The sequence below is a fragment of the Streptomyces sp. A2-16 genome (assembly GCF_018128905.1).
GTDB lineage: Bacteria > Actinomycetota > Actinomycetes > Streptomycetales > Streptomycetaceae > Streptomyces.
Genome location: NZ_CP063808.1, coordinates 3,138,485 through 3,194,700, shown reverse-complemented (window position 1 = coordinate 3,194,700; position 56,216 = coordinate 3,138,485). Strand labels below are relative to the sequence as shown.

General features: G+C 71.7%; 49 protein-coding genes and 4 tRNA genes (2 of these 53 running past the window's edge). 23 read left to right on the top strand and 30 right to left on the bottom strand.

Annotation, left to right across the window (positions count from 1 at the left end):
- The 3 genes from IOD14_RS14385 to IOD14_RS14375 all read right to left on the bottom strand — a co-directional run.
- Positions 1-294, bottom strand: the beginning of a protein-coding gene (locus IOD14_RS14385) for a BCCT family transporter (protein WP_123994067.1). 1,407 nt of this gene lie to the left of the window's left edge; 294 of the gene's 1,701 nt are visible here — the first part of the coding sequence; it begins with the start codon at positions 292-294; its stop codon lies beyond the left edge, outside the window.
- Positions 295-382: 88 nt separating this feature from the next.
- Positions 383-1,636 (bottom strand): M14 family metallocarboxypeptidase, encoded by a 1,254-nt coding sequence (locus IOD14_RS14380; protein WP_212670420.1) that lies wholly within the window; start codon positions 1,634-1,636, stop codon positions 383-385.
- A complete protein-coding gene (locus IOD14_RS14375; protein ID WP_212670419.1) occupies positions 1,633-3,600 on the bottom strand; it encodes a Xaa-Pro dipeptidyl-peptidase in 1,968 nt (655 codons plus the stop codon). The genes IOD14_RS14380 and IOD14_RS14375 overlap by 4 nt, the downstream gene beginning before the upstream one ends.
- 161 nt (positions 3,601-3,761) lie before the next feature.
- Here IOD14_RS14375 and IOD14_RS14370 point away from each other — a divergent pair, with 161 nt between their 5' ends.
- Positions 3,762-5,261 carry a M1 family metallopeptidase gene (locus tag IOD14_RS14370; protein WP_212670418.1) on the top strand — a complete coding sequence of 500 codons (1,500 nt, stop codon included), beginning with the start codon at positions 3,762-3,764 and terminating at the stop codon, positions 5,259-5,261.
- A 31-nt stretch (positions 5,262-5,292) separates the two neighbouring features.
- On the opposite strand, the gene IOD14_RS14365 is transcribed toward IOD14_RS14370, so the two are convergent.
- On the bottom strand, positions 5,293-5,775 hold the full coding sequence (locus IOD14_RS14365) for a macro domain-containing protein (protein ID WP_212670417.1): 483 nt from the start codon (positions 5,773-5,775) through the stop codon (positions 5,293-5,295).
- A gap of 38 nt (positions 5,776-5,813) precedes the next feature.
- Positions 5,814-7,280, bottom strand: coding sequence for an amino acid permease (locus IOD14_RS14360; protein ID WP_123994072.1), 1,467 nt, complete (start codon positions 7,278-7,280; stop codon positions 5,814-5,816).
- 223 nt (positions 7,281-7,503) lie between these two features.
- Between IOD14_RS14360 and IOD14_RS14355 the strand changes: the two genes are divergently transcribed.
- Complete coding sequence (locus IOD14_RS14355; RefSeq protein WP_174269386.1) at positions 7,504-8,253, top strand: MerR family transcriptional regulator; 750 nt, start codon at positions 7,504-7,506, stop codon at positions 8,251-8,253.
- Positions 8,254-8,313: 60 nt separating this feature from the next.
- Here the strand turns inward: IOD14_RS14355 and IOD14_RS14350 are convergent, their stop codons facing one another.
- From IOD14_RS14350 to IOD14_RS14330, 5 genes are all read right to left on the bottom strand, one after another.
- The gene (locus IOD14_RS14350; RefSeq protein WP_123994074.1) at positions 8,314-10,503 is read right to left on the bottom strand and encodes a 3-hydroxyacyl-CoA dehydrogenase NAD-binding domain-containing protein; all 2,190 of its coding nucleotides are present in this window, start codon (positions 10,501-10,503) and stop codon (positions 8,314-8,316) included.
- 42 nt (positions 10,504-10,545) lie between these two features.
- A complete protein-coding gene (locus IOD14_RS14345; protein ID WP_123994075.1) occupies positions 10,546-11,760 on the bottom strand; it encodes an acetyl-CoA C-acetyltransferase in 1,215 nt (404 codons plus the stop codon).
- A 21-nt stretch (positions 11,761-11,781) separates the two neighbouring features.
- A complete protein-coding gene (locus IOD14_RS14340) occupies positions 11,782-12,924 on the bottom strand; it encodes an acyl-CoA dehydrogenase family protein (protein ID WP_123994076.1) in 1,143 nt (380 codons plus the stop codon).
- Positions 12,921-14,084: a CaiB/BaiF CoA-transferase family protein gene (locus IOD14_RS14335; protein WP_123994077.1), complete on the bottom strand. Its 1,164-nt coding sequence runs from the start codon at positions 14,082-14,084 to the stop codon at positions 12,921-12,923. The genes IOD14_RS14340 and IOD14_RS14335 overlap by 4 nt, the downstream gene beginning before the upstream one ends.
- 108 nt (positions 14,085-14,192) lie before the next feature.
- Positions 14,193-14,573, bottom strand: coding sequence for an MmcQ/YjbR family DNA-binding protein (locus tag IOD14_RS14330; protein ID WP_212670416.1), 381 nt, complete (start codon positions 14,571-14,573; stop codon positions 14,193-14,195).
- A 92-nt stretch (positions 14,574-14,665) separates the two neighbouring features.
- Between IOD14_RS14330 and IOD14_RS14325 the strand changes: the two genes are divergently transcribed.
- Positions 14,666-15,844: a saccharopine dehydrogenase NADP-binding domain-containing protein gene (locus tag IOD14_RS14325; protein ID WP_123994079.1), complete on the top strand. Its 1,179-nt coding sequence runs from the start codon at positions 14,666-14,668 to the stop codon at positions 15,842-15,844.
- 7 nt (positions 15,845-15,851) lie between these two features.
- Here IOD14_RS14325 and IOD14_RS14320 read toward each other — a convergent pair whose 3' ends face one another.
- Positions 15,852-16,010 carry a hypothetical protein gene (locus IOD14_RS14320; protein WP_174269387.1) on the bottom strand — a complete coding sequence of 53 codons (159 nt, stop codon included), beginning with the start codon at positions 16,008-16,010 and terminating at the stop codon, positions 15,852-15,854.
- A gap of 84 nt (positions 16,011-16,094) precedes the next feature.
- The gene (locus tag IOD14_RS14315; protein ID WP_212670415.1) at positions 16,095-16,784 is read right to left on the bottom strand and encodes an endonuclease V; all 690 of its coding nucleotides are present in this window, start codon (positions 16,782-16,784) and stop codon (positions 16,095-16,097) included.
- 42 nt (positions 16,785-16,826) lie between these two features.
- Between IOD14_RS14315 and IOD14_RS14310 the strand changes: the two genes are divergently transcribed.
- The gene (locus IOD14_RS14310) at positions 16,827-17,123 is read left to right on the top strand and encodes a YciI family protein (protein ID WP_212670414.1); all 297 of its coding nucleotides are present in this window, start codon (positions 16,827-16,829) and stop codon (positions 17,121-17,123) included.
- Between the two features lie 3 nt (positions 17,124-17,126).
- Here the strand turns inward: IOD14_RS14310 and IOD14_RS14305 are convergent, their stop codons facing one another.
- Both IOD14_RS14305 and IOD14_RS14300 read right to left on the bottom strand, forming a co-directional pair.
- On the bottom strand, positions 17,127-17,456 hold the full coding sequence (locus IOD14_RS14305) for a plasmid stabilization protein (RefSeq protein ID WP_123994082.1): 330 nt from the start codon (positions 17,454-17,456) through the stop codon (positions 17,127-17,129).
- 50 nt (positions 17,457-17,506) lie between these two features.
- A complete protein-coding gene (locus IOD14_RS14300; RefSeq protein WP_212673270.1) occupies positions 17,507-18,532 on the bottom strand; it encodes an oxidoreductase in 1,026 nt (341 codons plus the stop codon).
- 329 nt (positions 18,533-18,861) lie between these two features.
- Here IOD14_RS14300 and IOD14_RS14295 point away from each other — a divergent pair, with 329 nt between their 5' ends.
- Complete coding sequence (locus IOD14_RS14295; RefSeq protein WP_123994083.1) at positions 18,862-19,278, top strand: SsgA family sporulation/cell division regulator; 417 nt, start codon at positions 18,862-18,864, stop codon at positions 19,276-19,278.
- On the opposite strand, the gene IOD14_RS14290 is transcribed toward IOD14_RS14295, so the two are convergent.
- Together IOD14_RS14290 and IOD14_RS14285 are read right to left on the bottom strand one after the other, a co-directional pair.
- Entirely contained in the window at positions 19,272-20,126 is an 855-nt protein-coding gene (locus tag IOD14_RS14290; protein ID WP_212670413.1) for an isocitrate lyase/phosphoenolpyruvate mutase family protein, read from the bottom strand. The genes IOD14_RS14295 and IOD14_RS14290 overlap by 7 nt on opposite strands.
- A 58-nt stretch (positions 20,127-20,184) precedes the next feature.
- The gene (locus IOD14_RS14285; protein ID WP_212670412.1) at positions 20,185-20,832 is read right to left on the bottom strand and encodes a GPP34 family phosphoprotein; all 648 of its coding nucleotides are present in this window, start codon (positions 20,830-20,832) and stop codon (positions 20,185-20,187) included.
- A 285-nt stretch (positions 20,833-21,117) separates the two neighbouring features.
- On the opposite strand from IOD14_RS14285, the gene IOD14_RS14280 reads away from it, so the two are divergent.
- Entirely contained in the window at positions 21,118-22,740 is a 1,623-nt protein-coding gene (locus IOD14_RS14280) for an ABC-F family ATP-binding cassette domain-containing protein (RefSeq protein WP_123994086.1), read from the top strand.
- Here the strand turns inward: IOD14_RS14280 and IOD14_RS14275 are convergent.
- A complete protein-coding gene (locus tag IOD14_RS14275; RefSeq protein WP_123994087.1) occupies positions 22,709-23,416 on the bottom strand; it encodes a MerR family transcriptional regulator in 708 nt (235 codons plus the stop codon). The two genes, IOD14_RS14280 and IOD14_RS14275, sit on opposite strands and share 32 nt — an antisense overlap.
- A 49-nt stretch (positions 23,417-23,465) precedes the next feature.
- Here IOD14_RS14275 and IOD14_RS14270 point away from each other — a divergent pair, with 49 nt between their 5' ends.
- The 4 genes from IOD14_RS14270 to IOD14_RS14255 all read left to right on the top strand — a co-directional run bounded on the left by IOD14_RS14270 (position 23,466) and on the right by IOD14_RS14255 (position 26,895).
- Entirely contained in the window at positions 23,466-23,900 is a 435-nt protein-coding gene (locus IOD14_RS14270) for a DUF6194 family protein (RefSeq protein WP_212673269.1), read from the top strand.
- A gap of 128 nt (positions 23,901-24,028) precedes the next feature.
- Positions 24,029-24,805 carry a dimethylargininase gene (gene ddaH / locus IOD14_RS14265; protein WP_212670411.1) on the top strand — a complete coding sequence of 259 codons (777 nt, stop codon included), beginning with the start codon at positions 24,029-24,031 and terminating at the stop codon, positions 24,803-24,805.
- A gap of 207 nt (positions 24,806-25,012) precedes the next feature.
- Positions 25,013-25,990 (top strand): acyl-ACP desaturase, encoded by a 978-nt coding sequence (locus IOD14_RS14260; RefSeq protein WP_123994089.1) that lies wholly within the window; start codon positions 25,013-25,015, stop codon positions 25,988-25,990.
- Between the two features lie 68 nt (positions 25,991-26,058).
- Positions 26,059-26,895 carry a hypothetical protein gene (locus IOD14_RS14255; protein ID WP_123994090.1) on the top strand — a complete coding sequence of 279 codons (837 nt, stop codon included), beginning with the start codon at positions 26,059-26,061 and terminating at the stop codon, positions 26,893-26,895.
- 245 nt (positions 26,896-27,140) lie between these two features.
- Here IOD14_RS14255 and IOD14_RS14250 read toward each other — a convergent pair.
- Positions 27,141-27,216 (bottom strand) — tRNA-Trp (locus IOD14_RS14250).
- A gap of 89 nt (positions 27,217-27,305) precedes the next feature.
- Here IOD14_RS14250 and IOD14_RS14245 point away from each other — a divergent pair.
- The gene (locus IOD14_RS14245) at positions 27,306-28,709 is read left to right on the top strand and encodes a hypothetical protein (protein WP_212670410.1); all 1,404 of its coding nucleotides are present in this window, start codon (positions 27,306-27,308) and stop codon (positions 28,707-28,709) included.
- A complete protein-coding gene (locus tag IOD14_RS14240) occupies positions 28,710-30,503 on the top strand; it encodes an AAA family ATPase (protein WP_212670409.1) in 1,794 nt (597 codons plus the stop codon).
- A gap of 69 nt (positions 30,504-30,572) precedes the next feature.
- Here IOD14_RS14240 and IOD14_RS14235 read toward each other — a convergent pair whose 3' ends face one another.
- From IOD14_RS14235 to IOD14_RS14215, 5 genes are all read right to left on the bottom strand, one after another.
- A complete protein-coding gene (locus IOD14_RS14235) occupies positions 30,573-31,901 on the bottom strand; it encodes an SDR family oxidoreductase (RefSeq protein ID WP_123994093.1) in 1,329 nt (442 codons plus the stop codon).
- 28 nt (positions 31,902-31,929) lie between these two features.
- A tRNA-Ala gene (locus IOD14_RS14230) sits at positions 31,930-32,001 on the bottom strand.
- 9 nt (positions 32,002-32,010) lie between these two features.
- Positions 32,011-32,082, bottom strand: a tRNA-Glu gene (locus IOD14_RS14225).
- Positions 32,083-32,092: 10 nt separating this feature from the next.
- Positions 32,093-32,166 (bottom strand) — tRNA-Gly (locus IOD14_RS14220).
- Positions 32,167-32,205: 39 nt separating this feature from the next.
- Entirely contained in the window at positions 32,206-32,454 is a 249-nt protein-coding gene (locus tag IOD14_RS14215; protein WP_174269430.1) for a WhiB family transcriptional regulator, read from the bottom strand.
- Positions 32,455-32,689: 235 nt separating this feature from the next.
- Here IOD14_RS14215 and IOD14_RS14210 point away from each other — a divergent pair, with 235 nt between their 5' ends.
- The gene (locus IOD14_RS14210; RefSeq protein ID WP_123994094.1) at positions 32,690-33,481 is read left to right on the top strand and encodes a VOC family protein; all 792 of its coding nucleotides are present in this window, start codon (positions 32,690-32,692) and stop codon (positions 33,479-33,481) included.
- Positions 33,482-33,602: 121 nt separating this feature from the next.
- Here the strand turns inward: IOD14_RS14210 and IOD14_RS14205 are convergent, their stop codons facing one another.
- The 3 genes from IOD14_RS14205 to IOD14_RS14195 form a co-directional block, all read right to left on the bottom strand.
- A complete protein-coding gene (locus IOD14_RS14205; RefSeq protein WP_212670408.1) occupies positions 33,603-34,628 on the bottom strand; it encodes a LacI family DNA-binding transcriptional regulator in 1,026 nt (341 codons plus the stop codon).
- A gap of 460 nt (positions 34,629-35,088) precedes the next feature.
- A complete protein-coding gene (locus tag IOD14_RS14200; protein WP_212670407.1) occupies positions 35,089-36,120 on the bottom strand; it encodes an ornithine cyclodeaminase family protein in 1,032 nt (343 codons plus the stop codon).
- A gap of 15 nt (positions 36,121-36,135) precedes the next feature.
- Positions 36,136-37,155, bottom strand: coding sequence for a multicopper oxidase domain-containing protein (locus IOD14_RS14195; protein ID WP_249126267.1), 1,020 nt, complete (start codon positions 37,153-37,155; stop codon positions 36,136-36,138).
- A gap of 198 nt (positions 37,156-37,353) precedes the next feature.
- Between IOD14_RS14195 and IOD14_RS14190 the strand changes: the two genes are divergently transcribed.
- Positions 37,354-39,849, top strand: coding sequence for a ThuA domain-containing protein (locus IOD14_RS14190; RefSeq protein ID WP_212670406.1), 2,496 nt, complete (start codon positions 37,354-37,356; stop codon positions 39,847-39,849).
- On the top strand, positions 39,849-42,041 hold the full coding sequence (locus tag IOD14_RS14185; protein ID WP_212670405.1) for a family 16 glycoside hydrolase: 2,193 nt from the start codon (positions 39,849-39,851) through the stop codon (positions 42,039-42,041). The genes IOD14_RS14190 and IOD14_RS14185 overlap by 1 nt, the downstream gene beginning before the upstream one ends.
- On the opposite strand, the gene ligD is transcribed toward IOD14_RS14185, so the two are convergent.
- Entirely contained in the window at positions 42,028-43,053 is a 1,026-nt protein-coding gene (ligD, locus tag IOD14_RS14180; protein ID WP_123994098.1) for a non-homologous end-joining DNA ligase, read from the bottom strand. The genes IOD14_RS14185 and ligD overlap by 14 nt on opposite strands.
- A 74-nt stretch (positions 43,054-43,127) precedes the next feature.
- Here ligD and IOD14_RS14175 point away from each other — a divergent pair, with 74 nt between their 5' ends.
- Positions 43,128-44,189, top strand: coding sequence for an ATP-dependent DNA ligase (locus IOD14_RS14175; RefSeq protein ID WP_123994099.1), 1,062 nt, complete (start codon positions 43,128-43,130; stop codon positions 44,187-44,189).
- A 9-nt stretch (positions 44,190-44,198) separates the two neighbouring features.
- Here IOD14_RS14175 and IOD14_RS14170 read toward each other — a convergent pair whose 3' ends face one another.
- Positions 44,199-45,389 carry a zinc-dependent alcohol dehydrogenase gene (locus IOD14_RS14170; protein ID WP_123994100.1) on the bottom strand — a complete coding sequence of 397 codons (1,191 nt, stop codon included), beginning with the start codon at positions 45,387-45,389 and terminating at the stop codon, positions 44,199-44,201.
- Positions 45,390-45,577: 188 nt separating this feature from the next.
- Between IOD14_RS14170 and IOD14_RS14165 the strand changes: the two genes are divergently transcribed.
- Positions 45,578-46,609, top strand: coding sequence for a DUF3048 domain-containing protein (locus IOD14_RS14165; RefSeq protein WP_123994101.1), 1,032 nt, complete (start codon positions 45,578-45,580; stop codon positions 46,607-46,609).
- Here the strand turns inward: IOD14_RS14165 and IOD14_RS14160 are convergent, their stop codons facing one another.
- Positions 46,610-47,074 (bottom strand): MarR family transcriptional regulator, encoded by a 465-nt coding sequence (locus tag IOD14_RS14160; RefSeq protein WP_123994102.1) that lies wholly within the window; start codon positions 47,072-47,074, stop codon positions 46,610-46,612.
- Between the two features lie 279 nt (positions 47,075-47,353).
- Here IOD14_RS14160 and pcaH point away from each other — a divergent pair, with 279 nt between their 5' ends.
- Genes pcaH through IOD14_RS14135 form a run of 5 tightly spaced genes read left to right on the top strand, consistent with a single transcriptional unit; the run spans position 47,354 to position 52,026 of the window.
- Complete coding sequence (gene pcaH / locus IOD14_RS14155) at positions 47,354-48,127, top strand: protocatechuate 3,4-dioxygenase subunit beta (protein WP_212670404.1); 774 nt, start codon at positions 47,354-47,356, stop codon at positions 48,125-48,127.
- A 6-nt stretch (positions 48,128-48,133) separates the two neighbouring features.
- A complete protein-coding gene (gene pcaG, locus IOD14_RS14150) occupies positions 48,134-48,739 on the top strand; it encodes a protocatechuate 3,4-dioxygenase subunit alpha (RefSeq protein WP_123994104.1) in 606 nt (201 codons plus the stop codon).
- Positions 48,736-50,067: a 3-carboxy-cis,cis-muconate cycloisomerase gene (pcaB, locus tag IOD14_RS14145; protein WP_212670403.1), complete on the top strand. Its 1,332-nt coding sequence runs from the start codon at positions 48,736-48,738 to the stop codon at positions 50,065-50,067. The genes pcaG and pcaB overlap by 4 nt, the downstream gene beginning before the upstream one ends.
- Positions 50,064-51,185, top strand: a complete 1,122-nt coding sequence (pcaD, locus tag IOD14_RS14140; protein ID WP_123994106.1) for a 3-oxoadipate enol-lactonase — start codon at positions 50,064-50,066, stop codon at positions 51,183-51,185. Before pcaB ends, pcaD begins: the two co-directional genes overlap by 4 nt.
- A gap of 49 nt (positions 51,186-51,234) precedes the next feature.
- Complete coding sequence (locus tag IOD14_RS14135; protein ID WP_123994107.1) at positions 51,235-52,026, top strand: SDR family NAD(P)-dependent oxidoreductase; 792 nt, start codon at positions 51,235-51,237, stop codon at positions 52,024-52,026.
- 49 nt (positions 52,027-52,075) lie between these two features.
- Here IOD14_RS14135 and IOD14_RS14130 read toward each other — a convergent pair whose 3' ends face one another.
- A complete protein-coding gene (locus tag IOD14_RS14130) occupies positions 52,076-54,745 on the bottom strand; it encodes an AAA family ATPase (RefSeq protein WP_123994108.1) in 2,670 nt (889 codons plus the stop codon).
- A 525-nt stretch (positions 54,746-55,270) separates the two neighbouring features.
- Between IOD14_RS14130 and IOD14_RS14125 the strand changes: the two genes are divergently transcribed.
- Positions 55,271-56,216, top strand: the 5' portion of a protein-coding gene (locus tag IOD14_RS14125) for a DUF2510 domain-containing protein (protein ID WP_212670402.1). The gene runs 62 nt beyond the window's last position; only the first 946 of its 1,008 coding nucleotides appear in the window; it begins with the start codon at positions 55,271-55,273; its stop codon lies beyond the right edge, outside the window.

Here is a 56,216-nt window from a genome sequence, read left to right as displayed (position 1 = left end):
GGGCTCCTCGCCCTCGGCGCCCAGGTGGATACGGCCGTAGCGGCTCATCGCGAGCCACAGGGCGAACACCACGAAGCACGAGGCGGCCAGCATGAAGGCCCAGCCGCCGTTGTGGATCAGGCCGTTGAGCATGGTGGTGGAGACGTCCTCCAGGGAGTCCGTCGCCGCCCAGCCCCAGATCACGAAGGCCAGGGTGATGACGGCGGTGACCCCGAACACCACTCGGTCGGTCTCGTGGCCGAGAATGCCCGCGGGCCCTTCCCGGCCCGCTCTCTTCTTCAGGTCTTCAGTCATCTGCGGCACCTTCCCCTGGGGCGGTGGATACGCCGGTTTTCACACAGTTCCCCAGGACCTACCACAGGTGCCGCAGATCTCGACCGATTCAGCAGCCGGTGTCGGACCCCCCAACGGGTTCCCCGGCCGTGAGGTGATACGGGGCGCGTTCGTCGAGGAGCAGCGGGACGAGGGCGCGCAGGGGCTGTCTCAGGGAGACGTAGGTGCCCTTCGTCCGCACTCCGTGCAGGGCGAGTTCGTCCTTCACCTCCGTGTACTGGGCGTCGGTGAGCCGGTAGCCGCAGGGCGGGTGCTGGATCACCTCGGCCGGTTCGGGCGGGTCGTTGTCGGCGCCGCCGAGGAAGACGGGGCCTGTCGAGGGCTTGCGGCGGGCCTCGGCGGTGGCCTTCCCGATCTGGGCCCGCCGGGCGTCGGCGAACCCGAACAGGCCCTTCAGCGCGGCCAGTTGCGAGTCCACCCGGCGACGGTTGTTGCTCGCCCCGTCCGTGTCCCCGAGGGGCTCGACCCTGCTCTCGATCAGCAGTCCGATCGCGTGCTTGATGCCGGACATGTTGCGCAGGATGCGTTCCTGGCCGTCGCCGGCGACCTGCTTGACGGGGTCGCCGGTGACCGGGTCGGTCCAGATGCCGTACGTGCCGGTCGAGTGGCCGGCTCTTTCGGCGGCGGGCCGTACGTACTCGCGGGACAGGGTCTCGGACTCGTCGTGGACGGCCCGGTCGGTGTTGAGGTTGCGGGGCCAGAGGTCGAAGAGGTCCTTGTCGTAGTACCGGGGGGTGGCCGAGTACTCGTGCAGGTCGTAGATCACGTCCGGTCGCCGGTCCCGGACGACCTTCGCCATGGCGCGGGCCTCGGCGGTGGCCAGCGCGAGATGGTCGCGGTTGATGTCGACGCCGTCGCTGTTGCCCCGGGTGTCGGCGGCCCGGCCGTCGGGGTTGGCGGTGGGCACGACGAGGACGGTGGTGCGGTCGAGGAAGCGCCGGGTGCGGGCGTCCTTCGCGTACGCCAGATCGCGGACCTTGCTGAGACAGGCCTCGCGGCCGGAGGGCTCGTCGCCGTGCTGGCTGCACACGAGGAGCACCTTGTCCGGGGCCTCGCGGGCGCCGATCTGGACGAGGTTCAGGGGGCGGCCCTGTTTCGTCGTGCCGATGCGGCCGAGGACGACCCGGCGGCTCGACCGGTCGATCTGGGCGAGGAAGTCCTGTTCCTCGGACTCGCTCGTCCAGCGGACGCCCCCGGATTCCTCGAATCCGGTGCGGGGCGGGGCGTCGGCCGCCTGTGCCGGGACCGCGAGCAGGGACGCGGCCAGGGCTGCCGTGCTCAGTGCGACGGATCGGATCGTCATCCTCCCTCCGGGACGCGGTGGGCGGTCCGCGGGGCCCGGACGCCGTCGAGGGCCGCCGTCCCACGGGGTACGGCGGTCTCGGCGCCCTTCGTGGCGTGCGCGAACGCGGCGGCGCCGCCGACCAGCTGGACGCGGGCCGAGGTGCGGGCGAGGTCGATCGTCAGGGTGGGCTTGGTGGAGGGCGGGTCGATGAGGTCCTTGTCGGTGCCTGCGACGATCAGGGCGAGACGGTGGCCCGCCGGGACCACGTGGTCCGTGGCGCCGAGGTCGAGGGTGATGGTGTAGGCCCGGCCCGGGGTGAGCGGGACGCCCTTCTTGTCCGAGGCGTAGTTGCCGAGGTCGGCCCAGCCGCGGCTGACCACCGTGTAGTCGACCGCGGCGGTCTTCGCCCGCGTCTGCTTGAAGCAGCCGCTGTCGCCGGTGGTGCCGGCGCCCCAGCAGGTGCGGTCGGTGAGGGTGGTGATGCCTTCGCCCGAGGCCGCGTAGTCACGGATGGTGTCGGGGCCCAGGTCGACGAGTACGGCGGAGAGGTGCGCGGTCGAGGTGGTCGGGGTCGCGGTGACGGTCACCTTGGAGGCGCCGGACAGGCGGAGGTCCCTGGTGAGGGTGCCGGTGGTGAAGCCCGCTTTCTCGGGGGTCGAGGTGTCGATCCGGGCGGCCCAGTCGGTCTCGCTGAGCGCCGGGTCGTCGGTGAAGGTCTCGGTGCCCTTGGCCTTGGTCAGGCCGAGGGTGCCCACGCCCGGAAGGGCGCCCTTCGCGGGGCGCAGAGTGGCCGCCGAAGTGCCGCGCGGCGGCCAGGACTTCGAGGTGACCCACTGATCGGGGTGGCGTTCGATGTCGGCCATGGGCTCGCGGTCGATGCCGTTGTCGTAGCCGAGGAGTTCGTGGTCGAACCAGCGGTGCAGGGTGTCGACCCATGCCGTGCGGCGGAAGTCGAAGGGGTCGACGTGCCCGGTCTGGGAGAGCCAGATCTTGCGCTCGACGCCGTTCTTCGCGAGGGCGTCCCACCACGGACCGACGTGCTGGAGGCGGACGTTGAGGTCCTGCATGCCGTGCACGAGGAAGACGCTCGCCTTGACCTTCCTGGCGTCCTTCACGTAGTCGCGCTCGGTCCACAGCGGGGTCAGGTCGCCGGTGCGCGGTGCCTGGTCGACGAGCTTCTGCTGGACGGCGGCGCACTTGGCTCGGGCGTCGGGGCTGTCGACGTAGTCGGAGAGCCAGTCGGGGCCGGAGTCGTAGAGCGGGGCGCCCTTGGAGAAGTAGTAGTCGTACCAGGTGGAGATGGCGCTGATCGGGACGATGGTCTTCAGGCCCTCGACACCGGTGGCGGCGACGCCGTTGGCGATGGTGCCGTCCCAGCTCTTGCCGATCATGCCGGTTCTGCCGTTGGTCCAGCCGGCCTTGGCCTTCGCGGTGCCGGTGCGGCTCGTGTAGGCGGTGGCCCGGCCGTTGAGCCAGTCGACGACCGCTTTGGCCGACTGGATGTCGGAGCGGCCGCCGACGTCGACGCAGCCGTTGGAGCGGTTGGTGCCGGCGAGGTCGACGCCGACGAAGGCATAGCCGCGGGGCACGAAGTAGTTGTCGTAGAACAGCGGCATCTGGACGACGTTGCCGTTCGCGTCGTACGTCTTCAGCTGGCTCTCGTTGCCGCGGCCGCAGCAGGAGTAGTACGGGCTGGCGTCCATGATGACCGGGACCTTGCGGCCCTGCTGGGCCGGTTCGCGGGGCCGGACGATGTCGACGGCGACGCGGTCCGTCCTTCCGTCGCCGTCTCCGTCGAGCCGGGTGTCCACCCAGACGGCCTCGCGGACGGCGTTCTCGTACGAGTAGACGGGTTGACTCTCCCTCGGGGCGGCCTGCGCCAGTGCGGTCGCGGGCGTGAGGAAGGTCGCCAGCAGGGCGGCGGTGGCCGCGGCGGCGGTCGCGAGCGGTCTCCAGATCGTGAAGCGCGTGCGTATCGACATGCGCGGACGGTACTGCGGTCAACTCCCGCGCAAAAGAGGGCCTCTTGGGAGCATGACGGCCGAATGGCGATCCTGTGACAGGAGTGGCCGTGGACACGGCGGGCGCACAGGTGGTGAATAGGCTGCGAACAGACTCCGTCCCCCCACGATCGGGAGCTTTCGTGCACCGCAGACTCATCGCACCGGGCGCTTTCGCGGCGGCCTCCCTGATGCTGGCGATCCCGGCGTCGGCGGCGGGCTTCTCCCCCGGCGCCCCGGGAATCGGCGACCCCTACTACCCGGACTACGGCAACGGCGGCTACGACGTCTCCCATTACGACCTGCGGCTGAAGTACCAGCCGGCGACGGACGAACTGGAAGGCACGGCCACCCTCCTGGCACGCACCACGCAGGATCTGTCCCGGTTCGATCTGGACTTTCTCCTCGACGTGAGCGAGGTGCGGGTCAACGGCGCGAAGGCCTCTTTCAGCACCTCGGGCGAGCACGAGCTGCAGATCACGCCCAAGTCGCCGCTGGCCAAGGGCACTTCGGTGACGGTCGTGGTCCGCTACAGCGGGGTGCCTTCGTCGAAGCAGGCGTACGGCTTCACCAGCTGGCACCGCACTCCCGACGGCGGGGTCGGGGCGAACGAGCCCGAGGCCGCCTGGTGGTGGTTCCCGAGCAACGACCACCCGCTCGACAAGGCCACCTACGACGTGTCGGTCCTGGTGCCGGACGGCAGCCAGGCCATCTCCAACGGCACGCTCCAGTCCACGAGTTCACGCCTCGGCTGGACCCGCTGGAACTGGCGCTCCGCCAAGCCGCAGGCCACCTATCTGGCGACCCTGGCCGTCGGTCGCTTCGACCTCACGACCGGCACGACCGACGGCGGCATTCCGGTCGTCAACGCCTACAGCAAGGACCTCGGCGCCAACTCCGGCGCCGCGCGCGCCGGCGTCGAGCGGACCGGGGAGATCGCCGACTGGCTGAGCGGGTACTTCGGGCCGTACCCCTTCGACGCGCTCGGCGGGTACGTGCCGAACACCACTACCGGGTACGCGCTGGAGACGCAGACGCGGCCCTTCTACAGCCCGCGCCAGTTCGCGAACGGCTCCAACACCTCCGTCGTCGTGCACGAGCTGGCCCACCAGTGGTACGGCGATCTGGTGTCCGTGCGCGGATGGAAGGACATCTGGATCAACGAGGGCTTCGCGCGGTACGCGCAGTGGCTGTGGTCCGAGCACGAGGACGAGGGGACCGCGCAGGAACTCGCCGACTACGTGTACGCCTCGCACCCGGCCGACGACGTGTTCTGGACGGTGCGGCCGGGGGACCCCGGGCCGGAGAACCAGTTCGACATCGCCGTCTACGACCGGGGCGCGCTGGCCCTGCAGGCGCTGCGCAACGAGATCGGTGACGAGGCGTTCTTCGCGGTGCTGAAGGGCTGGCCGCAGAAGTACGCGTACGGCAACGCGTCCGTCGCCGACTTCCGGAAGTACGCCGAGGAGGTGTCGGGCCGGCCGTTGGCGGCGCTCTTCGACACCTGGCTGTTCCAGCCGTCGAAGCCGGGGGCACCGGCGGCGCGGGGCGCGTCGATCGCGAGGTCCGCGGAGGCCTCCGTACGGCCTGAGTCGTGGAGGAAGATCGCGGCAACGAACGACGTGCACGAGCACGAGCACTAGGGCTCTGGCGGCCACCCCGAAGAAGCTCGCGTCAGTCCTCCCCGTGGTCGTAGACGGTGACGGGGAGGTCTCGCTTCACCAGGCGCTCGATGATCAGCGGCTCCACTCGGGACCACTTCCCCCCGGCCAGCCCGCACCCTATCCGTGGCATGTGCACGGACGCCTTGAGTTCCACGGCCTTGTCGGCCAGGCGGCCCAGAGCCACGTCGATCGCCTCGTATCGGACCGGGACGCCCTTGCTGCCGCTCCGTGTCCCCCGCTGTCCGATCATGTTGGCCACCCAGACATACTTCTCGACCTGCACGAACTGCACGGCGCCCAGCCCGAAGTCGGTCGACGCGCGCTCCCGGTGCCAGGCGCGGTAGGCGGCCTCCGGCTCGGGCCATCTGCGCGACACCGCGACGACGAAGCCCTTGCCCCAGCCCCCGAGGTCGTTGCAGACGTGCGCGATCAGCTTGGTGCCCTTCACCGACGGAGCGGTGGCGTCGCCTCGGATGTACTTGATCTCCCCCATGACGCCACCGTAGAGGGCGCCACTGACAACGGCGCCCGTCAGTCAGTGAGGTCGGTCAGCTCGCGGTCCGTCGTCCGTTCGACCCTGCGGCGGATGCCGAACCAGCCCGCCACCAGGAGGGCCCCGATCACCGGGACCAGCAGGAGCGTCCTGCGGCCGACCTCGGGGTCGTTCCACATCATGCCCAGGCAGGCCAGGAGGAAGGCGATCGTGGTGATCTCCGTGGCCGGGCTGAAGGGGAGGCGGAAGGAGGGGCGGGTCAGCAGGCCGGCGCGGGCCCGGCGGACGAGGACCAGGTGGCAGACCATGATGATCACCCAGGTGCTGATGACACCGAGGGAGGCGATGTTCAGCACGATCTCGAAGGCCTGACTCGGCATGAGGTAGTTCAGGCCGACGCCCAGCACGCACACCGCGCAGGTCAGCAGAATGCCGCCGTAGGGGACCTGGCTGCGGTTCATGCGGGCCGTGAACCTCGGGGCCGAACCCGCCGTCGCCATCGAGCGCAGGATGCGGCCCGTGGAGTACAGGCCCGAGTTCAGCGAGGACATCGCCGCCGTCAGGACGACCAGGTTCATCACGTCACCCGCCGCCGGGACCCCGATCTTCGACAGGACCGTGACGAAGGGGCTCTCGTCGGCCGAGTAGAGCGATCCCGGCAGGAGCAGGGCCAGCAGGACGACCGAGCCGACGTAGAACAGACCCACCCGCCACATGATCGAGTTCACCGCGCGCGGGACGACCTTCTCCGGCTCGGCCGTCTCCCCCGCCGCGACACCGACGAGCTCCAGCGCGGCGTACGCGAAGATCACGCCCTGCATGACCAGGACGACCGGCAGGAGGCCGTGCGGGAGGACGCCGCCGTTGTCGGTGATCACGCCCACGCCCGGCGTCTGCCCGCCCACCTCGTGCCCGGTGGCCAGCAGGAAGATGCCGATCAGCATGAAGCCGACGAGTGTGGCGACCTTGATGATGGCGAACCAGAACTCCATCTCGCCGAAGATCTTCACCGAGATCAGGTTCACGGCCAGCACGACGGCAAGGGCGATGAGCGCCAGCGTCCACTGGGGGATGTCGGTGAACAGGCTCCAGTAGTGCGTGTAGAGCGCGATCGCGGTGATGTCGGCGATGCCGGTGGTCGACCAGTTCAGGAAGTACATCCAGCCGGCGACGTACGCGCCCTTCTCGCCGAGGAACTCGCGCGCGTACGACACGAAGGAGCCCGAGGAGGGGCGGTAGAGGACCAGCTCGCCCAGGGCCCGGACGACGAAGAAGGCGAAGACGCCGCAGACCAGGTAGGCCAGCGCCAGCGCCGGGCCCGCGGTGTGGAGGCGTCCTCCGGCGCCGAGGAAGAGGCCGGTGCCGATCGCGCCGCCGATGGCGATCATGTTGACGTGGCGGGCCTTGAGGTCCTTGCTGTAGCCGGCGTCGCCCGCGTCTGCGGGCGGCGGGGTCACGGCGGTGCGGGAGGCGGCCTGTGCCGCGTGCACGGCGTCCTTGCTCACAGGTGGTTCCACTCTCTGGTGCGCCCCGGCGGGTTCCGCTCGGGTTTCCGGACGTGCGTCGGCCCGTACCTCGTGGTCGAAGGCACAGGCCGACGGGTCGCCTGCCCAGGAACCGGCCCCGCACGCGGTGGCGGACGTCACAGGGGCAGGGACCTCCCACATGATCGGAAAGGGGTTGCCGATCGGGTGTCACAGCAGTGGTGAGACAGCGATACTGCTGCACATGACGACCGACCCCTCCCCCGATGCGGATGCCGACGCCGATGCCGGGGGCGATGCCGAGGAGCCGGCCCTCACCGTCGACGAGCTGGCCGCGCGGGCGGGGGTCACGGTCCGCACGGTCCGTTTCTACGGCACGCGGGGGCTGCTGCCGCCGCCGGTGATCGGTCCGCGCCGGGTCGGTCACTACGGCCGCGAGCACCTCGCGCGTCTCGCGCTGATCGAGGAGCTCCAGCACCAGGGGATGACCCTGGCGGCGATCGAGCGGTACGTGCAGCAGCTGCCGGCCGACCTGAGCGCGCACGACCTGGCGATCCACCGGGCCGTAGTGGCCTCCTGGGCCCCGGACGTGGTGGAGCGGGTGACGCACGGGGAGTTGCAGCGGCGGGCGGGGCGGGCGCTGAGCGACGACGACCTGGAGCGGCTCACCGCGATGGACGTCGTACGGCGGGACGGTGACGGCTACCTGGTCGACCTGGGTCTGCTCCGGCTCGGGGTCGGGCTCCTCGACGTGCCGCTGTCCCAGGAGGCGATCCTGGCCTCGCGGAAGGTGCTCATCGAGCACTCCCGGGCCGCCGCGCACGAGTTGTCGCAGCTGTTCCGGGGCGAGGTGGCACAACGCGGCGCACAGGACGTGAGATCACTGTCCGCGCACATGGAACCCCTGGTCGTGCAGGCCCTGCTGACGACGTTCCAGCGGTCGCTGCGGGAGGAGCTGCGGGAGTGGACGTCAGAGGTGGGCGGGGCTTCCTGACACGTTGCGGATACCGCCGGACGGGCCTTGACCGGCCCGCCCGGCGTCACGGCGTGCCGCTCACTCGTCGCTGAACCGCTCCCCCTTCTCCGCCTTCTCCACCAGCAGGGCGGGAGGCGTGAAGCGGTCGCCGTAGCGGGCCGCCAGTTCGTTCGCGCGGGCCACGAAGCCGGGGAGGCCGCCCTCGTAGCCGTTGATGTACTGCAGGACGCCGCCCGTCCAGCCGGGGAATCCGATGCCGAAGACGGAGCCGATGTTGGCGTCGGCGACGGAGGTCAGGACGCCCTCCTCCAGAAGCCTGACCGTGTCCAGGGCCTCGGAGAAGAGCATGCGTTCCTGCATGTCCTCGAAGGGCACTGTCCTCGCGGCCTCCCCGCCCACGCGCGTGAAGTGCTCGCGCAGGCCCGGCCAGAGGCCGATCCGCTTGCCGTCGTCGCCGTAGTCGTAGAACCCCCCGCCGCCGCTGCGGCCGGTGCGCCCGAACTCGTCGACCATGCGGTCGATGACCGCCTCCGCGGGGTGGGGCGTCCAGGTGCCGCCCGCTTCCTCCACCGCCTGCCGGGTCTCCTTGCGGATCTTGCGCGGGAGCGTCAGCGTCAGTTCGTCCATCAGGGAGAGGACCTTCGCCGGGTAGCCCGCCTGCGCCGCCGCCTGTTCGATCGAGGCGGGCTCGATGCCCTCGCCGACCATCGCCACGCCCTCGTTGAGGAAGTGGCCGATCACGCGGGAGGTGAAGAAGCCCCGCGAGTCGTTCACGACGATCGGCGTCTTCTTGATCTGACGGACCAGGTCGAAGGCGCGGGCCAGCGCCTCCTCGCCCGTCCTCTCCCCCTTGATGATCTCGACCAGCGGCATCTTGTCGACCGGTGAGAAGAAGTGCAGGCCGATGAAGTCGCTCTGGCGCTCCACGCCCTCGGCGAGCGCGGTGATCGGCAGCGTCGAGGTGTTGGAGCACAGCAGCGCGTCCGGCTCGACGATGTGCTGGATCTCCTGGAAGACCTTGTGCTTGAGCGACGTGTCCTCGAAGACGGCCTCGATGACGGCGTCGCAGCCGGCCAGGTCCTGGGGATCCGCCGTGGGCGTGATGCGGGCCAGGAGGGCCTGCGCCTTCTCCTGGGTCGTACGGCCCCGGGAGACCGCCTTCGCGCAGAGCTTCTCCGAGTAGGCCTTGCCCTTGGCCGCCGCCTGCGGCGACACGTCCTTCAGGACCACGTCGATGCCCGCGCGGGCGCACGAGTACGCGATGCCCGCGCCCATCATCCCGGCGCCGAGCACGGCCACCTTGCGGACCTGCCGCGGTGTAACGCCCTTGGGCCGGTTCGCGCCGGAGTTCACCGCCTGGAGGTCGAAGAAAAACGCCTGGATCATGTTCTTGGACGTCTGGCCCGCGGCCAGCTCGACGAAGTAGCGCGCCTCGATGACCTGCGCGGTCTCGAAGTCGACCTGGGCGCCCTCCACCGCGGCCGCGAGGATGTTGCGCGGGGCCGGGTAGGGCGCGCCGTTGGTCTGCTTGCGGAGGTTCGCCGGGAAGGCGGGCAGGTTCGCCGCGAACTTCGGGTGGGCGGGCGTGCCGCCGGGGATGCGGTAGCCGGGCCTGTCCCAGGGCTGCTGGGACTCGGGGTTGGCCTCGATGAACGCGCGGGCCTTGGCGAGGAGTTCGTCCTGCGTGGTGGCCACGTCGTCGACCAGGCCGTTCTGCAGGGCCTGCTGCGGGGCGTACTGCGTGCCCTGGAGCAGGACCTTCAGCAGGGCGTCGGCGATGCCGAGGAGGCGGACCGTACGGACGACTCCGCCGCCTCCGGGGAGGAGGCCGAGCGTGACCTCGGGGCAGCCGATCTTGGAGCCGGGCGCGTCCAGGGCGATGCGGTGGTGGCAGGCCAGGGCGATCTCGTAACCGCCGCCCAGGGCCGCGCCGTTGATCGCGGCGACCACCGGCTTGCCGAGGGTCTCGATGCGGCGCAGGTTGCGCTTGATCGCGAGGCCGCCGTCGAAGAGCTCCTGCGCGGTCCCGGGCGTGACCCGGATGAGGTCGCGCAGGTCGCCGCCGGCGAAGAAGGTCTTCTTGGCGGAGGTGATGATGACACCGCGAATGGTGTCCTTCTCGGCCTCCAGGCGGTCGGTGATCACCGCGAGGGAGTCGCGGAACGCCTGGTTCATGGTGTTCGCGGACTGGTTCGGGTCGTCGATGACGAGGGTGACGAGGCCGGTGCGGTCCTGTTCCCAGCGGATGGTCGTGGACTGAGTGCTCATGTGGAAGTGCTCCGTGTGATCCGTCGTATCCGTGGGAGGGGGTCAGATGCGCTCGACGATGGTGGCGATGCCCATGCCGCCGCCCACACAGAGCGTCGCGAGGCCGTACCGCTTGTCCTGGCGCTCCAGTTCGTCGATGAGGCTGCCGAGGATCATCGCGCCGGTGGCCCCGAGCGGGTGGCCGAGCGCGATCGCGCCGCCGTTGACGTTGACCTTGTCCAGCGTGAGGCCCATGTCCTTGACGAAGCGCAGGACGACGGCCGCGAAGGCCTCGTTGATCTCGACGAGGTCGATGTCGTCGATGGTCAGGCCGGCCTTGGCGAGCGCCTTGCGGGTGGCCGGAGCGGGGCCGGTGAGCATGATCGTCGGCTCGGAGCCGGAGACGGCGGCGGAGACGATCCGCGCGCGGGGACGCAGGCCGTAGCGCTCACCGACCTCCTTGGAGCCGATCGCGACCAGGGAGGCGCCGTCCACGATGCCGGAGGAGTTGCCCGCGTGGTGGACGTGGTCGATCCTCTCGACCCAGTGGTACTTCTGCAGGGCCACGGCGTCGAAGCCGCCCAGGTCGCCGATGTCCGCGAAGGACGGCTTGAGCTTGCCCAGGGAGTCGGCGGTGGTGCCGGGGCGCAGGTGCTCGTCGTGGTCGAGGACGGTCAGACCGGCCCGGTCCTTCACGGGAACGACCGAGCGGTCGAAGCGGCCCTCCTTCCAGGCGGTGGCCGCGCGCTCCTGCGACAGCGCCGCGTACTCGTCGACGTCCCGGCGGGAGAATCCCTCGATCGTGGCGATCAGGTCGGCGCCGATGCCCTGCGGTACGAAGTTGACGGCCAGGTTGGTCATCGGGTCGTTGAACCAGGCTCCGCCGTCGGAGGCCATCGGGACCCGGGACATCGACTCGACGCCGCCCGCGAGGACCAGGTCCTCCCAGCCCGAACGCACCTTGGCGGCGGCCATGTTGACGGCCTCCAGTCCGGACGCACAGAAGCGGTTCTCCTGGACGCCGGCGACCGTGTCCGGCAGTCCGGCGGCCACGGCGGCGATCCGGGCGATGTCGGAGCCCTGGTCTCCGACCGGGCCGACGACGCCGAGCACGATGTCGTCGACCGCCGCCGGGTCCAGGTCCGGGAAGCGGGCGCGGATCTCGTGGATGAGTCCGACGACCAGGTCGATGGGCTTGGTGCCGTGCAGGGCGCCGTTCGCCTTGCCGCGGCCGCGCGGGGTGCGGATCGCGTCGTACACGTACGCTTCGGTGCTCACGAGGAAGCCTTTCAATGAGGGTCAGCTCAGCAGGGAACGGCCGATGATCTCTTTCATGATCTCGGTCGTGCCGCCGTAGATGGTCTGGATCCGGCCGTCCGTGAAGGCCTTGGCGACCGGGTGTTCGCTCATGTAGCCGTAGCCGCCGTGCAGTTGCAGGCAGCGGTCCGCGACCCGCTTCTGGAGCTCGGTCGCCCACCACTTGGCCATGGAGGCGTGGACGGCGTCCAGTCCGCCGTCGCTGTGCTCCTCGACGCAGCGGTCGACGAAGGTCCGCGTGACGGCGCACTCCGTGGCCATCTCGGCTATCTCGAACCGGATGTGCTGCTTGGTGGCGAGCGGCCGCCCGAAGGCCTCGCGCTCCTTGACGTACTCGGTGGTGATCTCCAGGAGGTGTTCGGCAGCGGCGATCGCGGAGACGGCGATGCTCAGGCGCTCCTGGGCGAGGTTGGTCATCAGGTGCCCGAAGGCGCCGTCGCGCTCGCCGAGGAGGTTCTCCTTGGGCACGCGCACGTCGTGGAAGAACAGCTCGGCGGTGTCCTGCGCCTTCTGGCCGATCTTGTCGAGGTTGCGGCCGCGCTCGAAGCCCTCCATGCCGCGCTCGACGACGAGCAGGGACAGTCCGCGGGCCCCGCCCTCCGGTGTGGTCCTCGCGACGACGATCACCAGGTCGGCGAGGATCCCGTTGGAGATGAACGTCTTGGAGCCGTTCAGCAGCCAGTGGTCGCCCCGGTCCTCCGCGTGCGTGCGGATGCCCTGGAGGTCGGAGCCCGCGCCGGGTTCGGTCATGGCGACGGCGGTGATCAGGGAGCCGTCGCAGAAGCCGGGCAGCCAGCGGCGCTTCTGCTCCTCGGTGGCGAGGCCGGTGAGGTACGGGCCGATGACGTCGTTGTGCAGGCCCAGGGCGAGTCCGGGGGTGCCCGCGCGCGTGAACTCCTCGGCCAGGACGGTGGCGTAGCGGAAGTCGGCGGTGCCGCCGCCCCCGAACTCCTCGGGCACGGCGAGTCCGAGGAGCCCCTGCTTGCCGGCCGCGCGCCACGCGTCGCGGGAGACGATGCCGTCCTTCTCCCACTGCTCGTAGTGCGGCAGGACCTCCCTGGCCAGGAAGGCGCGCACGGTCTCGCGGAACGCGTCGTGCTCGGGGACGAAGAGCTGCCGCTTCATTCGGGGCCTTTCATGCGGGGCCCTTCGTGCGGGCCTTTCAGGAGATCCGGTACGTCCCAGTCGCGCGCCACGTCCGCGGTGTCGGCGCCGGCCCTGGCGGGCCCGGTGCGGACGGCCGTGGGGGTCGCGGAGAAGCGGGGGGCGGGGGCCGGCTGGGTGATGCCGCCGTGGTCGGTGAAGGTGCCGCGGGCGGCGAGGTGCGGGTGGTGCGGGGCCTCGCGCAGCGACAGCACGGGTGCCACGCACGCGTCGGTGCCCTCGAAGACGGCCGCCCATTCGTCTCTCGTACGGCTCCGGAAGCGGGCCGCGACCGCCTCGCGCAGCTCGCCCCAGCGGGTCCAGTCCTTGCGGGCGTCCGCGAAGTCCGTCAGGCCGAGCAGCTCGAGGAACAGGGCGTAGAACTGCGGCTCAAGGGCGCCCACCGCCATGTACCCGCCGTCGGCGGTCTCGTAGGTGCCGTAGTACGGGCAGCCGCCGTCGAGGAGGTTGGCGCCGCGCCGGTCCTGCCAGCCGCCGGCCGCGGTCATGCCGTGCAGCATCGCGGCGAGGTGGGAGGTGCCGTCGACGATGGCGGCGTCGACGACCTGGCCGGTGCCGGTCGCGCGCGCGTGGTGGAGGGCGGCGAGGACGCCGACGACGAGGTAGAGGGAGCCGCCCGCGTAGTCGCCGAGGAGGTTGGCGGGGACGGCCGGGGGGCGGCCCGGTTCGCCGATCATGCCGAGGGTGCCGGTGAGGGCGATGTACGCGATGTCGTGCCCGGCGCGCTGGGCCAGCGGCCCCTCCTGGCCCCAGCCGGTCATCCGGCCGTAGACGAGGGCGGGGTTGCGCGCGTGGCAGTCCTCGGGGCCGACTCCGAGGCGCTCGGCGACCCCGGGGCGGTTGCCCTCGATGAGGATGTCGGCGCGGGCGGCGAGGTCGAGCACGCGGGCGGGTCCCTCGGGTGCCTTGAGGTCGACGACGACCGAGCGCTTGTTGCGGTTGGTGATGTCGTAGGCGGGGTCGATCGAGAGGGCGGAACCGCCGGGGCGGGAGACATGGACGACGTCGGCGCCCAGGTCGGCGAGGAGCATGGCGGCGAACGGGCCGGGCCCTATGCCGGCCAGCTCGACCACGCGCACGCCTGCGAGCGGGCCGGGCCCGGGCGTCGTTGCCGTTGTCATCCAGCCCCCATCGGCGTGACACAACTGATGTAACACCAGTGATGCTAAGAACGCGTTCCACTGGACACAAGACCTGAGCGAGCAAGCGCTTAGCCAATTATGGGGCGGTCACCGCTCATCGAGCTCCGCCGCCAGCCGTTTCGGCGCGATCGCGCGACAGCTCTCCTCGACCCAGTCGCACAGCAGCTCCGCCGCCGGGGCGCCCCGCTCCGCCAGGGGGACACGCACCCAGCCGGCCTTGCCGAGGCCGTACCCGGCGGGTTCGGCCCCCGGAGCGGTGAGGGCGTGGGCGTGGGCCTCGGCGTCCTTGAGTTTGACGGTGACGCCCATCGGGTGACTGCCGTCGCTCACACCCAGGAAGACGAACACCTTCTTGTCGACCTTGACGACGGTCTCGCCCCAGGGGAACTCCTCGGCGGCACCCGGCAGCGCGAGGGCGAACTCGCGCACTTTCTCCCACTTCTTCAAGGTGTTCCTGGGCACGGCCACCGTCCCACCTCCGGGCTCGTCGTCGGGCTCCGCACTCCTCACGCTAGCCTCGGCCACCGACAACGGCGCGTGCGGCGGGATCCAGGAGTGTCATGAGCAGGCTGAAAAAGTCGGACCGTCCCTACGACATCGTGCTCTTCGGAGCCACGAGCTTCGCGGGGGCGCTCACCGCGGAGTACCTCGCCACCCACGGTCCGGACGAGCTGCGCTGGGCCATCGCCGGCCGCAGCGAGGACAAGCTCCGGGCGCTGCGCGAGCGGCTGCCCGAAGGCACCGAGGTCGGGGTGCTCACGGCCGACGTCTCGGACCCGGAGTCGCTGCGCGCCCTCGCCGGGCACGCGCGCGTGCTCGCCACCACGGTCGGCCCCTATCTGACGTACGGCGAGGAACTCGTCGCCGCGTGCGCGGACGCGGGGACGGACTATCTCGACCTCTCCGGCGAGCCGGAGTTCGTGGACCTGATGTACGTCCGGCACGACGCACGCGCGCGTGAGACGGGCGCACGCCTGGTGCACGCGTGCGGCTTCGACTCGATCCCGCACGACCTGGGGGCGTACTTCACGGTCCGGCAGCTGCCGGAGGGCGTGCCGCTGACCGTCGACGGCTTCGTGACCGCGGACGCCATGTTCTCGGGCGGCACGTTCGCCTCGGCACTCAACCAGTTCGCCCGTGGCCGACAGATGGTCGCCGCCGCGCGGGACCGCGGCCGACACGAGCCGCGGCTCGTGGGGAGGCGTGCCTCCGCACCGACCGGCACCCCGCGCTACGCCCCGGAGGTCGGTGCCTGGGCCCTGCCGCTGCCGACCATCGACGCACAGATCGTCCGCCGCTCCGCGAAGGTCCTGGAGCGCTACGGACCCGACTTCCGCTACCGCCACTACGCGGCCGTACGGCGGTTGCCGGTCGCCGTGGGCGGGGTGGCGGCCGTGGGCGCGCTGTTCGCGGCGGCCCAGCTGCCGCCTGCGCGGCGCTGGCTGTCCGGCCGGGTCAGGCCGGGTGACGGGCCGAGTCCCGAGAAGCGGGCGAAGAGCTGGTTCTCCGTGCGCTTCGTCGGCCAGGGCGGCGGCCGACGGGTGTTCACCGAGGTCGCGGGCGGCGACCCCGGATACGACGAGACGGCGAAGATGTTCGCCGAGTCGGCGCTCTGCCTGGCCTTCGACGAGCTCCCGGAGACCTCAGGTCAGGTCACGACGGCGGTGGCGATGGGCGACGCGCTGATCGAACGGCTGCGGCGGGCCGGGATCACCTTCCGCGTGGCCTCGGCCCGATGAACCGGCGTCAGAAGGACCAGCCCGCCACCGTGTAGATCATCCCCACGATCCAGCCGAGCCCCGCGAGCACGCCGAGGACCAGCGCCGCGGTCACGGCGCGCTCGACGGGCCGGTTCGGGTCGGCGAGGGGCTTGGGGGAACGCTGGGTCATGCGGTGCGTCGTCATGCGGAACAGCCTGCCGAGCGCACCGGGGCACGCACATCCGTACAGATACTCAGACGGCGTACTCAGTACCCCTGCCGGGCACGGTCAGGAGGTCGCCTCCCTTAGCGCCCGCCGGCACAGCGCGTCCGCCCTGCGCGTCGTCTCCGGAAGGCGGTACGCCGGTGTGAGCGCGAGGGTGTGGGCGCAGGCGTTGTCGAGGCTCACGCGGTGGCCGACGGAGACGAAGACCGGCTTGACCGCGTCCCGCGTGCGCAGGGCCCGGCCGACCTCCTCCGCGCCCGCCAGCAGCGGCGTCCACGCCCCGCGGCGGGCGCCGGGATCGTCGTACGTGAAGGTGAAGGGGTTCTTGGCGACCCCGATCGTCGGCAGGCCGGTGAGGACGCCGAGGTGGCTCGCGAGGCCGAAGCGGCGGGGGTGGGCGAGGCCGTAGCCGTCGCAGACCACCAGGCCGGGCGGACACGGCAGGGAGTCGAGGGCGGCGAGGACGGTGGGGATCTCGCGGAAGGCGAGCAGGCCCGGGACGTACGGGAAGGAGATCCGGCCCACGGCCGTCGCCTCGGCCACGACCTCGTTCGTCGCCGCGTCCAGCACCACGGCCGCGGCCGCGACGACGTCCCGTTCGTCGTCGTAGGCCACGTCGACCCCGGTGACCCGGCCGGTGCCGGGCGGCGGGCCGGGCTCGTCGAGGACGGTCCTCGCCCGCAGCCCGTCCTGGACCGCACGGGCCTGCTCCTCGGTCGCGGGCCAGCCCGCGGGAATGTCCACTGTCGTCATCGTGGGCACGAGCGTACGGCGCGGCGGCGTAGGCTCGCGATCATGTTCGTACTGGAACTGACCTACACCGCCCCGCTCGACGCCGTGGACGCCGTGCTGCCGGCGCATGTCGGCTGGCTGGACGAGCAGTACGCCGACGGCGTCTTCCTCGCGTCCGGGCGCAAGGACCCCCGCGACGGCGGGATCATCATCGCCGTCGCGGAGGACCGCGCGCGGATCCAGGCGATCGTCGCGGGCGACCCCTTCGTCACGGCCGGGGTGTGCGCGTACCGCGTCACCGAGTTCGCCGCGACGAAGACGGCCCCCGCGCTGGAGAAGTACCGCGAGACCCTCGGCTGAGGGTCAGCTCTTGCCGCCCAGGGCGCGCTGGAGCTGGCTCTTGTTCATGTCGGAACGGCCCTTGACGCCCTTTCGTCGGGCCTCCTCGTAGAGCTGGTCGTAGGTCGGGCCCCCGGAGCCCTTGCCGGACCGCTGCCCACCTCGTTTGCCGGACGACATGTCCTGGGTCGAGGTGCGGCTCGCGGTCCTGGACTCCCCGGACCGGGCGCGTTCCTTGTTGACCGTCCGTGCCGCGATCTCCTCGGCCCGTCCGGTGCTCTCGCCCCGGTCCTGGGCGCTCTTCTTGATGTGCTCGTACTGGCGTTCGCGCTTGGAGCTCGAACCGGCTGGCATGGGGGATCACTCCTTTCGCCGTCGGCGACCGGGTACCCGCATTTCGCCGCTCATTGCTCCAGACGAGCCACCCGTCCCTTCTCCCCGGCCGCCCAGCAGCCGCCGTCGACCGTGCAGTCCACGGTGTCGTAGGAGCCGGTGTCCACCGTCCGCCAGGTCCGGCCGCCGTCCCGGGTGAGGTCCGTGCCGGTGGGTCCGACCGCGAGGGCGGCGGTGCGGCTGTGCGGGAGCCAGGCGACGCCGGAGCGGTAGCCGGCCGGCGGCGTGGCGGCGGGCTGCCAGGTGCGGCCCGCGTCGGTCGTACGGGCGCCCGCGCGCGGGGAGGCCTGGTCGGGGTTGTAGTCGCCGCCGACCGCCAGTCCGTGCGCGCGGTCGCGGAAGGCCAGGGCGAAGACGCCCTTGGCCGAGGCGCCTCCCGGGATCGGTGTGTCGGAGGCCGTCCAGGTCAGGCCCCGGTCGGCGGAGTGCAGGACACGCGCGCGTGCGCCGCCGCCGGTGGCGAGCCAGACGTCCCGCGGGCCCGAGCTGACCAGGCACTGCCCGCTCGCCGCGAAGCCCGCCTCGCCCTCCAGCGCGGCCGGCATGCCCTTGTTCGGCAGCACCTTCCAGGAGCGGCCGCCGTCGGAGGTCGACAGGATGCGGAACCTGCCGTCCACCGGGTCGCTCATGGCGAGGCCGTGGCGGTGGTCGAAGAAGGTGAGGCAGTCGTAGAAGGCCTTGGCGTCGGTGTTGCGGAAGGACTCGGTCCAGGTCCTGCCGCCGTCCTCGGTGCGGTACACGCGGGACGCCTCGCCCTCCCCGATGGCCAGCACCACCGCCCGGCGCGCGTCGAAGGCCTCGACGTCCCGGAACTGGAGTTCGCCGGCACCGGGCGGCGAGACGTTTCGCCAGCTCGCCCCGCCGTCCGTGGTGCGCAGCACGGTGCCCTGGGTGCCGGCGAGCCAGGCGGTGTCCCGGCTGATGGCCGAAAGTCCGCGGAAGCGCACCTCGGGGGTACCGCTGTCCTTGAGCTCCCAGTGCGGAGTGCGGCCGTCCGGATCATGTGCCTCGGCCGGTACGGCGGTCAGGGCGGCCAGCGCCGCCGCACAGGCCGCTCCCGCGGCGACGGCCCGGATCGTCAGGCCCTTACGTCTCTTGTCTCGCGTGTTCCCCAAGCGCCTCATGGCGGGCGAAGCTAGTCCACGCGCCGGGTCCCGGTCCAGATGCCCTCGGCCGTCCGCCGGGTGGTGCGCGGTTCGCCACAAGTGGCTCTCGGGGCACGGGAGGAGGACTGGATCACACCAGTGCATGAAGACGGTGACAGAGGTCACTCGACTTTCGTGTACACGGATTGGCTCATTCCGTCGTCTCTTCCATTGCCCGTCCCACCCGGAAGCCCAACCAGCCGTCACAAGGGAGCAAGGCGTTGTCCACCGTCATCGAGCAGCCCGTAGAGGCCCGTCTCGTCGCCGCGGCACCGCGGATGCCGAGCATTCCCGCCACACTGCACTACGACCGTTGCGATCCGTTCGCCATCCGCATGACCTTCCCCGCCCCGGCCACCCTGGAGGGCGTCGAGGTCTGCTGGACCTTCAGCCGCGAACTGCTCACCACCGGCCTGCACGAACCCGACGGACACGGTGACGTCCGGGTGCGGCCGTACGGCTACGACCGCACCGTTCTCGAGTTCCACGCCCCCGAGGGCACCGCCGTCGTGCATGTGCGCACGGGCGAGCTGCGCCGCTTCCTGGAGGCGACGAACGACCTCGTGCCGACCGGTCTCGAGCACCTTCAGCTGGACCTCGACCACGACCTCGCCGAGCTGATGCGCGACGCCTACTGACGCGGGCCCCCGACAAGGGTGTTGAGCTCGCCGTGGTCGAGCCCGTCGGCCAGCGCGTCGTAGGTCCCCGCGTCCAGCAGCTCCCGCGCGGCACGGCGGACCAGGGCGTGTGCGGCCTGGGCGATGCTCGAACCCGCGCTGACGCGCGCCACGCCGAGTGCGGCCAGCTCGGCGACGGACGGGGCGCCGGGTCCGGCCAGGACGTTCAGCGGAGCGTCGACGCCGTCGACGAGGAGCTCGACGGTCCCCGGGTCGACGGCCCCGGGGACGAAGATCCCGTCCGCGCCCGCCGCGAGGAAGGCGGCGGCCCGCTCCAGGGTGAGGTCGACTCCCCCGGCCCCGCGCAGGAACGTGTCGATACGGGCGTTGATGAACAAGGGCACGCCCGCCGCGTCGGCGGCCTCCCGGGCCGCGGCGATCCGCTCGGCCTGCTCGGCGACCGCGCGCAGCGGTTCGCCTCCGTCGGCCCGCCCGGCCTCCCCGTACAGGGCGTCCTCGAGGTTCACCCCGACCGCGCCCGCCGCCAGCACCGCCCGTACGGTGTCGGCGACGCCCGCCGCGTCCCGCGCGTATCCGGTCTCGATGTCCGCGCTGACCGGCACGTCCACCACGGCGGCGATCCGCGCCACGGCGCCCAGGGCCCGCTCCCGGTCCAGACGGTCGCCGTCCGCCGCACCCAGTGCCCAGGAGAGCCCGGCGCTCGTGGTGGCCACGGCGGCGGCACCCGCCTCCGCGACGATGAGGGCGCTCGCGGGGTCCCAGGCGTTCGGCAGCACCAGCGGGGTGCCGGGGACGTGCAGGGAACGGAAGGCGAGGGCGCGGTCGTGGAGCGTGTCCGGGTTCGTCATGCGCCTCACCCAACCACCGGCCCCCGCGGCCTTGCCGGCAGGAATCCGACGCCGACGTTCAGGCGCGTGCCGCGACCGAGGCCACCGCCCCGCGCACCCCGTGGACGAGCTCCCGCAGCACCGGCGCCACCGGTCCGCTGCGCCGGACGAGCTCCTCGACGCGTGCCTCGTGATGTTCTCCGCCCAGCAGCAGGGTGCGCAGTTCGGCCGCCGCGGCGAGCGCGAAGAGGGCCGCGTCCCGCTCGGAGACGTCCACGGCCGGCACGGGTCCCCGCAGGATCTGCCGGGCCTGCTCCTGGAGTGCCTGCACGGCGGCCGGGCGGGCGAGGTCGTAGTCCACCGTGGGGAACAGCCCGAGGGCCCGCCTCTTGTGTGCGCGCAGCTGTCCGCCCGCCGTGAGGTGCTCCCGTACGGCGTCCAGGGTGATCCGGGTGTGGGGTGTCACCCAGCCGCGCCAGCGGTGCGGCCGGGACTCGCGGACCAGTTCGAGGAGTCCGTCCAGGACGGGGTCGCCGCTCTCGGCGTCCATGTCGACCGGCGTGGCGATGCCGTCCTCGTCGAGGAGCAGCCCGCGCCGGGCCAGCTCGGTGAGGGCTCCGGCCCGGACCAGCTGGGGCAGCTGGGCGGCGCCGGTGGTCTCGGACTTCGAGGTGTCCCAGGCCAGCAGGTAGAGATGGGCCGGCAGGGAGAGCGGGGCGTCGGGCACGGAGCCTCCTGAGGAGCATTAACTCGTTGACAGCCCTGCGGCCGCCTCGTACGGTGTAGAACGCTTCTGTTGCCGTCGATCGGAGTAGGACGTTGCTCGTCTGAGGTCTTGAGACACCGTGTCACACACCTGAGGTGTGTGCGCTGCGTGCGACCTCGGCACACGAGCCGTTCCGATGAGCAGGGCCCTGTCCGTGCCCTCCGGTCCTCCCCCTCGTCTCCCGTGGTCGCGGGTGTCTCGATACGCGTTTGCCCCTTCTCGCTTCGAGCAACCGCGGAGACTCGTATGTCTACTTCCCTCACCTGCACCTCACTCGCCTTCTCCTGGCCCGACGGCACCCCCGTCTTCGAGGGCCTCGACATCGCCTTCGGCCCCGGCCGGACCGGTCTCGTCGGTGTCAACGGGTCAGGAAAGTCCACCCTGTTGAAGCTGATCGCCGGTGAACTCACCCCGGCCGACGGCACGGTGCGTGTCGCGGGCGAGGTCGGTCACCTCCCGCAGAACGTCACGCTCGACACCGGCCTGCGGGTCGACGAGGCACTCGGCATCTCGGCTCAGCGCGCCGCCCTGCACGCCATCGAGGCGGGCGACGTGGCCGAGGAGCACTTCGAGACGGTCGGCGACGACTGGGACGTGGAGGAGCGGGCCCTGGCCACCCTCGGCGAACTCGGGCTCGGCCACATCGGGCTGGACCGCGGGATCGGCGAGGTCTCGGGCGGTGAGTCGGTGCTGCTGCGGCTGGCCGCCCTGCTGCTGCGCCGCCCGGACGTCCTGCTCCTCGACGAACCGACCAACAACCTCGACCTGTACGCCCGCAGGCGGCTGTACGCGGCCGTCGCCGCCTGGCCGGGGGTGATGGTCGTGGTCAGCCACGACCGCGAACTCCTCGACCTGGTCGACCAGATCGCCGATCTGCGCTCCGGGGAGGTCACCTGGTACGGCGGCAACTTCTCCGCCTACGAGGAGTCCCTCGCCGTCGAACAGGAGGCGGCCGAGCGGATGGTGCGGGTCGCCGAGTCCGACCTGCGCAGGCAGAAACGCGAACTGGTGGACGCGCAGGTCAAGTTGGCCCATCGCCGGCGCTACGCCCAGAAGATGTACGACACCAAGCGGGAGCCGCGGGCCGTCATGAAGCTGAAGAGCCGCGCGGCCCAGGTCTCCGCGGGCAAGCACCGCATCATGCACGAGGAGCGGCTCGCCGAGGCCAAGGACCGGCTCGACGAGGCGGTGGAGGCCGTACGGGACGACGACGAGATCCGCGTCGACCTGCCGTACACGGCGGTGCCCGCGGGCCGTACGGTCCTGACCCTCATGGATCTGGAACTCGCCCACGGGGCACGGGTGAAGGGCGGTCTCGACCTGCGGGGGCCGGAGCGGGTCGCGCTGATCGGGCGCAACGGCTCGGGCAAGACGACGCTGCTGCGGACGATCGCCGGGGAGCTGGAGCCGGTGTCGGGCGAGGCGACGGCTCATGTGCCGCTCCGCTTCCTGCCCCAGCGCCTCGACGTCCTCGACGACGGGCTGTCGGTCGCCGAGAACGTGGCCCGGTTCGCGCCGGGCGCCACCAACAACCGGGTGCGGGCCCGTCTCGCCCGCTTCCTGTTCCGGGGCGCCCGGGCCGACCAGCAGGCGTCGACGCTGTCCGGCGGCGAACGCTTCCGTGCGGCCCTGGCCGCGCTGATGCTGGCGGAGCCCGCACCCCAGCTGCTCATGCTCGACGAGCCGACGAACAATCTCGACATGGCGAGCGTGCGGCAGCTGACCTCGGCCCTGGAGTCCTACGAGGGCGCGCTGGTCGTGGCCAGTCACGACCTGCCGTTCCTGGAGTCGATCGGCATCACGCGCTGGCTGATGCTGGACGGCGAGCTGCGGGAGGTCACCGCACAGGCCCTGGAGTTCCCGGCGTAGCGTCCACGACGGCCGCCAGGTCCGCGCCCGCCCGGAGCAGTGCCACGCTCCGGGCGGCGATCCGGTCGAGCCGTCCCCGCAGGATGCGCCGGGCCTCCTCGGGCCCGTCGAGGCCGTCCAGGGAGCTCATCACCTCCCGCACGACCGGGATGCCGTACCCGCCGGCGCGCAGGGCGACGACGACACGCGCCGCCCTGATCGCCGGCGGGCCGTAGCGGCGCGCCCGCAGAGTGGTCACCCGTTCCGGGCGGACCAGCCCCTCCTCCTCCCAGAACCGCAGGGTGGAGGACCGTACGCCGAGGGCTTCGGCGAGCTGCGTGATGGTCATGAAGTCGTCGTCCTGACCGTCCTCCTCGGCCCGGACGCAGTCGAGCGCCCGCTGGGCACGCAGCACCTCCGCGCGTTCCCGCGCGAGCCGTGCGTGGATCTCGTCGACCGCCGCGGCGGCCTCCACGGTCGTCCCCGTCCGCAGTTCGGCGAGCAGTCGCCGGGCCTCGACCGGACCGGCCGCCTCGGCCAGTCCCCGGTACGCGCGCAGCGCGTGCACATGGGTCGCGGTGTAGGAGCGGTAGCCATTGGCCTCGCGTTCGGCCGGCGGGATCACTCCCAGCCGCTCCAGGTCGCGCACCTGCTGCACCGAGTACCCGCACTGTCCGGCGACTTCGACGGTCCGCATCGGCCCCAACCCCACACGAGCACTTGAAGGTCACGCTTGAACCATGAGTATGGAGCAGATCATCGCGACCGTACGCGGCTTCGACGGAGCCCTCGTGGTCGTCCCGGAGCCGGGCGGGGACGCGCCCGAGATCGCGTGGGGCGACGCGTTCTTCTACTACGCCCCCGACGGCAGGATGCCCCGCGCGACCCAGCCGTACGGGACGGTCGTCACCAAGAACTACCCCGCCGACACCGCCTCCGACCTGGATCCGCCGGGCCGCCGGCGGGTCAACGTCCAGGTCGGCCGTACGGCGGTGGCGGGCCTGGTCGGCGAGGAGCACGACCTCGCGGCGGCGGACGTGGTGCTGCCGCACCCGCTCCACGGCGCCCAGGGCTGGATCTGTGTCGTGAACCCCGGCGAGAGGACCACCGGGACCGTCGTACGACTGCTGCGTGAGGCCCATGAGGCGGCACGCGCGCGTGCGGCGCGGCGGCACGCGTGAGGAGTGGCGCGTCTCAGGAGGGCCACAGCCTGACTGAGGGGGTTTTGTCGACACGGACCGGCGCTGCATGATGGCTGACCGGCCCCCTCACGGGCGCCGCCCCTGTCCCGCCGATACGGAGTTCCCTCGTGCCCAGCAAGAAGGCCCTCGTCCGCCGCCCCAGCCCGCGCCTCGCCGAAGGCCTGGTGACGCACGTCGAGCGGGAGAAGGTCGACGTCGACCTCGCCCTCGAACAGTGGGAGGCGTACGTCGAGGCCCTGCGCGCGCACGGCTGGGAGACCGTCGAGGTGGACCCGGAGGACGACTGCCCGGACTCGGTGTTCGTCGAGGACACCGTCGTCATGTACAAGAACGTCGCCCTGATCGCCCGCTCCGGCGCCGAGTCCCGGCGCGAGGAGACCACCGGCGTCGAGGAGGCCGTGGCGCGCCTGGGCTGCTCGGTGAACTGGATCTGGGACCCGGGCACCCTGGACGGCGGCGATGTGCTGAAGATCGGCGACACGATCTACGTCGGCCGGAGCGGGCGGACCAACGCGGCCGGCATCCAGCAGCTGCGGGCCGCCTTCGAACCGCTCGGGGCCCGGGTCGTCGCCGTACCGGTGAGCAAGGTGCTGCATCTGAAGTCCGCGGTCACCGCACTGCCCGACGGGACCGTCGTCGGGCACATCCCCAAGGTGGACCGGCCCGCGCTCTTCCCGCGCTTCCTGTCCGTGCCCGAGGAGGCCGGCGCCCACGTGGTCCTGCTCGGCGGCCCTCAGCTGCTCATGGCCGCGAGCGCGCCGAAGACCGCGGAGCTGTACGCCGACCTCGGATTCGAACCGGTCGTGGTGGACATCAGCGAGTTCGAGAAGCTCGAGGGCTGTGTGACTTGCCTCTCAGTGCGACTGCGGGAGCTGTACGCCTGAGTCGGTGAGCGCATCATGCCGACGCCCCTTGGACCTGCGCTTCCGGGGTACTCGTCATGTTCGGGGAACACTGCTGATCAGGGATGTTTACAGCGCCCTTAACCTACGGTCTCGTAACCTACGGTTTCGTAGCCTACGATTCCGTAGGTTCCCGGCGCCGCTCGCCGCTCCCTCCCACCACAATCGCCGCGTCCCCCTGGAGTACCTGTGACGATCACTTCCCCTCACCTCGGCAGCCCGTCCTCCGCCTGGACCGACGCGCGACTGCTGTACGCGCTGGAGGAAGTGGTCGAGAAGGAGCTCAACCGGCATCTCAAGGTCACCAAGGACTGGATGCCGCACGAGTACGTGCCGTGGGGCGACGCCCGCAACTTCCCCGGTTTCTTCGAGGACGGCGAGGCCTGGGAGAAGGGGCAGTCCAAGGTCACCGAGATCGGCCGGATCGCCCTGGTGGTGAACCTCCTCACCGAGGACAACCTGCCCAGCTACCACCACGAGATCGCCTCCCTCTTCGGCCGTGACGGCGCCTGGGGCACCTGGGTGCACCGCTGGACCGCCGAGGAGGGCCGGCACGGCATCGTGATGCGCGACTACCTGCTCGCCTCCCGCGCGGTGGACCCGGACAAGCTGGAGCAGTTCCGGATGGCCCACATGAGCGAGGGCTTCGAGTCGGACAACCGTCACTCGATGCTGCACTCGGTGGCCTACGTCTCCTTCCAGGAGCTCGCCACCCGCGTCTCGCACCGCAACACCGGCCACCAGTCCGGCGACCCGGTCTGCGACCGCATGCTGGCGCGCATCGCCACCGACGAGAACCTGCACATGGTCTTCTACCGGAACCTGCTCAAGGCGGCCTTCGAGCTGGCGCCGGACCTGACGATGATGGCCGTGCGCGATGTCATCGTGAACTTCCGGATGCCCGGCCACGGCATGCCCGGCTTCGAGCGGGCCGCCGCGCAGATGGCGATCGGCGAGATCTACAACATGCGCATCCACCACGACGACGTGCTCCAGCCCGTCCTGCGCTTCCTGAAGGTCATGGAGATCGACGGCCTCGGCCCCGAAGGCCAGAAGGCGCAGGACGAACTCGGTCTGTACATGGGCGGCCTGGACGCGGAGGCCCTGAAGTTCGACGAGAAGCTCGCGGCGCGCAAGGCCCGCATGGCGGCTCGCGCGCAGGCCTGACCCCCTGCCCTGCCCGGCCCGCCGTATATCCGGTGCGGCCCGCCTGCCGCCTGCGTCATCATGCGGCCATGCATGACAGCAGCATGGATCAGCGGGCCGTCGGCTTTCTGCTGGACCTGATCGACGCCGACTGCGCCGCACGGATACGGCGGCGGATCGGCGCACCGCCACCTGGCGCGAACCGACGCCGGGTGGCCTGCGCCGTCCTGAGACTGACCCCGGTCCCCTCCTCCGTGCTGGTGTGGATCCTGGAGCAGGACGACCCCGAGCTCAACGCGGTGGTGTACGGGCACGGTTCGGCCGACGAGCCGCTCCGGCGGGCGGTGCTGCGGGGCGTGCCGTTCGGGCCCGGCCGAAAGGGCCCGGTGTCCGTGGACATCGCCCTGCGCAAGCGCGCGGAAGAACCCCCGGTGCCCCAGTCCGTCGTGGCACGGGGGCTCGTCGGCGCGTTGCGGGCCGCCACCGCCATGGGGCCGGCCAGAAGCGCCGCGTCCATGGTGCTGGGACACGACGACTGGCGGACCGTCACCGCGGCCGACCGTGAGCGGCCCCTGCCCGGCTACGCCCGCTGGGCCCTGTCGGTGCGCCCGGACTGCCCGCCAGAACTGCGCGCGCAGTTCGGCAGCCACCCCAAGTTCGCCCACCGCGTCCGGCAGGCGGGTGTCCTGTCCGGCCCCGGTGACTACGCGAGGGCCCACGGGCCCGCCGCGCACGTGCTGAAGGTGCTGTCCCTGGGTCCCGCGCTGTTTCCCGCGCGCGTACGCGCCGCCGAGGACGCCCTGCGCCCCCTCGTGCACGCCCACCTGGGCGACCGCGAGGAGGCCTGGGCGGTGCTGGCACAGCTCCTCGACACGTTCCACGGCACGGCACCGGAGCTGATCATGACGGCGGGCGCGATCGCCTGACTCCGGCGGGGAGAGGGGCGGCGGGGCGCGGGGAGAAGTGGGGGCGCGGCGCCGCGAAAGGGAGCGAGGCGCGGGAAGCAGCGGGTGGGGGCGCCACGAAACGGGGCGGCGGGGCGCCGGGAGAGGCGGGCGCCGGGAGAGGCGGGCGCCGGCTGGAAACGGGGCCGAGGCGGCCGGCAGGGGGCAGGGCGGCTGGACACGGGGGGCCGGGGCGGCGGGAGAGGGGGCGGGGCCGCGGGAGAGGGGGCGGGGCGGCTGGATTCGAACCAGCGTGTTCTGGTTTTGGAGACCGGTGCGCCTGCCTCTGCGCTACGGCCCCGCCCTTGGTCCCCGAGCGTAATGCGTTGGCCCGTTGTCAGTGGGCGCTGCTACCAATGAGGCACGGGGGATTTCGGTACGGGGGGCTCAACATGGCGTACGGGGAGCGGGGGCGGCGTGTCCCGGTGGTCGACCTGGCCGACCGCCGGGCGCTGGAGCGGTACCGCCCGGCCGACCCGGGGGTGGTCGAGGAGGCACGGCGGCTGAAGGAGGCCGCGCTGCTCGACTTCGGGCTGACCGAGTCGGCGGTGGCGTCCTGGTTGTACGCCAAGTGCCGGCACCAGATCCCGACGACCGCGGTCGACACCGCGGCCGTGGTGGCCTCCGGCGACGGCTCCTGCCTGCTGCTGTACAACCCGGACTTCTTCGTCGGCCTCGGCCTGGACGGGGTCAAGTTCGTGCTGTTCCACGAGGCCCGGCACCTCGTGCAGCGACACCTGTTCACCGACCCCGACCTGCGCGCGGACCCGGTGTTCGAGCTGGCCTGCGAGGTGTCCGTCAACCATGTGGCGCTGGTCCGGCTGGGCCGGACCCGACTGCCCCTCCTGGACGGCCGCCTGACGGGTGTCGATCCGCGCGGCGTCCACGACGCCTACGTCCTGGACCTGACGGAACAGGGCCTGGAGCCGGTGCCGTACGAGACGTTCACCGAGACGGACATGCGGGTGCACGGCGAGCTGAAGCGCATGCGCAACCCGCCCGTCCCGGAGCGGCGGCTGTGCGTGCACCTGCGGGAGGGAGGCGTCCCTGCCGACCAGGAGACCGTCGACACCGTCGTCTCCTCGGCGCTGCTCAACTCCCTGCTGGCGGCCAGGCGGGGGCACACCGGCGCGGAGCGCGAACTGCTCGACCTGATGGGTCGCACCGAGGACGGCAACACCCGGGCCTCGCGGATCTGGGGCAGCCTGGGCGCGGGCGCCCTGCGCGGCGAGACCACGCGCACGCGTACCGTCGACTGGTGGCAGCGCTGGCTCGTGGACGTGCTCGGCTCCAGACTGCGCGACGGCGAGCGGCTGGTGTACCCGAAGAAGCGGGGCGCGCTGCTCGCGGCCCTCGGCCAGGACCCGATGCTCTCGCGGCGCGGCCCGGTCCGCGAGAAGGTGCTCGTCGTCGCGTACGACACCTCCGGCTCCATGCCGGACCACGTCGTCGAGTGGCTCACCCGGCTCGTGGGGCAGATCGACGGGGTCGAGGCGCACTGGCTGTCCTTCGACGCCGTGGTGATGCCGTTCAGGCCCGGCGAGCGGGTCCACGGCGGTGGCGGCACGAGCTTCCAGGTGGTCGCCGACTATGTGGAGGGCCGTACGGAGGCGGCCGGGCGGCGCTTCGACGTCACCCCGGACGCCGTCGTGGTGCTCACCGACGGACACGCCCCGCCCATCACGCCCGCCGAGCCGGACAAATGGATCTGGCTGATCACCGAGGGCGGCAGTGAGTGGCCCGAGACGCACACCCCGGCGATGGACTGCCATCGCGTCATCACAGGATCGCGGTAAATGACCACGGAAACCGAGCAGTTGACGACCTCGCGCCTGGAGTCCTTCATCGACGCGATGATCGACATGGAGCAGACGGGGCAGATCTTCGGCGAGCACGGCATCGGCAAGACGGCGACGTTCTTCTCGCACCTCGCCCGGGCGTACCCGAAGGCGACGCTGGTGTACGTCCCCGCGGCGAACCTCACACCGGACGACCTGCTGGTCAACGCCCCGGTGCGCGACCCGCACACCGGTGAACTGGTCCTGCGCCAGCTGGTGATGAGCCAGCTGAAGCCGGGGCGGCCGTTCGTGCTGCTCGTCGACGACTCCCTGCAGGCGGGCGAGACGATCCAGTCGCAGCTGATGCAGATCGCCTGCAACTGGACGCTCGGGGAGCACGATCTGCGCGCCCTGGGCTGCGTCGGCGTGTTCCTCACGGACAACGAGTCGCTGGCCGAGACCTCGGCCCGGCGCAGCGATCTCGCCCTGCTGGACCGCATGGTGACGCTGCGGATCACGGCGAACGACACCTCGTGGCGGCGGCATCTGGCGGCCAAGTACCGCCCGTGGGACCTGCGTCCGGTGTTCTCGCTGTGGGCGTCGCTCTCCCCCGCCCTGCGCGAGCTGCTGTCCCCGCGCACCCTCGACCACGTCCTGGCGAACGCGCGCGAGGGCTTCCCGCTGCGCTGGGGCCTGCCGCTGGTCGACGGGGAGCGGCTGCGGCTCGCCGAGCCGGGCCGGGACGGCGGACCCGGGCAGAACCGAACCGCGGAGATCCTGGACCGCATCGCCGCGTCGCTCGGCGTGCCCAACCCCACCACGATCCCGGACCCGGTGCGGCAGGTCGTGCGGGCCGCGCTGCGGTGCCGCTGGACGGTGCTGCTCCAGGGCCCGCCGGGCTGCGGCAAGACGGAGCTCGTGCGGGAGACGGTGCGGGCGGGGCTGGGCCGGGAGCCGCTGTACTACTCGCTGCCGGTGACGAACGTCGAGGACCTGTGCGCCCCGATCCCGTCGGCCGACGGCACCCTCGACAACCTGCTGGCAGCGAAGTTCACCGGGCCGGAGCCCAAGGCGATCGTGTGGGACGAGTACAACCGGCCCAAGGACAAGGCGGCGTTCGCCAAGCTGATGGAGATCACGCAGGAGTGGTCGCTGGCCGGGCGCCGGATCGAGAACCTGCGGGCGCAGATCGCGGTGCAGAATCCGCCGTACCACCTGGGCCGCAAGATGCTGGTGGCGCGCAACAACATCGCGCAGGCGACCCGGTTCACGGCCTCGCTCCTGGTCGAGCCCGAGGACATACCGGCCAACGAGTGGCTGCTGGCCCGGTACGGCTCGGACGCCGAGACGGTCCTGGAGTGGTGGAAGCACGACATCGACGACGAGGGGCGGGCCTGGATCACCAAGCGCACGCTGGAGCGGCTGATCAAGCTGCACCGGCGCGGGCTGCCTCTGGAGATGGGTACGGTCTATCTCGGCGACGGCGAGTACGCCCCCGTCCCGCTCACCGCGCTGATCGACCGCTTCCGGGGCCGCCCGGTCACCGGTCTGCGTGAGCTCGCGCGGGAGGTCGACGCCTGGGAGGCCCGTCTGCGCCGGGCTGCCGACCACTCCTCGGAGGGCGGCGACGACAGCGACGTCGTCCACCAGATCCTCGCCAACGCGGAGCTGTCCCAGCTGAGAAAGCACCGCGCCGCCGTGACCCGGCTCGTCGCCCTGCTGCCGGCGAAGCTGCGGGCGACCTATCTGGTGGGCGCGTCGGCACAGCAACAGCGGTTCTGGACCGAGGTGTTCACGTCGATGCGCCGGTGAGGCCGGGGCGCCGCGAGAAGCCGTGGGACGGTGCGTCGGCCATCGCGGCGCCCTCGCGCGCCGACGGCCTCACCACTCCGCCTCCCGGTAGTCCTTGAGGAACACCCCGGACACCGGGTCGCCCGCCTCGCCGCGCACGATCGGGTCGTACACCCGTGCCGCCCCGTCCACGACGTCCAGCGGTGTACGGAACCCGGCGCGGGCCATGCGCTCCTTCTTCGGTGCCGGGTTCTCGTCGGTGATCCAGCCGGTGTCGACCGCGCACATGTGCACGCCCTGTCCGGCGAGTTCGGCGGCGCTGGTGCGGGTGAGCATGTTGAGGGCGGCCTTGGCCATGTTGGTGTGCGGATGGCCCGCCATCTTGTTGCGGACGGCGAAACGCCCTTCGACGGCCGTCACGTTGATGACGTACCGGCGCGGGTGCGGGGAGGCGAGCAGCAGGGGCAGCAGCCGGTCGCACAGGAGCGCCGGGGCGAGCGCGTTGACGAGCTGGGTCTCCAGGACCTCGGCCGGGTCGAGCGCGCCGAGCCGGGCCGACCAGGAGTTCTCCGGGGACGGGTCGGGCAGCAGTCCGGCCTCGTCGGCCTCGCGCAGCGCGGCGGGCAAGGACGCGGCGCCGCCCTCCAGCATGCGCATCGAGGTGAAGCCCGGCGCCCGCCGTGCCCCTTCGGGCAGCGCGTCGCGCTCGCGGGCGGCGAGGAGGGCGTACGACTCGGGCGGTCGGCGCACCGTCTGCGCGGCGTTGTTGACGAGGATGTCCAGGGGACGGCCTTCCCGGCACAGCTCCTCGCACAGGCCCAGGACCTGGCGCGGGTCGCGCAGGTCGACCGCGATGACGGTCAGCCGGTCGAGCCACTGCCCGCTGCCCGGCTCGGCCCGGAAGCGGCGCACGGTGTCGTGCGGGAAGCGGCTGGTCACCAGCAGTTCCGCACCGTCCCGGAGCATCATCAGGGCCAGCTGAAAGCCGATCTTGACCCGGCCGCCGGTGAGCAGCGCGCGGCGCCCCTCCAGGTCGGTGCTCAGCGCGCGGCGAGCCGTGTTGTCGGCGGCGCAGCCGGGGCACAGGCGGTGGTAGAAGCCGTCGACCTGTCGATAGGGCGTTTTGCAGACATAGCAATTACGCGGCTTGCGGAACTCGCCCGCGTCGCCCGGCACGGCCAGCGGCGCGTCCTCGCGCCGGTCGTGGGCGCCGGTCGCGGTGGCCGCCATCGCCCCGGCGTCGGCGGCGGCGGTCTCTGCGCCCCGCGCCTTGCGCCTCCGCAGCCGTCCGTCGCGGGCGAAGGACGCGGCGACCTGCTCGGCGCGCAGTCGCACGGGGTCGTCGACGGGCAGCTCGCGCAGTCTGCCGACCGTACGGTGGAAGGCGGCCAGCTCGTCCTCGTCGATCACGTCACCCATGCGTCCCCGCCCCGTTCGTGCCCTGCCGTGGGCCGGGTCGGATTCGAACCGACGTTCCCTTCATGCGATGAAGGTGCGCCTGCCTCTGCGCTACCGACCCCTGTGCCATGGGCCCCGGCCGGATTCGAACCGGCGTATCCGCCCTGAGAAGGCGGCGAGTCTGCCTCTGCTCCACAGGGCCCGTGAGCGCAGCCCGGGGACCGGATTCGAACCGATGTGTCTCGCCTTGGCAAGGCGGTGCGCCTGCCTCTGCGCTACGCCCGGGTGCGCTCCGGGATCCTAGCCGCACTCCCGGCCGGTCGGCTCATCGGTTTTCCAGCCGCCTGATCGCCAGCCGCTCCTTCTCGGAGAGGCCGCCCCAGACGCCGAAGCGTTCGTCGTTGGCCAGGGCGTACTCGAGACAGGCCGGGCGCATCTCGCACATGCCGCAGATGCGCTTCGCCTCACGGACCGAGCTGCCCGGCTCGGGAAAGAAGAAGTCCGCCCCGGTTTGCGCGCACAACGCCTGCGCCTGCCAGGCGGGGTCGGTCGGGGTGATGGTGTCGATGTGCATGCCGGAGATCGTGCCGGGCGGCGAAAAACGTTCGATCAACGCGGGATCAACGGCGCCGTTCAGGCCCCTGGCCGCCTTGATGGTCCCCCTCCGGACATCCAGGCGCACGGCGGCGCGCGGAATCGGTTCCCGCTCCCCGTCGCCCGGTCCGTCTCGGCGTCCCGGCAGCGATTGTCAGTGGACGGTGCAAGACTCGGCAGTGCAGGCAACGGGACCCCCTCAGAGGAGGGCAGCGATGCTCACGACCCGTTATGTCACCGGCGCTCCGAACTGGCTCGACCTCGGCACCCCCGACATCGACGGCGCCACCACCTTCTACGGCGGCCTGTTCGGCTGGGAGTTCCAGCCGGGCCCGCCCGAAGCCGGCGGTTACGGCTTCTTCCAGCTCGCCGGCAGGACCGCCGCGGGCGGCATGCAGACCACATCGGAGCAGGGTCCGCCGTCCTGGACCGTGTACTTCCAGACCCCGGACGCGGACGCCACCGCGAAGGCGGCCGAGCAGGCGCACGGCGCGGTGCTGATGCAGCCCATGGACGTGATGGACCAGGGCCGCATGGCGATCCTCGCCGACAAGGCGGGCGTGTCCTTCGGCATCTGGCAGCCCGGACGGAACAAGGGCCTGGACGTCACCCAGGAACCGGGCTCGCTGTGCTGGGTCGAGCTGTACACCGCCGACCTGCCGATGGCCGCCTACTTCTACCGCGCGGCGCTCGGCCTGGAGACCTACGGGCTCGAGTTCCCCGGCGGCACGTACACGACGCTCGTGCCGGACGGACAGGACGAGGACGCCATGTTCGGCGGCATCGTCCCGCTCGCCGACGACCCGATGGAGGCTCAGGCGGGGGCCTACTGGATGCCGTACTTCGAGGTCGCGGACACCGACGAGGCGGTCGCGAAGGCCCAGCGGCTGGGCGGCAGCGTCCGGCTGCCCGCCACGGACGTGCCGGGTGTCGGCCGGATCGCCAAGCTGGCCGACCCCTACGGCGCCCGCTTCGCGGTGATCAAGAGCGAGCCGCAGGGGTCGTAGGGCGACGGGCGCCCTAGGGCCGACAGGCGTCCCGCGGTCGACGGACGGCCCGCGTCGACACGCGGCCCACGTCGGCAGACGGCCTGGGGGACGACAGGCGCCCGGGGGCGACACGCGCGCGTCACGCCGAGGCGCGCCGCACCAGCGTGGTGGGCAGGACCACACCGGCCGGGGCGGCGCCCGCGGGGTCGGGGTCGACGCCCCGCAGCAGCAGGCGGGCCATCAACCGGCCCATCTCCTCGATGTCCTGACGGACCGTCGTCAGCGGCGGTTCGGTCTGCTCGGCGACCGGCAGCATGTCGTCGAAGCCGATCACGGCCACGTCCTCGGGCACCCGGCGCCCCCGCTCGCGCAGCACACGCAGGGTGCCGGAAGCGGTGAGGTCGTTGGCGGCGAACACGGCGTCCACGTCCGGGCACCGGTCGAGCAGTTCCCGCATGGCCCGCTCCCCGCCGGCCGGGGTGAAGTCGCCCCGCACGACGAGCTTCGGATCGGCGTCGCCCATGACATCCCGGTAACCGTCCAGCCGGTCCGCCGCGGAGGTCTGGTCGAGGGGGCCGGTGATGTGGGCGATCCGGGTGCGCCCGCGGTCGGCGAGATACCGCACGGCCTCGCGGGCACCGCCCCGGTTGTCGCTGTCGACGTACACCACGTCCGTCGTGCCGTCGCTCCAGCCGGGCCGTCCCCCGAACACGGTGGGGACACCGGCCCGTTGGATCAGTCCGGGCAGCGGGTCGTCCAGGTGCAGCGAGAAGACGAGCGCACCGTCGACATGGCCTCCGGCGAGGTAGCGTCCGACGCGGGCGTGGTCGTCGCGGCCCTCGGTGAGCAGCAGGACGAGTTGATTGTCGCGGGCGGTCAACTCCTTGCTGATTCCGCGGAGTTGCAGGGCGAAGAAGGGGTCCGCGAACACCCGGGTCTCCGGCTCGGCCACGACCACGGCGACGGCGTCGTGGCGCCGGGTGACGAGACTGCGGGCGGCCTGGTTGGGCACGTAGCCGAGTTCCTCGACGGCCCTGCGCACCCGCTCGACGAGCGGCTCCCTGACCCCGTCCCCGCCGTTCACCACCCGGGACACGGTGGCCCGCGACACCCCGGCCCGGGCCGCCACGGCCTCCAGTGTGGGGCGCGGCACTGTGTCGCTCACTTCGGGGCTCCTCGTCGGCAGGGTGCGGATCAGGATAGCCCCGGCCGAGGCCCCGGTGAGAGCGCTCTCGCGGCACGGCAGGGTGGGCGCGCGCGGCTGCTCACAGTCGGGGACGGGCGCGGACGGTCGGGGAGTGCGCACAGTCGCGGACGGCGCGGACGGTCGGGGGAAAGCCGCGCTCAGTCGCAGACGGCCGCGGACGACCGACGGACAGCCACCCACCGCCAGACAGCCGCAGACGACCGACGGACAGCCACCCACCGCCACAGACAGCCGCAGACGACCGACGGACAGCCACCCACCGCCAGACAGCCGCAGACGACCGACGGACAGCCACCCACCGCCACAGACAGCCGCAGACGACCGACGGACAGCCACCCACCGCCACAGACAGCCGCAGACGACCGAGGGACAGCCGCGCAGAGTCACAGAGACAGCCGCGGACGACCGGCAAAGGCCCTCACGCCAACAGGTCGACCCGCCGCCCGACACCCTCCCGCTCGGCCCGCCGGTACGCCGCCCAGGCGACCGCGAGGTCCTGCCAGGGCAGACCCACGGGCGCGTAGACCGTGCGCTCCGTGGCGCTCCGGCGGCCGGGGTGTTCGCCCCGCACCACCTCGCCCAGGGTCACCGCCTCGCCGAGGCTCGCCGCCCCGGCCGGCGTCGCCGCCTCACCCACCGCCACCACCTCGCTCGGCGTCGCCGCCTCACCCACCGTCGCCGTCTCACCCAGGCTCGCCGCCTCGGTCCCGTCGCCCGCCAACACGCCCATCCGCATGGCGAGCGCGCGGTCGTCGACCACGACCACGGAGGCGTCCAGCAGATCGGCCGCCAACTCCCTCTTGCCCGGCTCGTCCGCGCCCAGGCTCGTGAAGTGCTGCCCCGGTCTCGTGTCCGCCAGGCTCAGCAGCGGCTCCCGCGACCAGGTCGCCGTCAGGACGATGTCGGCCGCCCCGGCGACCTCCGCGGCAGCGGACAGCACCCGGCCGCCGTGCCGCACGCCGAACGCGGCCGCGCGCTCGGCGGACGTGTCATGGACGACGAGCTCACCGCGGGGCCGGAGCGCAGCGAGCCCCCGCACCATGACCTCCGCCTGCGCCCCCGCCCCGATCACGCCCACCACCTCCCCCCGGCCGGCGAGCAGATGCGTGCCCAGCGCGGCCGCGAGCCCCGTCCGCCACGCCGTGACGGTCGCCGAGTCCAGCAGCGCCAACAGCTCGCCGTCGGTGCCGCTGTGCAGGCAGATCACCCCGCGCAGGGCGGGCCGGGCGGCCGGGAACTTGGCGTTGACCTTCACCGTGTAGGCCGGAACACCCGGAAGCAGGCCCGGGATCAGCGCGGTGGCCGTGCCGGGGAACGGCAGGTCCGTGCGCACCCGTTGCCCGGCGATCGACACGCTGTCCGCCGTCCGGAAGCCGTCCCGCAGAGCGTCGACGCAGACCTGCGGTTCCAGCACCGTCTCCAGGTCACCGCGCGTGAGAAGAAGAGTCACGCGCCCAATGATCCGTCAGTGGTGGTGCTCAGACCCCTGCACGGTGGACTGCACGGCCCCCTGCCCTGCGGACTGCTCGGTGTGCCGCTGGGTGTGCTCGTGCGGCTCGTAGCCCGGAATCGTCCCGTCGGTCTTCTTCACGAGGAACAGTCCCACCATCCCCATGTCCGAGTGGCTCTGCACATGGCAGTGGTACATCCACGCGCCCGCCCCCACCCCCTCCCCCGCGATCACCTGGAAGCCGAAGGAGTCCGCCGGGCCCACGATCTTGTTGTCGACGACCTGGCTCGGGTCGTCGGGCCCGGTGAGCATTCCGGTGCGGTTGTCCGCCCAGCGGTGACCGTGCATGTGGAAGGTGTGGTAGTACTCGCCGTGCGTGATCACCACGAACTCGACCCGATCACCCACCGTGGCTTCGAAGTTGGGTCCTGAGTGCGCCGGCTTGTTGTTGATGAGCAGGTCGTTGAAGACGATCGTGTGGGTCGCGTCCGGAACGACATCGCCCTTGCGGCGCACGATCACCGGACCGTAGAGGCCCTTGCGGATGCCGGTGGTGCCGTGTTCGGTGCCGACCACGTGGTCGTGGTAGTGCCAGTAGCCCGCGCTGCCCGACCGCCAGGTGCCGTCGCTGCGGCGGCCCGGCGTGTGGGTGCGCCAGGTGTAGGTGCGCGTGCCGCCCGGCTCGACGTCGCTGTGGTTCAACTTCGTTCCGTCGCTGGAGATCTCGTAGTCCAGCCCGTGGACGTGCAGGCTCGCCCTGACGTCCATGGTGTTCTCGAACTCGATGTGCAGGGTGTCGCCCTCGTTGAGCTCGATGAGCGGACCGGGGACGGTCGCCCTGCCCTTCTCCAGGCCGTAGCCCATCTGTCCGTCGGCGAGCTTCTCGGCGTACAGCTTGATGCGCTTGACCTCACCGCCACCCGGGGCGGCCCGCGCCGGACCCGCGTCGCTGCGGGCCTCCGGCGCCATCGACAACGATGTCGCGACCGCCGCGCCACCGAGCAGCACCCGCCGGTTGAAGCCACGTCTGTCCAGTGCGCCCATGCAGAACTCCCCACCGTGATACGGGTTTTGCGGAGACGTACCTGTGATGAACCTGTGAGACGGTACCGGCCCCGCGGCCGTTTATCCACACTCAGGACAAAGTTCGTTCGATCCCGGTCATAGGTATTGGCGAGTGACGCAAAGGGGTCTAGCTTCCATGGCGCTGTTGCTGTGACCGAGGAGGTGCCCATGCACTTACGAGGGTTGAGCGCGAGAAGCGGAGGAAGCGCGAGAAGACGGATCTGGACGGTCGCGTTGACCGCGGGGATCGTCGCGGCCGGGCTGATGTCCGGGCCGGCGGCGGGCGCGCTGCCTGCGCCCGATCCGTCCGCGACAACGATGTCCGTCAAGTCGCCACCGGGCGGCGGTGACGTGCGGGTGCTGGTCTTCTACGGGTCCGCGGCGGCCGGGGACGAGTCACCTGTCGTCAACGCCGGTATCGCGGCGATCGAGAGGATCGGGCTGTCCGGCCCGGCGAACCAGCGGTTCGAGACCGAGGCGACCGACGACCCCCGCGTCTTCACCGACGAGCGGGCGCTGGGGAGTTACAACGCGATCGTCTTCCTGACCGGAGGCGGGGACGTCCTCGACGCCGACCAGGAGGCCGGCCTGGAGGCCTACATGGAGGCGGGCGGCGGTTTCGTCGGGGTCCATGACGCGGCCCGCGCCGAGCCGTACTCCGACTGGTTCACCGGGCTGGTCGGTGCCCGCCCCGCCGCCTCCAGTCCGACGGCCGTCCAGCGGGCCACCGTCGAGGTGGGCGACCGGCAGCATCCGGCGACCAAGGATCTGCCGGTGCAGTGGAAGCGACCCGACCAGTGGTTCAACTGGACGAAGAACCCGTCCGGTGACGTGCACACCGTGGCCCGGGTGCGCGAGTCGACGTACCAACCGGGAACAGGCGCCAACGGCTGGGACCACCCCGTCAGTTGGTGCCGGGACTACGACGGGGGCCGGTCCTTCTACACCGGCATGGGCGGCACGGCGTCCTCGTACGACGAGACCGACTTCCGCGCCCATCTGCGCGGTGCGCTGCTGTGGACCAGCAGGCTCGTGCAGGCCGACTGCAGGGCCACCATCAACGGCAACTACAAGGCGGAGCGCCTCACCCAGCCCAACCAGCCGGGCCAGAACGACCAGATCGGCGAGCCGCACGGCCTGGTCACCGCGCCCGACGGGCGGGTCCTGTACATCGGCCGGGGCGGCGCCGACTCCTCCCAGCCCGTGATCACCGACTGGAACAACCCCGACATCGGCAAGGGCAAGGGTGAGATCCACGTCTACGACCCGAGGACCAGGAAGGTCACCCTCGCGGGCGCGTTGACCGTCTTCGGCAACAAGGGCGGCGGCGACGAGCTGGTCAAGGTCGAGGAGGGGCTGCTCGGCATCGAGCTCGACCCGCGGTTCGAGGAGAACGGCTGGGTGTATCTGCACTACACCCCGCACTCCCGGCTCAACCGTGACACCCGGATGGCCGAGCGGCGGGTCTCCCGCTTCACACTCGACCTCGCGACGAACAAGCTGGACCTGAACAGCGAGAAGGTTCTGCTCAAGTGGCCGGTCCAGGTGCACAGTTGCTGCCACTCGGGCGGCGGCATGTCGTGGGACTCCAAGGGCAACCTGTACATCGCGACCGGTGACAACAACTCCAGTGGCTTCAGCGGGGGTTACTCGGGCAACAACCCGCAGCCGAACTACAAGGGCGTCTCCTTCGCGGACGCTCGCCGCACCGCCGGCAACACCAACAACCTCAACGGCAAGATCCTGCGCATCCACCCGGAGGCCGACGGGACGTACACCCTGCCCGAGGGGAACCTCTTCACCGGCAGGGAGACCGCGGAGGGCGGCGGCAAGACCCGCGGCGAGATCTATGTGATGGGGGTCAGGAACCCGGCCCGCATCTTCGTCGACCGCAAGACCGACATCCTGTACGCCGGATGGGTCGGCCCCGACGCGAGCGCGCCCTCGACGACCTGGGGCCCGGCCAAGTACGACACCTTCGCCGTGATCACCAGGGCGAGCAACCGGGGCTGGCCGTACTGCATGGGCAACAAGCAGCCCTACCGGGACCGCAACCTGCCCGACCCCAACCAGCCGCTCGGCTGGTACGACTGCGACCACCCGAAGAACGAATCGCCCAACAACGACGGTCTGGTCAACCTCCCGCCGGTCACCGGCAACAACATCTGGTACTCGCCGCAGGGCGGCGCCCCGGACTACCCGCGGGACGCGAACGGCATCCCCAGCTACAAGCAGGAGGACGCCAAGTACCTGCTCCCGTGGCTCAAGGGCGGCGGCCAGGCCGCGATGAACGGCCCGGTCTACCGCTACGACCCGGCCGGCGCGAGCACGGTCAAGTGGCCCTCCTACTGGGACGGCAAGTGGTTCGTCGGCGACTTCTACGACGCCGACCAGCCACGCAACGCGGTCATCACCGATCCGAGGAACCACGGCGACGGCGGACTGCCCGTGCACTCCGAGCCGCTCAAGAAGATCGTGCCGATCGGCAACGACGGCATCAAGAACCTCATGGACTGGAAGTTCGGTCCGGACGGCGCGCTCTACGTCCTCGACTACGGGCGCGGGTTCTTCACCTCGGACGCCAAGTCGGCGCTGTGGCGGATCACCTACCAGGGCGGCGGGCCCACTCCGGCCGCCGGACAGCTCGCAAGGGGAGGGCAGTGATGCGCCACCGCAGAGCTCTGACCGTCCTGTTGGCCGCCCTGCTGATGATGCTCGGCCTCCAGTCGACGTCCACGGCACGGCCCGAACGGGCCGACGCGGCGGCCCAGGTCCTCACCTGGACCGCCGGCGACGACATCACCAAGTACAACTCCGCACCGACGACCGCTGTCGCCGGCACGGCCACGATCGTCTTCGAGAACAGCAAGGCCACCGGCAACACCACCGGGATGCCGCACACGCTGACCTTCGTGACCAGCGATCCCGAGTTCAACAACGACGTGGAACTCAACATCCTCGCCAACCCCAACGACGACATGGGCGGCCGGCACACGGCCGAGGTCACGCTCACCCCGGGCCGTTACTTCTACCACTGCACGATCCCGGGCCACGGGCAGATGCAGGGCATCCTCGTGGTGACCGAGGGCACCGGCGAGGACACCACCGCGCCGACCTCCCGCGCCCAGGTGACCGGCACACAGAACGCCCAGGGTCAGTACGTGGGTTCCGCGAGCGTGGCCGTCACGGCGACCGACGAGGCCGGCGGCTCCGGCGTCGACCGGATCGAGTACGCGATCGGGGACACGGGCGCCTGGCAGCCGTACACCGCCCCGGTCGTCGTGGACCAGGTCGGCAGTCACAAGGTCCGCCACCGGGCCGTCGACAAGGCGGGCAATGTCTCCGAGGAGAGGAGCGCCGAGTTCACGGTCGTCCCGCCGCCCTCCGACGACACCGCCCCGCCGGACACCTCGGCGACGGTCGGCGGGCAGCAGAACCCGGACGGGACGTACATCGACATGGCGACCGTGACCGTGTCGGCCTCCGACACCGGATCCGGGGTCAACACCATCGAGTACGCGGTGAACGACGGTGCCTGGCAGCCGTACACGATGCCCGTGATGGTGCACCAGGTCGGCTCCCACACCGTGCGCTACCGGGCGACCGACAAGGCGGGCAACGTGGCCGCCGACAAGAGCGTCCGCTTCACGGTGGTCGCGGCGGCCCCGCAGGACACCACCCCGCCGGTGACCGGTGTGACCGTGGACGGCACCCGGAACTCCGACGGGGCGTACGTGGGCAACGCCAGGGTGACCGTCAGCGCCACGGACGAGGGCGGTTCGGGGGTCGCCGGTGTCGAGTACTCGATCGACGCCGGCCCCTACCTGGCGTACACGGCTCCCGTGGTCGTCGACCGGGCGGGCACGCACACCCTGGCGTACCGGGCGAGGGACAAGGCAGGCAACACCTCGGCCGCGCGCACGGTGACCTTCACCGTGGTCTCCAGTCAGGTCCCGGCCCCCAACTGCGCGGAACTCGACGAGCGGTTGACGGTGATCGTCGGCACGGTCGACTCCGGTGTGCCGAACCGGATCACCAACAGCCGTTGCCGGATCAACGAGTTGATCGAGGACGAGAAGGAGTGGACGTCCCACGCGCTGTTCCTCAAGCACGTGAAGACGGTCCTGGACAGGCTCTTCAAGGAGGGCGTCCTCGACGAGCGGGAGTACGACGCGATCGACGCGGCGGCCCGCGAGTCCGGGATCGGCAGGCCCGGGCAGACCGAGGGCTACCGCACGATCCTCGACGGCAGCGCGGCCTCCTTCGCCAAGTGGCAGCAGGTGGGCGGCGGTTCGTTCGCGCCGAACGGCGACGGGTCGATCACGTCCGGCACCACGCGGGACGGCCTCGGCATGCTCTGGTTCCCGGAGCGCACGTACGGCGACTTCTCGCTCAAGCTCCAGTGGCGGGACGACGCCCCGGGCACCGGCAACGCCAACTCCGGTGTGTTCGTGCGGTTCCCGTGGATCCATGACCACCCGGAGGAGCCCCGGCCGGAGTGGGCGGCCATCAAGTTCGGGCACGAGGTGCAGGTGTTCGACCGTCCCGACGGCGACATGTACAAGACCGGGTCGGTCTACGGTTTCGACCGGGTGGGGCTCGCCGGTGCCGGCGTCACCCAGAAGGGCACGTGGAACGACTACGAGATCCGGGTGGTCGACCAGCACTACTCGGTCTACCGCAACGGCGTGCTGATCAACGAGTTCGACAACATCGGCGGCCAGGACTTCTATCCGGCGCGCTCGGACGACCCGGGCACCGACGGACGGCGGTTCTCCTCCGGCTACATCGGACTCCAGGTGCACGGCACGACGGACGTGGTCTCCTACCGGGACGTCAGGATCAAGGAGCTGTAGAACCGGGCTTCCTGGCACGGCTCGGCTGTACTCGCTTGGGTTCCCCCGGCATCTTCGGATACTCGGGCGGGTACGGCAGATCGCCCAGTCCGTGGTCGTGCTCGTCACGGCGGGCCAGCTCCAGCAGGGGCTCCAGGGAGAACGCGTGATCGTCCATGTCCGCGTGCACGTCGCCGAGTTCGGCGAAGCGCGCGGGCATGGTCGCGAGGTCGAAGTCCTGAGGGTGGGCCTCGCCGACCTCCTCCCAGCGCAGGGGCGCGGAGACGGGGGCGTGCGGACGGGGCCGTACCGAATAGGCGGAGGCGATCGTGCGGTCGCGGGCCGTCTGGTTGTAGTCGAGGAAGATGCGCTCGCCGCGCTCCTCCTTCCACCACTTGATCGTCACGTGGTCCGGCATCCGGCGCTCCATCTCCCGGCCGACGGCGATCGCGGCCCGGCGCACCTGGGTGAAGGTCCAGCGCGGTTCGATCGGCACGAAGACGTGCAGGCCGCGTCCGCCGGAGGTCTTGGGCCAGCCGCGCAGACCGCCGAACTCCGCCAGTACCGACCGCAGTTCATGGGCGGCGCGCACGGCGTCGTCGTAGTCCGTGCCGGGCTGCGGGTCGAGGTCGATACGGAGTTCGTCGGGACGGTCGACGTCGTCGCGGCGGACCGGCCAGGGGTGGAAGGTGAGCGTGCCGTACTGGGCGGCCCACAGGACGGCCGCCTCCTCGGTCGGGCACATCTCGTCGGCGCTGCGGCCGCTGGGGAAGGTGATGTGGGCGGTGGGGATCCAGTCGGGCATGTTCTTGGGCGCCCGTTTCTGGAAGAAGTTCTCGCCGGTCACACCGTCCGGGTAGCGCTCCAGCGTGGTGGGGCGGTTGCGCAGGGCGCGCAGGATGCCAGGGGCGACGGCCTGGTAGTAGCGGGCGAGGTCCAGCTTGGTGAAGCCGCGCTCCGGGAAGAAAATCTTGTCCGGGCTGGACAGCCGTACGGTCCGGCCTGCCGCCTCCAGTTCCACCGCGTCACCCATGCGGCCACGGTAGGCCCGCGGAGCGAAGCTCGCATATCAGGCGAAAAGCAACACCGCCCAGCAGAATCGGGACCATGGATCTGCCGGTGATGCCCCCTGTGAAGCCCATGCTCGCCAAGTCGGTGGCGAAGATCCCGCCGGACATGCACTACGAGGCGAAGTGGGACGGCTTCCGGGCCATCGTGTTCCGCGACGGGGCGGAGGTCGAACTGGGCAGCCGTACCGGCAAGCCGCTGACCAGGTACTTTCCTGAACTGGTCGAGGCCCTGCGCGAGCGGCTGCCGGAGCGGTGCGTGATGGACGGGGAGATCGTGATCGCGCGGGAGGGGCGCCTCGACTTCGACGCGCTGACCGAGCGGATCCACCCGGCGGCCTCGCGGGTACGGACGCTGGCCGAGCGGACGCCTGCCTCCTTCGTCGCCTTCGACCTGCTGGCCCTGGAGGACGAGTCGCTGCTGAACGTCCCGCTGACCGACCGCAGACACCTCCTCGCCGCGGCCCTGTCGGGGGTCACCGCCCCGGTGCACCTGGCACCGGCGACGACCGACATCGACGTGGCACAGGAGTGGTTCGAGCAGTACGAGGGCGCGGGCCTGGACGGTGTCATCGCCAAGCCGCCGGCCCTGCGCTACCTCCAGGACGAGCGCGCGATGTTCAAGATCAAGCACGAGCGGACGGCGGACGTGGTGGTCGCGGGCTACCGGCTGCACAAGAGCGGCCCGGTCGTCGGCTCGCTGCTGCTGGGCCTGTACGACGAGCGGGGCACGCTCCAGCACGTCGGCGTGTCCGCGGCCTTCCCGATGAAGCGGCGGGCCGAGCTGATCGAGGAGCTGGAGCCGCTGCGGATGGAGGACGTGTCCGGGCACCCCTGGGCGGCCTGGGCCGAGGAGGCCGCGCACGAGAGCGCCCGGCTGCCCGGGGCGCCGAGCCGCTGGTCGGGCAAGAAGGACCTGTCCTGGGTGCCGCTCAGACCGGAACGGGTGGCGGAGGTGGCGTACGACCACATGGAGAACGGGGCACGGTTCCGCCACACCGCCCGCTTCCGCCGCTGGCGGCCCGACCGGACCCCTTCCAGCTGCACCTACGCGCAGCTGGAGGAGCCGGTGCGCTACGACCTGGACGAGATCCTGGGCTGAGCAGCCGGGTCAGGGCCGCATCAGGACCTTGACCGCGCCCTCCTGCTTCTTCTGGAACATCTCGTACGCGTGCGGGGCGTCCGACAGCGGCACGTGATGGGTCGCGAAGTCGTCGACACCGAGCGGGTCCTCGTCGGTCAGGTACGGGATGATCTCGTCGGCCCAGCGCCGCACGTTGGCCTGGCCCATCCGGATCTGGATCTGCTTGTCGAACATCGTGAGCATGGGCAGCGGGTCGGCCATGCCGCCGTAGACGCCGGTGAGGGAGAGCGTGCCGCCGCGGCGCACCAGTTCGATGGCGGTGTGCAGGGCGGCGAGCCGGTCGACGCTGAAGCGCTCGGCGAACGGCCCGCTGAGCTTCCTGGGCAGCAGGGCCGCGGCGTTCTGGGCGAGGCGGGCGGCCGCGCTGCCGTGCGCCTCGGTTCCGACGGCGTCGATCACGGCGTCCGGGCCGCGTCCGTCGGTCTCGTCGCGGATCGCCTGGACGAGCTCCTTCTCGCTGTCGAAGCTCCGGAGGTCGTACGTCTCCACGCCACGCGCGCGTGCCCGGCGCAGCCGCTCGGACACGAGGTCCACGCCGAACACCCGCCCGGCGCCCCGCACCTGTGCGACCCGGCAGGCCATGTCGCCGATGGGGCCGAGGCCGAGCACGGCGACGCTGCCGCCTTCGGGGACGTCCGCGTAGGCGACGGCCTGCCAGGCGGTGGGCAGCACGTCGGAGAGGTAGACGAAGCGGTCGTCCGGCGGCCCCTCGGGGACCTTGATGGGTCCGTACTGGGCCTGCGGGACCCGCAGGTACTCGGCCTGGGCGCCCGGTACGGCGCCGTAGAGGCGGGTGTAGCCGAACAGGGCGGCACCCATCCCCTCGCTGGTGACCTGGGTGGTCTCGCACTGGGTCGGCAGCCCGGTCATGCACATCCAGCAGTTGCCGCAGGCGATCTGGAAGGGCACGACGACCCGGTCGCCCACCGCGAGGTCCGGCACCGCGGCGCCGACCTCCTCGACGATGCCCATGGGTTCATGGCCGAGGATGTCGCCCGGTGTCATGAACGGAGTCAGCACCTCGTACAGATGCAGGTCGGAGCCGCACAGCCCGGTCGAGGTGATCCGGATGACGGCGTCCGTCGGTTCCTTGATCTTCGGATCGGGCACTTCCTCCACCCGCACGTCCCGCTTGCCCTGCCAGGTCACAGCCTTCATCGCCCGGCACTCCCTCCGTCACCACATCGCGTGTCGGTCCTGGGTCGGCGCCCGGGTACCCGGGCGGCTGTCCGCCGAACCGCGCATGCAGGTCCGATCGGCGTACTCGACGCGACTAATCAGAAACAGACGGGTATGGCCATCAATGAACTTATAAGCGCACAATCAAAGGCACGAGACGGGCGGGAATGGTGGGCATGGTGGACAGGGAGCAGAGGGTGCGCAAAAGACGCGCCCGCACGGTGGCGGCGCTGCTGACCGCCACGGGCCTCTTCGCCGCGGGCTGCACGGGACACGGCAGCCCCCGTGTCCCGGGCGACGACGGACGCGGGCAGTTCGACACGGCGCGGCCGAGCACCTCGGCGCCGGGCGCCACGGATCCGAGCGGGAAGGCGGACCGTCCCTCGGTGCTCGCCGTGAAGATCGACAACGTGCGTCCGGCGCGTCCGCAGACCGGCATCGACTCCGCGGACATCGTCTACGCCGAGCAGGTCGAGGGCGGCCTCAGCCGCCTGATGGCGGTGTACGCGACCAAGCTGCCGAAGGCCGTCGGCCCCGTGCGCAGCGCCCGTGAGTCGGACCTGGAGCTGCTGCGGCAGTTCGACGACCCGACGCTCGCGTTCTCGGGCGCCCAGGGCAAGCTGATGCCCCTGATCAACCGGGCGCCACTGGTCGCGCGGACCCCCGAGCAGGCCTCCGACGCCTACTTCCGGGGCACCGACAAAGCTTCCCCCCACAACCTCTATCTGCGGCCGAAGCGCCTGGTGCCCGTCACACCGGGCGCGGCAGCGCTGACGACCGGCTTCCGCTACGGCCCCGCGCCGGCCGGCGGCACCAGGGACACCTCGGAGACGGTCCGCTACCCGGCCGCCCGCTTCACCTTCACCTGGTCCAAGAGCCGGGAGCGCTGGCTGGTCTCCATGGACGGCAGGCCCGACGTGACGGCCGACGGGAAGCGCCTGGCCCCCGCCACGGTCGTCGTGCAGTACGTGAAGGTCCGCAAGTCCGCCTTCCACGACTTCCTCGGCAACAACACGCCGTACACCGTGACGGTCGGCTCGGGGAAGGCCAAGGTGCTGCGCGACGGCCGCGCCTACGACGTGAACTGGACGCGGGCGAAGGCGACGGACGGCACGCGGTTCACCACCGGGGACGGCACGCCCGTGAACTTCGCGAAGGGCCAGGTGTGGGTCGTGTTCGCCAAGGCCAAGGCTTCCTGATCAGGGCTGGGTGAGGAGGGGTTCCGCGGGATTGCGGAGCCCCTCCGCCGCGTCCGCGACCCGGCGGATCAGCTCGAAGAAGTGCCGCTGTTCCTCGGCCGAGAGCGGGGCCAGGAAGACCTGGTTCATCCGGGCCGTGCGCACGGTCAGCTTGCGGTGGGTGCGCACCCCCTCGTCCGTCAGCCGCAGCAGGAAGCGGCGGCCGTCCTGGGGGTCGCGGACCTTGTCGAGCAGTCCGCGCCTGCCGAGCCTGCTGATGACCTCGGCGATGGTGGACCGGTCGAGCCCCACCCGCTCCCCCACCGTGCGCTGGTCGAGCCCCGGCTCGGCGACAAGCGCGTTCAGGACCGCGAACTGGGGCGAGGTGATCTCCTCGGAGACCATCGTGTTCCACAGCAGGTAGTGCGCCTGCTGGAGCCGCCGGGCGAGGTGCCCGGGGTGGGTGGTGAGGTCCACCGCGGCCATGTGCGCTCCCGAGTCGTATTGGTTGGTGCACTGAAGAGTAGTGAGTCTTGACGTCAGGCTGCCACAGTGGCAGCTTAAGAAACACCTCGCTGAAATACTCAGTGCACTGAGCACTTGGACTGGTGGAGACGGCACCCGGTGCGAGTGTCGAGGAGATCACCGACAGGACCGGCGCCGAGCTGACCGTCACGGAGGGCCTGCGATGAGGAACGTCCACGACCCGGCCGCGCACGAGGTCTCGCTCTCGTCCACGAACGTCAACGAAACGCAGGAAACCCCATGACCCTCACCCAGCACGACATCGACCAGGAAATCGCCGCCGAGCACGCCGCCTACGAGAAGCGGCTCGCCGACGGCGCCCCCGTCGAGCACCAGCCGCGCCGCGACTACGCGCCCTACCGCTCCTCGGTGCTGCGGCACCCGAAACAGCCGCCGATCGGCATCGACGTGTCCCAGGACCCGGAACTGGTGGAGCTGCACTCGCCCGCCTTCGGGGAGCGGGACATCACCGAGATCGACAACGACCTGACCCGGCACCACACCGGGGAGCCGATCGGTGAGCGGATCACCGTCGAGGGACGGCTCCTGGACCGCGACGGCCGGCCGCTGCGCGGGCAGCTGGTGGAGATCTGGCAGGCGAACTCGGCAGGGCGCTACGCCCACCAGCGCGAACAGCACGACGCCCCGCTGGACCCCAACTTCACCGGCGTCGGCCGCACGCTGACCGACGACAGCGGCTTCTACCGCTTCACCACCATCCAGCCGGGCCCCTACCCATGGCGCCAGCACGTCAACGCCTGGCGACCCGCCCACATCCACTTCTCCCTCTTCGGCACGGCGTTCACCCAGCGGCTCGTGACGCAGATGTACTTCCCGAGCGACCCGCTGTTCCCCTACGACCCGATCATCCAGTCGGTGACCGACGACTCGGCCCGCCGGCGGCTGGTCGCCACCTACGACCACAGTCTGTCCGTGCCCGAGTTCTCGATGGGCTACCACTGGGACATCGTGCTCGACGGACCGCAGGCCACCTGGATCGAAGAAGGACGCTGACCAGCCATGACGAAGATCGACACCAGCCGTCCCGAGACCGTGCTGCCGACCCCGTCGCACACGGTCGGCCCCTTCTACGGCCATGCCCTGCCCTTCCCCGGCGGCGGCGACATCGCGCCCGTCGGCCACCCGGACACCATCGTGCTCCAGGGCTGCATCACGGACGGCGAGGGCAACCCGCTGCCGGACGCCTTCGTGGAGCTGTGGAGCGCCGACCCCGACGGCAACGTCCCGCAGGTCGACGGCTCGATCCGGCGCGACCCCGCGAGCGGCGGCTACCTGGGCCGCAACGGCGTGGAGTTCACCGGCTGGGGCCGCATCCAGACCGACGCCAACGGCCACTGGACCGCGCGGACCCTGCGGCCGGGCGCGCGCGGGCAGAGCGCGCCGTACATCAGCGTGTGCGTCTTCGCGCGCGGTCTGCTGGTGCACCTGTACACCCGGATCTACCTGCCGGGCGACGAGGCGGCCCTGACCGCAGACCCGCTGCTGGCCCGGGTACCGGCGGAGCGGCGCGACACGCTGATCGCGCGTGAGCAGGGCGACGGCACCTACCGTTTCGACATCCGCCTTCAGGGCGAAGGCGAAACGGTCTTCCTGGAGTTCCAGTGACTTCTCCCGATCCGGACACCGGCCTGCTCGCCCCCGGGTGGGCAGGCTCCCCCGCCGCCGCAGCGACCGCCGACGGCGCCTACCTCCAGGCGCTGCTGGACGCCGAGGCCGCACTGACCCGGGCGCAGGCCGCCCTGGGCCTCGCACCGGCGGAGGCCGCCACCGCGGTCACCGAGGCGGCCCACGCGGACCGTTTCGACGTACGGTCCCTCGCGGAGCGTGCGCGCGGCGGCGGCAACCCCGTCATCCCCCTGGTCGCCGACCTCACCCGGGCGGTCGGCGAGGAGTACGGCCCGTACGTCCACCGCGGCGCCACCAGCCAGGACGTCCTGGACACGGCGACGATGCTGGTTGCGGCGCGCACCCTCGACCTGGTCCTGCCCGACCTCGACCGCGTCCAGCGGGCCCTGGCCCTGCTCGCCGCCGAGCACCGCGACACCGCGATGCCGGGCCGGACGCTCACCCAGCACGCCGTCCCGACGACGTTCGGCCTCAAGGCGGCCGGGTGGCGGTCGCTGGTGCTGGACGCCCGGGACCGCGTCACCGCCGTACGGGACTCCCTCCCCGTCCAACTCGGCGGCGCGGCCGGGACACTGGCCGCCTTCACGGTGTACGGCGCCGAGGACACCCGGGCCCTCACGGAGGCCTTCGCCGCCGAGCTCGGGCTCCGGGCGCCGCTCCTCCCCTGGCACACCCTGCGCACCCCGGTCGCCGACCTCGCCGGGTGCCTGGCCTTCGCCTCGGGAGCCCTGGGCAAGATCGCCGCGGACGTCCTGGTCCTCGGCCGTACCGAGATCGCCGAGCTCACGGAGGGCAGCGGGGGCGGTTCCTCCGCGATGCCGCACAAGGCGAATCCCGTACGGTCCACGCTGGTCGCGGCCGCCGCCCGGCGCGCTCCACAGCTCGCCGCCACGCTGTACGGCTCGCTCGCCGCCGAGGACGAGCGGCCGGCCGGGGCCTGGCACGCCGAGTGGGAGCCGCTGAGGGACCTGCTGCGGCTGACCGGCGGGGCGGCCCGGGACACCGCGGAGCTCACGGAAGGCCTGCGGGTCCACGCGGAGGTCATGCGTGAACACCTCGGTCTCACCCACGGGTTGATCGTCTCCGAGCGGCTGTCCGCGGAGCTGGCGTCCCTGCTGGGTCGGCCCCGCGCCAAGGAGCTGCTCACGGACCTCGCCAAGCGGACCTACACCGAGGGCCGCTCGCTCGCCGAACTCCTCTACCAGGAGCCCGAGTTGAAGGACATCGACCTCGACGAGCCCACCGACCCCGTCCGCTACACCGGCTCCGCCGGAGCCCTCACCGACCGCGCTCTGGAGCGACGTTGACCGAGAAACTCCTCAACCACCGTGCCGAGGGCCCCGCTTCCGCACCCGCGCTGCTGCTCGGGCCCTCGCTCGGGACCTCGCACGCCCTGTGGGACAAGGTGGCGCCCGAGCTGTCCCTCACCCATCGGGTGATCCGCTGGGACCTGCCCGGACACGGCGGTTCGGCGGCCGACCTGATCGGTCCCGGCGCCACCGTGAGCGACCTCGCCGACCTGGTGCTGGCGCTCGCCGACTCGCTCGGCGTCGAGCGGTTCGCGTACGCGGGGGTCTCGCTCGGCGGTGCGGTCGGCCTGGAGCTGGCCGTGCGGCACCCCGAGCGCGTCGAGTCGCTGGCGGTGATCTGCTCCTCGGCCCACTTCAACGGCAGCAAGCCGTGGGAGGACCGGGCCGAGCGGGTCCGCAGGGAGGGGCTGGAGTGGCTCCTGGAGAGCGCGAACTCCCGCTGGTTCGCGGGCGACTTCAGCGTGCCGGAGCTGATCCGCGACCACGCCGAGGCCGATCCTTCCTCGTACGCGGCCTGCTGTGACGCGCTGGCCTCCTTCGACCTGCGGGAGGGGCTGACCGGGATCTCCGCGCCGACCCTGCTGATCGCCGGCCGTCAGGACCCTGCGACCCCGCCGCCGCATCTGCGGGAGATCGCCGACGCGGTGCCGCGTGCCACGCTGGTCGAACTCCCGGGTGCCTCGCACCTGGCGCCCGCGCAGTGCCCGGAAGCCGTCCTCACCGCTCTGCGCGCCCATCTCGACGGTGGCGCCAAAAGGGGCATGGAGGTGCGGCGCGAGGTGCTCGGGGATGCGCACGTGGACCGGGCGCAGGCCCGGCAGACGCCGTTCACCGCCCGCTTCCAGGACTTCATCTCGCGCTATGCGTGGGGCGAGATCTGGACCGACCCGACGCTCAGCCGCCGCGAGCGCAGCATGATCACGCTGACGGCGCTGGTCGCGCACGGCCACTACGACGAGCTGGCCATGCATGTGCGGGCGGCACGGCGCAACGGCCTCACCCCGGACGAGATCGGTGCCGTGCTGCTCCAGACGGCCGTGTACTGCGGGGTCCCGGCGGCGAACTCGGCGTTCGCGACGGCCCAGCGGGTGCTGGCGGAGGAGACGGAAGGATGACCCCGGCAGGGGCAGGCACGGGGTGCGGCGGGGCGCCTACGGTGGGGGCATGTCGACCATCCTGATCACGGGCGCCACCTCCGGTCTCGGCCGTCACATCGCCTTCGAACTGGTCCGCTCCGGCCACACCGTCCTCGCCCACGGCCGTGACCCGGAACGCACCGGATCCTTGGTGAAGGAGTTGCGGTCCGAGGGCGAGGCCGACGGTTTCGTCGCCGACCTCGCCTCACTGGCCCAGGTGCGCGAGCTGGGCGCGAAGGTCGCCGAGGCCCACCCCGGACTCGATGTCCTGGTCAACAACGCGGGCGTGGGCGCCGGTTCGCCCGGCTCGGGCCGGGAGGTGAGCGCGGACGGGCATGAACTGCGGTTGGCGGTGAACTACTTGGCGCCGGTGGCCCTGAGTCGCGCCCTGCTTCCGGTGCTGCGCGCCAACGCACCCGGACGGATCGTCAACGTCGGTTCGGTGGGCCAGGAGCCGCTCGACTTCGACGACCCGGAGTTCACGCACGGCTACGCCGGCTTCGCCGCCTACTGCCGGGCCAAGTTCGCGCTGGCCGCCCACACCTTCACCCTGGCCGAGGAGCTTGCGGAGGCCGGGGTCGCGGTGAACGTGCTGCACCCGGCCACGTTCATGGACACGGCGATGGTCCGGGAGGGCGGAGTGGCCCCGTGGTCGACGGTGGCCGACGGAGCCCCGGGCGTCCTGGCCCTGGCCACCCAGGACATGGGCACGGGCCGCTATTTCGACGGGACGAGTCCGGCCCGGGCGCACGAGGGGACGTACGACCGGGAGGTGCGCGAGCGCCTCGCGACGCTGACGGACCGACTGCTCGCGCCGTAGCTCCCCGGGGGCGCGACCGGCCGGCGCAGCGCGGCGGCCGGGTGACGGCTCACCGCAGCCCCCGGCCCGTCTCCAGCACCTCCCTGGCCTGCGCCACCAGACCGTCCGCGCCACACGAACGCGCCAGTTGCAGGCCCCGGTTGAGCTCCGCCACGGACCGCGCCGCGATGCCGTACTCGACCCGGGCCGCCGCGTGCTCGTACTGGCAGGGCGAGGCCTCCAGATAGGCGACCGCCTGCGCGGCCAGCCGCACCGCCCGCTGCCCGGTCTCCAGCACGGCGGCACACCGCAGCGCCTCACCGATCGCCGTGTCCGTGCCGAGCCGCTCGGCGTGCCGGCGGACCTCGGTGGCCAACTGGGCGGCCCGCACCGGCTCCTCGCGGGCGAGCGCCCGGGCCAGGTCGACGGCCCACGGCACCAGCACCGGATTGTGGTGGCCGCGGACCTCCGCCGCCTTCTCCGCCGCGTCCAGTTCGTTGATGCCGTCCTTGGTCCGGCCGACGGCCAGCAGCAGCCGCCCCCGCACGGACCGGGGGTCGGGCAGCACGATCGTGGACGGGTACGGCGGCGCGAAGCCGTACTGCTCGGCGATCGCCCAGGCTTCCTCGACATGCCCGCGCGCGAGCAGTGTGTCGACCAGGTTGCAGGTCGCCGACCAGTACAGCGGCAGTCCGCGCCCGACCCGCTCGGCGAGCCGCAGCGACTCGCGCAGCGAGGTCTCCGCCTCCCGGAGCCGTCCGCGCCGCCGGTGGGCGAGGCCGACGTAGGCATGGGCGAGCGCGAGGTGGCCGCCGCTCCAGCCGGACGACTCGTAGGTGCGCAGGGCTTCGGTGTACAGGGCCTCCGCCCGGTCGAGCCGGTCCGTGAAGGCGTACGCGCTGGCCAGCATCAGCGGCAGTTCGAGGCCCCACTCGGTGTCGGTCCAGCCGAGTCCGGGCGCGAGGCGGCCGTTGACCAGGGCGCGGTCGCACACTTCGGCGATCTCCTCGGCGCTCTCGCCGCGGGCCATCGCGTCGAAGCCGCGCAGGATGAGCAGGGCGCGCTCGGAGTTGTCCCGGCCGGTGCAGGTGGCGGCCAGGGCGGCGAGGCGCTCGGAGCGCCCCGGGGAGGTGGCCTCGCCCGGGTAGAGCCCCTCCCAGGTGTACTGCACCGCCTGCAGACGGAGCCTGGCGGGGCCGTCCTCGTGCCGGGCGGCCTCCGCCTCGACGGTGCGGACGGCCTCCTCCAGCTGGTTGTTGTGCATGAGTGCCTGGGAGAGGCGGACGACGGCGTCCACCCGGGCGGAGCCCTCCAGGCCGGGCATCGCGAGCGCGGCCTGAAGGTGGTCGATGGTCTTGGCGGGCGCCGTGAGGAGGGTGGCGCAGCCCAGCTCGAAGAGCACGCTCGCGTGGACCTCGGGTACCGGGGGTTCCCGCAGGGCGCGCTCCAGGCAGCGGCGGGCCGCGTCGGGGGCGCCGACGAGCAGGTGCTCGCGGGCGGCCTCGCGCAGCTGCTCCACGAGTTCCTCGTCGTCGTCCGGGTGGACCTGGAGCAGGTGCCGGGAGGCGGCCGCCGCGCCGAGCCCGGAGTCGGTGACGAGTTGGGCGGCGATGCCGTGCATGGCGGTGCGCAGGGCGTCGGGGATGGACTCGTAGACGGCTGTCGCGATCAGCGGGTGGACGAACTCCAGCTCGCCGTCCTCCGCTCCGGTGTCGGTCAGGATGCGGGCGGTGCGCAGCAGTTCGGCGCAGACGGCCGCCTTCTCCGGCTTCAGGGTGGCGAGCCTGGCCGCCAGGCCGACGGAGATGTCGGTGCCGAGGATCGCGGCCGCCCAGGCGAACCGGGTGGCGTCGATGCCGAGTTCCTCCAGGCGGGCGACGAGTCCGCCGCCGCGGGCCGAGCGGTTCAGCTCGCGCAGTTCGTTCGCCGAGGCCTCGCTGGGCTCCATCTCGCTGTCCCGGACCTTGGCGAGGAGTTCGACGGTCTCGTAGGGGTTGCCGCCGGTGACGGCCCACACCTCGCGGCAGAAGGGGGCGTCGGCGTGCTCGCCGAGGGTGGCGCGGGTGAGTCCCGCGGCGGCGGCCGGGGTGAGGGCACTGAGGTTGGTGACGGGGCTGCCCGCGGCGGAGGCCACCGCCTCCAGGAGGCGGGCGCTCTCGGTGGTGGCCTCGCCGGGGCGCCGGGCCACCACGACCAGGACGGACAGGTCGTCCAGGCGCTCGGTGAAGGCGGCGAGCCAGCGCAGGGTCTCCTGGTCGGCCCAGTGGGCGTCGTCGACCATCAGCACGAGCGGCCAGTCCCGGCGGGCCAGCCGGCGCACCGCGGCGACCAGTCCGTCGCACACGCCCTGCGGGTCGGCCTGGCGCTCCCCCGGGTCCGCGATGCCGAGGGCGGGGCCTGCGATGTCGTACCAGTCGCCGAGGTACTCGCGGGCCTCCTCGGGCATCAGTGACAGGAGGGCGGGCTGGAGCAGTTGTCGTACGACGTTGAAGGGGACGGACCTGAGGGTCTCGCCGCCGCGGGCCGACCAGACCGTGCAGCCGCGTGCCTCGGCGATGCGGCGGGTCTCGGCCAGCAGGGCGGTCTTGCCGAAGCCCGCCTCGCCGCGGATCACCAGCACACCGCCCGAGGACGTGCGGCCCTCGCACAGGGAGTCGACGGCCCTTTCGACGGCGGCGAGTTCCTCGTCGCGCTCCCACAGCGAGGCCGGGGCGGCCGCCATGGGCCGTACCTCCGTCATCCCGCTACCTCCCCAAGTCGCCCGAACGACGTACAGATCTCGAGCGTAGCCGTCCGGGTGCGGAAGCGGAGGGCGGTCGGAGCAGCTGTTGCCATGACGGGTGACCTGGAGTACGCGCAGGCGACGCACCTTGCCCGTGACCTGCTGTCGACAAACCTGACCATCAGTCAGTCGTGGGGCACGGAACGGCCGGAGGCGGCGCGCGGCTCCGGGACGAGAGCGCGGGGGACTCCCCTGTTCGCGCGGCGGGCGGTCGGGGGCAAGCGGTGCTATGGGGCGCCGACGAAGGCGGTGGGGCGGAACGCGCGCGGTGGCGACTGCGGTGCGAGCCGGACCGAGGGAGCCCGTCCCCGGACCGGGGTGATCGCGTCGGCACCGGGTCGCGGACCCCGCCGCCCGGGCGCCCCTGCCACCGGGACCGGGACCGTCTGCGGCGAGGCGGGTTTCCGGCGGAGGGCGCGGGTCCGTGGATTCGGCGGACGCCCCTCTCATCCCTCTTTCACCGAGGGCTCATACGGTGGGGGCATGACGCAGGAGACTCCCCCCGGGTGGTATCCCGATCCCGGGCAGACAAGTGACGGTCCCGCCACCGAGCGCTGGTGGGACGGCAAGGCGTGGACGGAGCGGACCCGACCCGCCGGCTCGGCCCCCGCATGGGGTCCCCCCGAACAGGTCGCGAGCCCCGGGGACGCCGGGCCGTACCCGGCCTATCCGCCGTACCCCGCCCAGCCGCCCACCGGATCACGGCGCGGCCGCATGGGCATAGCCGTGGCGGTGGCGGTCGTGGTCCTGGCGAGCATAGGCGTGGGTGTGTACGCGCTGGCCGACAGCGGCAACGGCAACACCGCCAACTCGCAGGGGCCCGGTGGCCAGGGCGGACCCGGCGGCACGGGGGGCCAGGGCGGGCCCTTCGGCGGCAACGGGGGCTCCGGTGGCGGCGGCTCCGGCAGCGGGGGTTCCGGCGGCGCGTCCCCCTCCCCGCAGGGATCCGAGGCGCCGAAGATCGAGAGCGGTTCGGTGACCGACTCGATCGACGGGATCAGCCTGCCCATCCCGGACGACTGGTACGGCCAGGAGATCCAGGTCGGCGCGTCCGTGACCTCGAACGACTCCTACGCCTGCCCGGGCGACACCTCCGAGAAGTGCACGAAGGGCGGTGCCTACTCGGCGCCCGCCCTGGCGCTGGGCACCAAGGGCAGCACGGCCGAGCAGGTCGCCAAGGCCGACATCGAGGCCAACGCCGAGCAGTCCTACGGCGGCAAGACCTACGGTTCGATCACCTCGCACGACGTGCTCGACTCCGAGGCGGTGACGGTGGCCGGGCAGAAGGGGTACCGGGTCCGCTGGAAGGCGGTCACCAGCAAGGGCTCGGACGGCTATGTCGAGTCCCTGGCCTTCCCGTCCCCGGCGAACCCGCAGCAGATCGTCGTGGTCCGCTTCGGTGTCGACGTCGAGGAGGGTCAGGGCGTGA

Bases quoted from the DNA above. Each gene is read 5' to 3' on its own strand.
- IOD14_RS14365 (WP_212670417.1), bottom strand. From the start codon at position 5,775: ATGGGGGAGATCAAGTACATCCGAGGCGACGCCACCGCTCCGTCGGTG.
- IOD14_RS14245 (WP_212670410.1), top strand. From the start codon at position 27,306: ATGGCGTACGGGGAGCGGGGGCGGCGTGTCCCGGTGGTCGACCTGGCC.
- IOD14_RS14280 (WP_123994086.1), top strand. From the start codon at position 21,118: ATGTCTACTTCCCTCACCTGCACCTCACTCGCCTTCTCCTGGCCCGAC.
- IOD14_RS14320 (WP_174269387.1), bottom strand. From the start codon at position 16,010: ATGACGACGCACCGCATGACCCAGCGTTCCCCCAAGCCCCTCGCCGAC.
- IOD14_RS14310 (WP_212670414.1), top strand. From the start codon at position 16,827: ATGTTCGTACTGGAACTGACCTACACCGCCCCGCTCGACGCCGTGGAC.
- IOD14_RS14350 (WP_123994074.1), bottom strand. From the start codon at position 10,503: ATGAGCACTCAGTCCACGACCATCCGCTGGGAACAGGACCGCACCGGC.
- IOD14_RS14165 (WP_123994101.1), top strand. From the start codon at position 45,578: ATGGTGGGCATGGTGGACAGGGAGCAGAGGGTGCGCAAAAGACGCGCC.
- IOD14_RS14190 (WP_212670406.1), top strand. From the start codon at position 37,354: ATGCACTTACGAGGGTTGAGCGCGAGAAGCGGAGGAAGCGCGAGAAGA.
- IOD14_RS14215 (WP_174269430.1), bottom strand. From the start codon at position 32,454: ATGCACATCGACACCATCACCCCGACCGACCCCGCCTGGCAGGCGCAG.
- IOD14_RS14240 (WP_212670409.1), top strand. From the start codon at position 28,710: ATGACCACGGAAACCGAGCAGTTGACGACCTCGCGCCTGGAGTCCTTC.
- IOD14_RS14375 (WP_212670419.1), bottom strand. From the start codon at position 3,600: ATGTCGATACGCACGCGCTTCACGATCTGGAGACCGCTCGCGACCGCC.
- ligD (WP_123994098.1), bottom strand. From the start codon at position 43,053: ATGGGTGACGCGGTGGAACTGGAGGCGGCAGGCCGGACCGTACGGCTG.
- IOD14_RS14340 (WP_123994076.1), bottom strand. From the start codon at position 12,924: ATGAAGCGGCAGCTCTTCGTCCCCGAGCACGACGCGTTCCGCGAGACC.
- IOD14_RS14135 (WP_123994107.1), top strand. From the start codon at position 51,235: ATGTCGACCATCCTGATCACGGGCGCCACCTCCGGTCTCGGCCGTCAC.
- IOD14_RS14160 (WP_123994102.1), bottom strand. From the start codon at position 47,074: ATGGCCGCGGTGGACCTCACCACCCACCCCGGGCACCTCGCCCGGCGG.
- IOD14_RS14270 (WP_212673269.1), top strand. From the start codon at position 23,466: ATGGAGCAGATCATCGCGACCGTACGCGGCTTCGACGGAGCCCTCGTG.
- IOD14_RS14170 (WP_123994100.1), bottom strand. From the start codon at position 45,389: ATGAAGGCTGTGACCTGGCAGGGCAAGCGGGACGTGCGGGTGGAGGAA.
- pcaH (WP_212670404.1), top strand. From the start codon at position 47,354: ATGACCCTCACCCAGCACGACATCGACCAGGAAATCGCCGCCGAGCAC.
- IOD14_RS14130 (WP_123994108.1), bottom strand. From the start codon at position 54,745: ATGACGGAGGTACGGCCCATGGCGGCCGCCCCGGCCTCGCTGTGGGAG.
- IOD14_RS14210 (WP_123994094.1), top strand. From the start codon at position 32,690: ATGCTCACGACCCGTTATGTCACCGGCGCTCCGAACTGGCTCGACCTC.
- IOD14_RS14175 (WP_123994099.1), top strand. From the start codon at position 43,128: ATGGATCTGCCGGTGATGCCCCCTGTGAAGCCCATGCTCGCCAAGTCG.
- IOD14_RS14290 (WP_212670413.1), bottom strand. From the start codon at position 20,126: ATGACGAACCCGGACACGCTCCACGACCGCGCCCTCGCCTTCCGTTCC.
- IOD14_RS14275 (WP_123994087.1), bottom strand. From the start codon at position 23,416: ATGCGGACCGTCGAAGTCGCCGGACAGTGCGGGTACTCGGTGCAGCAG.
- IOD14_RS14335 (WP_123994077.1), bottom strand. From the start codon at position 14,084: ATGACAACGGCAACGACGCCCGGGCCCGGCCCGCTCGCAGGCGTGCGC.
- IOD14_RS14325 (WP_123994079.1), top strand. From the start codon at position 14,666: ATGAGCAGGCTGAAAAAGTCGGACCGTCCCTACGACATCGTGCTCTTC.
- pcaG (WP_123994104.1), top strand. From the start codon at position 48,134: ATGACGAAGATCGACACCAGCCGTCCCGAGACCGTGCTGCCGACCCCG.
- IOD14_RS14380 (WP_212670420.1), bottom strand. From the start codon at position 1,636: ATGACGATCCGATCCGTCGCACTGAGCACGGCAGCCCTGGCCGCGTCC.
- IOD14_RS14315 (WP_212670415.1), bottom strand. From the start codon at position 16,784: ATGACGACAGTGGACATTCCCGCGGGCTGGCCCGCGACCGAGGAGCAG.
- IOD14_RS14255 (WP_123994090.1), top strand. From the start codon at position 26,059: ATGCATGACAGCAGCATGGATCAGCGGGCCGTCGGCTTTCTGCTGGAC.
- IOD14_RS14235 (WP_123994093.1), bottom strand. From the start codon at position 31,901: ATGGGTGACGTGATCGACGAGGACGAGCTGGCCGCCTTCCACCGTACG.
- IOD14_RS14305 (WP_123994082.1), bottom strand. From the start codon at position 17,456: ATGCCAGCCGGTTCGAGCTCCAAGCGCGAACGCCAGTACGAGCACATC.
- IOD14_RS14355 (WP_174269386.1), top strand. From the start codon at position 7,504: ATGACGACCGACCCCTCCCCCGATGCGGATGCCGACGCCGATGCCGGG.
- IOD14_RS14185 (WP_212670405.1), top strand. From the start codon at position 39,849: ATGCGCCACCGCAGAGCTCTGACCGTCCTGTTGGCCGCCCTGCTGATG.